The organism is Streptomyces sp. ISL-11 (assembly GCF_018614525.1).
In the GTDB taxonomy this organism is placed as follows: Bacteria; Actinomycetota; Actinomycetes; order Streptomycetales; family Streptomycetaceae; genus Streptomyces.
In genome coordinates this window covers 1-42,199 of the sequence record NZ_JAGGOL010000033.1, presented here as the reverse complement: position 1 = coordinate 42,199, position 42,199 = coordinate 1, and the positions used below count along the sequence as shown (strand labels likewise).

At 71.7% G+C, this 42,199-nt stretch carries 39 protein-coding genes and 1 tRNA gene; 14 read left to right on the top strand and 26 right to left on the bottom strand.

Going from position 1 to position 42,199, the window contains the following annotated elements:
• A partial coding sequence (locus tag J7E86_RS09495; RefSeq protein WP_215081115.1) for a DUF2510 domain-containing protein occupies nt 1-189 on the bottom strand: 189 nt, incomplete at its 3' end.
• A 678-nt stretch (nt 190-867) separates the two neighbouring features.
• Between J7E86_RS09495 and J7E86_RS09490 the strand changes: the two genes are divergently transcribed.
• Nucleotides 868-1,278: an SsgA family sporulation/cell division regulator gene (locus tag J7E86_RS09490; protein ID WP_215081114.1), complete on the top strand. Its 411-nt coding sequence runs from the start codon at nt 868-870 to the stop codon at nt 1,276-1,278.
• 14 nt (nt 1,279-1,292) lie between these two features.
• Here the strand turns inward: J7E86_RS09490 and J7E86_RS09485 are convergent, their stop codons facing one another.
• The 3 genes from J7E86_RS09485 to hppD all read right to left on the bottom strand — a co-directional run bounded on the left by J7E86_RS09485 (nt 1,293) and on the right by hppD (nt 4,450).
• Nucleotides 1,293-1,673, bottom strand: a complete 381-nt coding sequence (locus tag J7E86_RS09485; protein ID WP_215081113.1) for a VOC family protein — start codon at nt 1,671-1,673, stop codon at nt 1,293-1,295.
• Nucleotides 1,674-1,774: 101 nt separating this feature from the next.
• Nucleotides 1,775-3,190, bottom strand: coding sequence for an FAD-binding oxidoreductase (locus J7E86_RS09480; protein WP_215081112.1), 1,416 nt, complete (start codon nt 3,188-3,190; stop codon nt 1,775-1,777).
• A 117-nt stretch (nt 3,191-3,307) separates the two neighbouring features.
• Nucleotides 3,308-4,450 (bottom strand): 4-hydroxyphenylpyruvate dioxygenase, encoded by a 1,143-nt coding sequence (gene hppD, locus J7E86_RS09475; RefSeq protein WP_215081111.1) that lies wholly within the window; start codon nt 4,448-4,450, stop codon nt 3,308-3,310.
• A 121-nt stretch (nt 4,451-4,571) separates the two neighbouring features.
• Between hppD and J7E86_RS09470 the strand changes: the two genes are divergently transcribed.
• Genes J7E86_RS09470 through J7E86_RS09450 form a run of 5 tightly spaced genes read left to right on the top strand, consistent with a single transcriptional unit; the run spans nt 4,572 to nt 8,825 of the window.
• Complete coding sequence (locus J7E86_RS09470) at nt 4,572-5,051, top strand: Lrp/AsnC family transcriptional regulator (RefSeq protein ID WP_215081110.1); 480 nt, start codon at nt 4,572-4,574, stop codon at nt 5,049-5,051.
• 20 nt (nt 5,052-5,071) lie between these two features.
• Nucleotides 5,072-5,719 carry an ABC transporter permease gene (locus J7E86_RS09465; RefSeq protein ID WP_215081109.1) on the top strand — a complete coding sequence of 216 codons (648 nt, stop codon included), beginning with the start codon at nt 5,072-5,074 and terminating at the stop codon, nt 5,717-5,719.
• Entirely contained in the window at nt 5,712-6,974 is a 1,263-nt protein-coding gene (locus tag J7E86_RS09460; RefSeq protein ID WP_215081108.1) for a betaine/proline/choline family ABC transporter ATP-binding protein, read from the top strand. The genes J7E86_RS09465 and J7E86_RS09460 overlap by 8 nt, the downstream gene beginning before the upstream one ends.
• A complete protein-coding gene (locus tag J7E86_RS09455; RefSeq protein WP_215081107.1) occupies nt 6,971-7,837 on the top strand; it encodes an ABC transporter permease in 867 nt (288 codons plus the stop codon). Before J7E86_RS09460 ends, J7E86_RS09455 begins: the two co-directional genes overlap by 4 nt.
• 1 nt (nt 7,838) lies before the next feature.
• Nucleotides 7,839-8,825 (top strand): glycine betaine ABC transporter substrate-binding protein, encoded by a 987-nt coding sequence (locus J7E86_RS09450; RefSeq protein WP_215081106.1) that lies wholly within the window; start codon nt 7,839-7,841, stop codon nt 8,823-8,825.
• Nucleotides 8,826-8,860: 35 nt separating this feature from the next.
• Here J7E86_RS09450 and J7E86_RS09445 read toward each other — a convergent pair whose 3' ends face one another.
• The 7 genes from J7E86_RS09445 to J7E86_RS09415 all read right to left on the bottom strand — a co-directional run bounded on the left by J7E86_RS09445 (nt 8,861) and on the right by J7E86_RS09415 (nt 17,122).
• A complete protein-coding gene (locus J7E86_RS09445; protein ID WP_215081105.1) occupies nt 8,861-9,673 on the bottom strand; it encodes a PDZ domain-containing protein in 813 nt (270 codons plus the stop codon).
• A 91-nt stretch (nt 9,674-9,764) separates the two neighbouring features.
• On the bottom strand, nt 9,765-10,406 hold the full coding sequence (locus J7E86_RS09440) for an IclR family transcriptional regulator (RefSeq protein WP_215081104.1): 642 nt from the start codon (nt 10,404-10,406) through the stop codon (nt 9,765-9,767).
• A 462-nt stretch (nt 10,407-10,868) separates the two neighbouring features.
• Nucleotides 10,869-12,659 (bottom strand): DEAD/DEAH box helicase, encoded by a 1,791-nt coding sequence (locus J7E86_RS09435; RefSeq protein WP_215081103.1) that lies wholly within the window; start codon nt 12,657-12,659, stop codon nt 10,869-10,871.
• Between the two features lie 105 nt (nt 12,660-12,764).
• Nucleotides 12,765-14,234: an MFS transporter gene (locus J7E86_RS09430; RefSeq protein WP_215081102.1), complete on the bottom strand. Its 1,470-nt coding sequence runs from the start codon at nt 14,232-14,234 to the stop codon at nt 12,765-12,767.
• A gap of 206 nt (nt 14,235-14,440) precedes the next feature.
• Complete coding sequence (locus J7E86_RS09425) at nt 14,441-15,511, bottom strand: putative sulfate exporter family transporter (RefSeq protein WP_215081101.1); 1,071 nt, start codon at nt 15,509-15,511, stop codon at nt 14,441-14,443.
• Nucleotides 15,511-16,065 carry a cysteine dioxygenase family protein gene (locus J7E86_RS09420; RefSeq protein ID WP_215081100.1) on the bottom strand — a complete coding sequence of 185 codons (555 nt, stop codon included), beginning with the start codon at nt 16,063-16,065 and terminating at the stop codon, nt 15,511-15,513. Before J7E86_RS09420 ends, J7E86_RS09425 begins: the two co-directional genes overlap by 1 nt.
• Before the next feature lie 151 nt (nt 16,066-16,216).
• Nucleotides 16,217-17,122 carry a LysR family transcriptional regulator gene (locus J7E86_RS09415; RefSeq protein WP_215081099.1) on the bottom strand — a complete coding sequence of 302 codons (906 nt, stop codon included), beginning with the start codon at nt 17,120-17,122 and terminating at the stop codon, nt 16,217-16,219.
• Between the two features lie 161 nt (nt 17,123-17,283).
• Between J7E86_RS09415 and J7E86_RS09410 the strand changes: the two genes are divergently transcribed.
• The 3 genes from J7E86_RS09410 to J7E86_RS09400 all read left to right on the top strand — a co-directional run bounded on the left by J7E86_RS09410 (nt 17,284) and on the right by J7E86_RS09400 (nt 19,295).
• Nucleotides 17,284-18,153 carry an alpha/beta fold hydrolase gene (locus tag J7E86_RS09410; protein WP_215081098.1) on the top strand — a complete coding sequence of 290 codons (870 nt, stop codon included), beginning with the start codon at nt 17,284-17,286 and terminating at the stop codon, nt 18,151-18,153.
• A 107-nt stretch (nt 18,154-18,260) separates the two neighbouring features.
• Nucleotides 18,261-18,332, top strand: a tRNA-Cys gene (locus J7E86_RS09405).
• A gap of 144 nt (nt 18,333-18,476) precedes the next feature.
• On the top strand, nt 18,477-19,295 hold the full coding sequence (locus J7E86_RS09400) for a hypothetical protein (protein ID WP_215081097.1): 819 nt from the start codon (nt 18,477-18,479) through the stop codon (nt 19,293-19,295).
• Between the two features lie 468 nt (nt 19,296-19,763).
• Here J7E86_RS09400 and J7E86_RS09395 read toward each other — a convergent pair whose 3' ends face one another.
• Nucleotides 19,764-20,249: an ATP-binding protein gene (locus J7E86_RS09395; protein ID WP_215081096.1), complete on the bottom strand. Its 486-nt coding sequence runs from the start codon at nt 20,247-20,249 to the stop codon at nt 19,764-19,766.
• 268 nt (nt 20,250-20,517) lie between these two features.
• Between J7E86_RS09395 and J7E86_RS09390 the strand changes: the two genes are divergently transcribed.
• From J7E86_RS09390 to J7E86_RS09380, 3 genes are all read left to right on the top strand, one after another.
• Nucleotides 20,518-21,375 (top strand): helix-turn-helix transcriptional regulator, encoded by an 858-nt coding sequence (locus tag J7E86_RS09390; RefSeq protein WP_215081095.1) that lies wholly within the window; start codon nt 20,518-20,520, stop codon nt 21,373-21,375.
• Between the two features lie 13 nt (nt 21,376-21,388).
• Nucleotides 21,389-21,586 (top strand): DUF397 domain-containing protein, encoded by a 198-nt coding sequence (locus J7E86_RS09385; RefSeq protein ID WP_215081094.1) that lies wholly within the window; start codon nt 21,389-21,391, stop codon nt 21,584-21,586.
• 96 nt (nt 21,587-21,682) lie between these two features.
• Nucleotides 21,683-21,898, top strand: a complete 216-nt coding sequence (locus J7E86_RS09380) for a hypothetical protein (RefSeq protein WP_215081093.1) — start codon at nt 21,683-21,685, stop codon at nt 21,896-21,898.
• A gap of 127 nt (nt 21,899-22,025) precedes the next feature.
• On the opposite strand, the gene mycP is transcribed toward J7E86_RS09380, so the two are convergent.
• Entirely contained in the window at nt 22,026-23,195 is a 1,170-nt protein-coding gene (mycP, locus tag J7E86_RS09375; RefSeq protein WP_308312533.1) for a type VII secretion-associated serine protease mycosin, read from the bottom strand.
• Nucleotides 23,196-24,640: 1,445 nt separating this feature from the next.
• Here mycP and J7E86_RS09370 point away from each other — a divergent pair.
• Entirely contained in the window at nt 24,641-24,931 is a 291-nt protein-coding gene (locus J7E86_RS09370) for a hypothetical protein (RefSeq protein ID WP_215081091.1), read from the top strand.
• On the opposite strand, the gene J7E86_RS09365 is transcribed toward J7E86_RS09370, so the two are convergent.
• The 10 genes from J7E86_RS09365 to J7E86_RS09320 all read right to left on the bottom strand — a co-directional run bounded on the left by J7E86_RS09365 (nt 24,916) and on the right by J7E86_RS09320 (nt 36,651).
• Nucleotides 24,916-25,356 (bottom strand): hypothetical protein, encoded by a 441-nt coding sequence (locus tag J7E86_RS09365; RefSeq protein ID WP_215081090.1) that lies wholly within the window; start codon nt 25,354-25,356, stop codon nt 24,916-24,918. The two genes, J7E86_RS09370 and J7E86_RS09365, sit on opposite strands and share 16 nt — an antisense overlap.
• A 100-nt stretch (nt 25,357-25,456) precedes the next feature.
• Nucleotides 25,457-27,751, bottom strand: a complete 2,295-nt coding sequence (locus tag J7E86_RS09360; RefSeq protein ID WP_251018893.1) for a xanthine dehydrogenase family protein molybdopterin-binding subunit — start codon at nt 27,749-27,751, stop codon at nt 25,457-25,459.
• A gap of 71 nt (nt 27,752-27,822) precedes the next feature.
• On the bottom strand, nt 27,823-29,550 hold the full coding sequence (locus J7E86_RS09355; protein ID WP_215081088.1) for a 2Fe-2S iron-sulfur cluster-binding protein: 1,728 nt from the start codon (nt 29,548-29,550) through the stop codon (nt 27,823-27,825).
• Nucleotides 29,547-30,443, bottom strand: a complete 897-nt coding sequence (locus tag J7E86_RS09350) for a xanthine dehydrogenase family protein subunit M (protein ID WP_215081087.1) — start codon at nt 30,441-30,443, stop codon at nt 29,547-29,549. Before J7E86_RS09350 ends, J7E86_RS09355 begins: the two co-directional genes overlap by 4 nt.
• Before the next feature lie 302 nt (nt 30,444-30,745).
• Nucleotides 30,746-32,392, bottom strand: coding sequence for a beta-N-acetylhexosaminidase (locus tag J7E86_RS09345; RefSeq protein ID WP_215081086.1), 1,647 nt, complete (start codon nt 32,390-32,392; stop codon nt 30,746-30,748).
• A 4-nt stretch (nt 32,393-32,396) separates the two neighbouring features.
• On the bottom strand, nt 32,397-33,254 hold the full coding sequence (locus J7E86_RS09340) for a carbohydrate ABC transporter permease (protein ID WP_215081085.1): 858 nt from the start codon (nt 33,252-33,254) through the stop codon (nt 32,397-32,399).
• On the bottom strand, nt 33,251-34,183 hold the full coding sequence (locus tag J7E86_RS09335) for a carbohydrate ABC transporter permease (RefSeq protein ID WP_215081084.1): 933 nt from the start codon (nt 34,181-34,183) through the stop codon (nt 33,251-33,253). The genes J7E86_RS09340 and J7E86_RS09335 overlap by 4 nt, the downstream gene beginning before the upstream one ends.
• Entirely contained in the window at nt 34,180-35,499 is a 1,320-nt protein-coding gene (locus J7E86_RS09330; protein WP_215081083.1) for an extracellular solute-binding protein, read from the bottom strand. Before J7E86_RS09330 ends, J7E86_RS09335 begins: the two co-directional genes overlap by 4 nt.
• Nucleotides 35,500-35,687: 188 nt before the next feature.
• Entirely contained in the window at nt 35,688-35,978 is a 291-nt protein-coding gene (locus J7E86_RS09325; RefSeq protein WP_215081082.1) for a DUF3039 domain-containing protein, read from the bottom strand.
• 82 nt (nt 35,979-36,060) lie between these two features.
• Entirely contained in the window at nt 36,061-36,651 is a 591-nt protein-coding gene (locus tag J7E86_RS09320; RefSeq protein ID WP_215081081.1) for a YqgE/AlgH family protein, read from the bottom strand.
• A gap of 219 nt (nt 36,652-36,870) precedes the next feature.
• On the opposite strand from J7E86_RS09320, the gene murA reads away from it, so the two are divergent.
• Entirely contained in the window at nt 36,871-38,211 is a 1,341-nt protein-coding gene (gene murA, locus J7E86_RS09315; RefSeq protein WP_215081080.1) for a UDP-N-acetylglucosamine 1-carboxyvinyltransferase, read from the top strand.
• Between the two features lie 267 nt (nt 38,212-38,478).
• Here murA and J7E86_RS09310 read toward each other — a convergent pair whose 3' ends face one another.
• The 3 genes from J7E86_RS09310 to J7E86_RS09300 all read right to left on the bottom strand — a co-directional run.
• Nucleotides 38,479-38,760 carry an HU family DNA-binding protein gene (locus J7E86_RS09310; protein WP_071961969.1) on the bottom strand — a complete coding sequence of 94 codons (282 nt, stop codon included), beginning with the start codon at nt 38,758-38,760 and terminating at the stop codon, nt 38,479-38,481.
• Between the two features lie 273 nt (nt 38,761-39,033).
• Nucleotides 39,034-40,467 (bottom strand): NAD-dependent malic enzyme, encoded by a 1,434-nt coding sequence (locus tag J7E86_RS09305; protein ID WP_215081079.1) that lies wholly within the window; start codon nt 40,465-40,467, stop codon nt 39,034-39,036.
• 418 nt (nt 40,468-40,885) lie between these two features.
• On the bottom strand, nt 40,886-42,199 hold a 1,314-nt coding region (locus tag J7E86_RS09300; RefSeq protein WP_215081078.1), incomplete at its 5' end, for an ATP-binding domain-containing protein.

Sequence of the window (42,199 nt, the reverse complement as noted above, 5' to 3'; positions counted from 1 at the left end):
CGCGGGGGCGGGCGCCGGGGCGAGGCCGGCGGGCGGCGCGGGCATCGGCTCGCCCTCGGCGGGCGCGGGCCGGCTCGTACCGGGCACCCAGGCGGTGCCGCTCCAGTACCGGATATAGCCAGGAATGGACGGGTCCGGGTAATACCCTTCCCGGGGCGCTTCTTCCCCGGGGCTGCTAGGAGAGGTCATTGCTGCCCCCAACTCCGTTCATGACCGACACACTTGACCTGCCCGCCGTCTCCGGCATCGACGATCCCCTCACCGCACGACTGCCCGCACGACCGCGCGAGCAAGGACGCACCACGACCCTCGGATCGAGCGCGGGGTACGCGTCGTACCTACCACGGCGGCAGGGCGCCACTTCCGCCTGTCCACGGACGACACTAACGAACGGCGGAGCGCCGGGAAGAAGGAGAGCGCCAGAAAGACCGCGTTCGAGCGACAGAGCGAAACCCTCGAAGCGGGCGGGCGGCACTCGAATGGGGGCGCTTCGCAAGGGTGTGCGCAGGGCCCACACGCCTGACGGCTCCATGGAACGCGCCTGCCCCGCGCTCGCGAGCGTGGGACGGGTGGGGCAGGGCATGGGTGGAGCATGTGTTCCCGTCACCGTCGCCTGTGCGCGGCTCCTTCGTCCTGTGACCTCAATGCACAAAACGCAACCCGGTGCGGTCCGGGCCGGTCTATCAGACGGCTCTCCACTCTGCGGCCGTCCCGCGGGCGGGACCACTCACACGTGCGACCGCGCGAGATGTGGAAGAAGTGGCATGAAGTCGCGTAATGGTGTGGGGGTCGATGCGCTCCATCCGGTGCGGGTCCGTTCGCGAGGGGCCACGCACCGAGACCAGCAGAGCAGAGAGGGCGCGCTTCATGCACACCGTGGTGGAACGAGAGCTGGACATCGACCTGGTGCTGTCGCCGGAGCGCAGCATCCCCGTGCCGTCCCGGCTGAGTTACCGTACGGCCGATCCGTACGCCGTCCACATCGCCTTCCACGTCACCTCGGACGCGCCGGTGGAGTGGACCTTCGCGCGCGAACTGCTGGTGGAGGGCGTCTTCCGGCCGTCGGGGAGCGGGGACGTCAGAGTGTGGCCGACCCGGGCCGAGGGGCGTCACGTGGTGTGTCTGGCGCTGTCGTCACCGGACGGCGAGGCGCTGCTGGAGGCGCCCGCCCCGACGGTCACGGCGTGGCTGGAGAGCACGCTGCACGCCATGGCCCCCGGGTCGGAGCCGGAGCGGCTCGCGCTGGACGAGGCGCTGCGCGAGCTGCTCGGGGCGTGACGGGCGGCGGCCCCTCAGAGCTCGCGGGTGAGGAACTCGATGGCGTGGCCGTCGGGGTCGTCGACGTACACGGAGCGGCCGTCGGGGCGGCGGCCGACCTGCTGGGGCTGTCCGTGGCCCGGCGCTCCCCAGAACGGCATCCCGCGCTCGGCGATCCGGGCGCGGACCGCCTCGAACTCCTCGTCGTTCACCCGGAAGGCGAGGTGCTGGAGGACGATGCTGCCGGGGTCGACGACGTGTTCGGCGTAGTCGATGGTCACGCCGCCTTCGAGCGGTACGGCCGCGAAGGGCCCGAACGGCTTGGGCTCGGGTGCCGCCAGAAGTCCGGTGAGGAAGCGGGCGGAGGCGAAGCGGTCGGTGCTGTGAACGATGGTGTGGTCGAGTCGCGCGGGCACGGGGTGACCTCCTGGATCGGATCGCGGTGCGTCCTGTCACTCGACCGTACGTCGGTGCGCACGTCGCGCATATCGGACTTCTGACCTAGGTGTGAGGTCGGTCAAGTCCTCGGTCGCGAGGGGGTGTCGGGGCCGGCGGGGTCCGTCTCGTCCCAGACCTTGCCGGGGTTGAGCAGGCCCAGCGGGTCGAAGACGGCCTTGATGCCGCGCTGGACCTCGACGCCCACCGGGCCGAGTTCCCTGGCCAGCCAGTCCTTCTTCAGGACGCCGACGCCGTGTTCGCCTGTGATCGTGCCGCCCAGCTCCAGCCCGAGCGCCATGATCTCGTCGAAGGACTCGCGGGCCCGGCGCGCCTCGTCGGCGTCGGCGGCGTCGAAGCAGACGACGGGGTGGGTGTTGCCGTCGCCGGCGTGGGCGCAGACGCCGATGGTGAGGCCGTACTTCTCCGCGATGGCGGCCGTGCCGTCGAGCATGGCCGCGAGCCGGGAGCGGGGCACGCACACGTCGTCGATCATCGTGGCGGGCTTCAGGGCCTCCAGGGCCGGCAGGGTCATGCGGCGGGCCTGGAGCAGGAGGTCGGACTCGGCGGGCGAGTCGGCGGGGACGACCTCGGTGGCGCCGGCGGCGGTGCACAGCGCGGCGACGGCGGCGAGGTCGGCGGCGGGGTCCGGGGTGTCGAAGGCGGCGAGGAGGAGGGCCTCCGTGCTCTCCGGGAGTCCCATGTGCCCCATGGCGTTGACGGCCCGTACGGAGGTGCCGTCCATCAGCTCCAGCAGGGACGGTGCGTGGCCGCGGGCCATGATGTCGCAGACGGCGGCGCAGGCGGCGGCCACGGACGGGAACTCGGCGGCCAGGGCGAGCTGTTCGGGCGGCGCCGGCTTGAGCGCGAGGACGGCCCGTACGACGATGCCGAGGCTGCCTTCGGAGCCGACGAACAGGCGGGTGAGGTCGTAGCCGGCGACGCCCTTCGCCGTGCGGCGGCCGGTGCTCAGCAGCCGCCCGTCGGCGAGGACGACGTCGAGGCCGAGGACGTACTCGGCGGTCACCCCGTACTTCACGCAGCACAGGCCGCCGGAGGCGGTGCCGATGTTGCCGCCGATGGTGCACTGCTCCCAGCTGGAGGGATCCGGCGGGTAGTACAGGCCCTGTTCGGCGACGGCCCGGGAGAGGACGGCGTTGACGACGCCGGGCTCGACGACGGCGATCCGGTCGACCGGGTCGATCTCGATGATCCGGTCCATCTTGACGAGCGAGAGGACGATGCAGCCGTCGGTGGCGTTGGCGGCGCCGGAGAGCCCCGTACGGGCGCCCTGGGGGACGACGGGGACGCGGAGGGCCGTGGCGGTGCGCATGATGTGCTGTACGTGGGCGGGGGTGCGGGGGAGGACGACCACCGCCGCGGTTCCCGCCGCGCAGAAGCTTGCCATGTCGGTGGCGTAGGAACGTATGACGTCGGGGTCGGTGAGGATCGCCTCGGCGGGGAGTCCTTCGCGTAGTTGCTTGATCAGATCGCCCATGGGGGGTTCTTTCCCCTACCCGCCCCTTCCCGTAACCGGGGCTCCGCCCCGGACCCCGTGGCCTCAATCGCCGGCCGGGCTGGAAAATCCGGCCCGGCCGGCGTTCGAGGACATCTCTCAGAGGTTGCCCCTCTTCTCCTGCTCCCGCTCGATCGCCTCGAAGAGCGCCTTGAAGTTGCCCTTGCCGAAGCCCATCGAGCCATGGCGTTCGATCATCTCGAAGAAGACCGTCGGGCGGTCCTGGACCGGCTTGGTGAAGATCTGGAGCAGGTAGCCGTCCTCGTCGCGGTCGACGAGGATCTTCAGCTCGCGCAGGGTCTCGACGGGGACGCGGGTCTCGCCGGCCCAGTCGCCGAGGGTGTCGTAATAGGAGTCGGGGGTGTCGAGGAACTGCACGCCGGCCGCGCGCATGGCCCGTACGCTCGCGACGATGTCGTTCGTGGCCAGGGCGATGTGCTGGACGCCGGGGCCGCCGTAGAACTCCAGGTACTCGTCGATCTGGGACTTCTTCTTGGCGACGGCCGGCTCGTTGAGCGGGAACTTCACCTTGCGGGTGCCGTCGGCGACGACCTTCGACATGAGCGCGGAGTACTCGGTGGCGATGTCGTCGCCCACGAACTCCTTCATGTTCGTGAAGCCCATGACGTTGTTGTAGAAGGTGACCCACTGGTCCATCTTGCCGAGCTCGACGTTGCCCACGCAGTGGTCGATGGCCTGGAAGCGGCGGGCGCCGGGCTCGACGATCGGGTCGGCGGCCTCGTAGCCGGGGAGGTAGGGGCCGGTGTAGGCGCCGCGCTCGACGAGGGTGTGGCGGGTGCTGCCGTAGGTGGCGATTGCCGCGACGACGACGGTGCCGTACTCGTCGGTCAGCTCGTGCGGCTCCTCCAGGCCCGTGGCGCCGTGTTCGACGGCGTAGGCGTACGCGGCGCGCGCGTCCGGCACCTCGATGGCCAGGTCCACGACGCCGTCGCCGTGCTCGGCGACGTGCTCGGCGAGGAAGCGGCCGCGCTCGGTGGCGGCCTTGATGACGGAGGTGAGGACGAACCGGGCGCTGCCGGACTCCAGGACGTAACTCGCGGTCTCGCGGCTGCCGTTCTCCGGACCGGAGTAGGCGACGCGCTTCATGCCGAAGGCGGTGGAATAGAAGTGCGCGGCCTGCTTGGCGTTGCCGACGGCGAAGACCACCGCGTCCATCCCCTTGACCGGGAAGGGGTCGGCCTGCCGTGCGGTGTGAAGGGTGTGATCCGTGGTCTGAGTCATGGCCGCAGGGTCCCGCCGATCCACAAGGTGCGCAATAGTTCTCGTATTCACTGGGCAAACTGCACAGCGCACGGACGGTAGCCCCGGGCGTTCTGTGCATGATGACCATCAGGAGGCGGTCATGGCGATCGATCGTTTGGACGGCAGTCTGATCGAGCTGCTGGCCCTGGAGCCGCGCATCGGCGTGCTGGAGGCGTCGCGCCGGCTGGGCGTGGCACGCGGCACCGTGCAGGCGCGTCTGGACCGGTTGCAGACACAGGGGGTGATCAGGGGTTTCGGGCCGGACGTGGATCCGGCGGCGCTGGGCTATCCGGTGACGGCCTTCGCGACGCTGGAGATCAAGCAGGGGCAGGGCGCGGACGTGCGGACGCACCTGGCGACCGTGCCCGAGGTGCTGGAACTGCACACGACGACCGGGCACGGCGACATGCTCTGCCGGCTGGTCGCCCGCTCGAACGCCGACCTCCAGCGTGTGATCGACCGGGTTGTGGGTTTTGATGGCATCGTGCGGGCTTCCACGGCGATCGTTATGGAGAACGCGGTACCGCTGAGGATCATCCCGCTGGTGAAGCAGGCGTCGGAGGACCGACAGCGGCACTGACAGCGGCGAGGAGTGGCCGGGTGAGCTTCTGGGAGTACGTCGGCAACCGTCACGAGCAGTTGCTGGCGGACACGTATCAGCACGCCAGCGCCGTATTCCAGTGCATGGTCGTCGCCACGCTCATCGGCGTGGCGCTCGGGGTGCTCACCTACCGCAGGGCGTGGGCGGGCAACCTCGCGATCACCTCGACGGCGACGATCCTGACCATTCCCTCCCTGGCCCTGATCGGCCTGCTCATCCCCATCACCGGGCTGGGCGTGGCCCCGACGGTCACCGCCCTGGTGCTGTACGGGCTGCTGCCGGTCGTCCGCAACGCGATCGTGGGGCTGCGCGGGGTGGACCCCTCGCTGGTCGACGCCGCGACGGGGATCGGGATGTCGCGGGCGGCCCGGCTGTTCCGGGTGGAGCTGCCGCTGGCCTGGCCGCCGATCCTCACCGGCATCCGGGTGGCCACGCAGATGCTGATGGGCATCGCGGCCATCGCCGCCTACGCCTCCGGGCCGGGCCTGGGCAACGAGATCTTCCGCGGCATCTCCTCGCTCGGCAGCGCGAACGCGCTCAACCAGGTGCTCGCCGGCACGCTCGGCATCATCGTCCTCGCCCTGCTCTTCGACGCCGCGTACGCCCTGATCGGACGGCTGACCATCCCGAGGGGGATCCGTGTCTGAGCCCGAGCCCGCCGCCCACCGGCCCTCCGGCGCCACCATCGAGCTGGAGAACCTCACCAAGCGCTATCCGGGCAACCCCGCGCCCGCGGTGGACTGCGTGAACATGGAGATCAAGGCCGGTGAGCTGGTGGTCTTCGTGGGGCCGTCCGGCTGCGGCAAGACCACCACCATGAAGATGATCAACCGGCTGATCGAGCCGACGTCGGGCCGGATCCGGATCGACGACGAGGACGTCACCGACATGGACCCGGTCCGGCTGCGCCGCAAGATCGGGTACGCGATCCAGTCCTCCGGCCTCTTCCCCCACATGACCGTCGCGCAGAACATCGGGCTGGTCCCGAGGATGACGGGCTGGCCGAAGGCGCGGATCGCCGACCGCGTGGAGGAGATGCTCGACCTCGTGGGGCTGGATCCCGGCGAGTTCCGCGGCCGCTATCCGCGCCAGCTGTCCGGCGGGCAGCAGCAGCGCGTCGGGGTCGCCCGGGCGCTCGCCGCCGACCCGCCCGTACTCCTGATGGACGAACCCTTCGGCGCCGTCGACCCGATCACCCGCGACCACCTCCAGGACGAGCTGATCCGGCTCCAGCACGAGCTGCACAAGACGATCGTCTTCGTCACCCACGACTTCGACGAGGCGATCAAGCTCGGCGACCGGATCGCGGTGCTCCGCGAGCGTTCGCACATCGCCCAGTTCGACACGCCCGAGGCGATCCTCACCAACCCCGCCGACGACTTCGTCTCCGGTTTCGTGGGCGCGGGCGCGGCGCTCAAGCGCCTGAACCTCACCCGTGTGCGGGACGTGGAGATCGTGGACGTGCCCACGGCCACCGTCGACGACCCTCTCCAGTCGATCTTCGACAAGCTGCGGGCCGGCGCCACCAACGAGGTGCTGCTCCTGGACCGCCACCGGCGCCCGTACAAATGGCTGCGGCGCGGCGACCTGATGCGGGCCCGGGGCTCGCTGGCCCGCGCGGGGACCCTCGTGCACGACACGGTCACGCGCGACGCGACGCTGCGCGACGCGCTGGAGGCGGTGCTCACCGACAACGCGGGCCGGGTGGCGGTGACCGGGCGGCGCGGGGAGTACGAGGGCGTGGTGGACATGGAGACGCTGATGAACTCCGTGCACGAGATGCTGGAGGAGGACCGGCTCGACGCCGTCGAGCACCAGCACCGGCTGGAGGAGCAGCGCGCCCAGCAGACCCGGCAGGAGCAGGAGGGCGCGACACCCGGCGAGCCGGGGGAACGGGCGTGAGGCGCGGGGACGGGCGGCCGTCCGGCGAGCACGAGGCGCAGGGTGTCGCCTTCCGCGATCCGCTGCCGCCCGAGGACGACGGCACGGGCGAACCGCCGCCGGCCACCCCGCCCGGCGCGCCCGCCCGCCGCATCACCTGGCAGAAGCTGACCCTGCTCCCCGTGCTGCTGGCGGCGGTCCTCCTCGCCACCTGGCTGTGGTTCCGCGGCGCCGACCTCGACTCCATCGCCCGCAACGCCATCGGGGGCGGCAATGTGTGGCTGCGCCTGCGCCAGCACGTCTACCTCACCGTCGTCTCCACGTTCTTCGTGCTGATCATCGCCATTCCGCTGGGCATCCTCCTCACCCGCCGCCGGCTGCGGCCCGCCGCGCCGGGCGTGATGGCGCTGGCCAACGTCGGCCAGGCCACGCCCGCGATCGGTCTGCTGGCGCTGCTGGTGATCTGGCTGGGCATCGGGCGCAGGGCCGCGCTCATCGGCATCGTCGTCTACGCCGTGCTGCCGGTGCTCTCCAACACCGTGGCGGGGCTGCGGGCCATCGACCCGACGCTGGTGGAGGCGGCGCGCGGCATCGGGATGTCCGCGCTCGGGGTGCTGCGCCGGGTCGAACTGCCGCTGGCGGTGCCGCTGATCCTGGCCGGGGTGCGCACGGCGCTCGTCATCAACGTGGGCACGGCGACGCTGGCCTACTTCGGCGGTGGCGGCGGGCTCGGCGACCTGATCGCCTCCGGCATCACCAATCAGCGCATGTCCGTGCTGGTGCTGGGGTCCCTGCTGACCGTGGCGCTGGCGCTGCTGGTGGACTGGCTGGCGTCGCTGGCCGAGCTGTTGCTGCGGCCGCGCGGGCTGGAAGGGGGCGGGTGAGATGCGGCGGCGCACGGTGTGGCTGGCGGGTGCCCTCGCCGGAGTGCTGCTCGCCCCGCTCGCGCTCGGCGGCTGCGGGCTGACCAGCGGCTCCCCGATGGTCGACGACGTCAAGCCCGGTTCGATCGGCCGGGGGCTGCCGCTGAAGGGCGCCGACCTGATCGTCACCTCCAAGAACTTCAGCGAGAACATCGTCCTGGGGCAGATGATGGGCCTCGCCTTCGAGGCGGCGGGCGCGACCGTCCTGGACCGCACCAACATCCAGGGCTCGATCGGCTCCCGCGAGGCCGTCAGGACCGGCGGCGCGGACGCGATGTACGAGTACACCGGCACGGCCTGGATCACCTACCTCGGCCACGACAAGCCGATCACCGACCCGCGGCAGCAGTGGCAGGCCGTGGTGGACGCGGACGCGCGGAACGGCATCACCTGGCTGCGGCCCGCCGCCCTGAACAACACCTACGCCCTGGCCCTGAACCAGGCGAACGCGAAGAAGTACGGCACCAGCACCCTCTCCGACGTGGCCCGCCTGTCGAAGACGGATCCGTCGGCGGCGTCGGTCTGTGTGGAGAGCGAGTTCGCGGTCCGCAACGACGGCCTGCCGGGCATGGCGAGGACGTACGGCATGTCCATCCCGGCGTCCAGCGTCCAGAAGATGGACGGCGGCATCGTCTACACCCAGGTCTCCGGGGGCGGATCCTGTGTCTTCGGCGAGGTGTTCACCACCGACGGGCGCATCAAGGCGATGAAGCTGACGGTGATGGAGGACGACAAGCACTTCTTCCCCAACTACAACGCCGCCCCCGAGATCAACAGCAAGACCATGCGGAAGTACCCGGAGATCAAGGACGTGCTGGACCCGATCACGGCCCGCCTGACGAACGACGTGGCGCGCGAGCTCAACGCCAAGGTGGACGTCGAGGGGGAGGATCCGCACACCGTGGCCAAGGACTGGCTGGTGAAGGAGGGCTTCATCACCGAGGGCTGACCTCCGGGGGCCGCGCCCCGGGGGCCTGCCGCCCGTCAGCAACTGGGGATCTTGTCCCGCTGTCCCGAGGCCAGGGCCCGCAGCGATGTGACCGCGTCGCCGAGGTCGTCCACGGGGATCAGGCGCAGCCCCTCGGGGAGGTTGGCCTGGGCGTCCGAGCACTCCTTCTTCGGCACCAGGAAGATCGTCGCGCCGTCGCGCCGGGCCGCCTGGGTCTTCAGGGGCACGCCGCCTACGGGGCCCACGGTGCCGTCCGGTTCGATGGTTCCGGTGCCCGCGATCGTCCGGCCGCCGGTGAGGTCGCCGCCCCTGCCGTCGCCGTCGAGCTTGTCGATGATGCCGAGGGTGAAGAGCAGCCCGGCGCTGGGGCCGCCGATGGTGCCGGCGCTGAGGTCGGCCTTCACCTCGCCCGGTGACCGGTGCAGGTAGCGCAGCGCCGCCTGGGTCGCGGCGTCCTGCGACTCCTTCATCTCGGAGGCGTTGTGCTTCTCGACCTCCTGGTCGGAGTCGCCGACGGGGTAGACGGAGTCGTGCGGCATGACGGCACGGTCGGTGCGGAACCAGTCGCGTACGACGTCGGCCAGCGTCACGTCCACGTGCGGCCCGGTGGCGACGATGGTCGTCAGCCGCAGCTGTCCCTTGGTCGCACGGCTCTTCGCCCCGCTCAGGGAGATCACCGGCTTGCCCCCGTCGGTGCCCAGGACGTTCACCGTGGTACCGGGCTGCGCGAGCGTGAACGGCAGCGGTACGAACGCGGCCATGGCGAGCAGGGCGACGACGGGGACGGCACAGACGGCGAGGGTCCGGGCGCGGCGGGACCGGGCGGCGGTCGGGGTCGGAGCTGGCATGCGTGAAATCTAGTTCACTCCCGCCCCGGCGGTGTCGGGCAGCCCCGGCGCCGGGGTGCGCGCCGGGGTGCGGTGCCGCCCGTACGGCGGGTCAGCGCAGCGCGTCCGCGACCTCCTTCGCCGCCTCCATCACGCGCGGGCCCACGCGGTCGGGGACGGAGTCGCACAGCATGACCACGCCCACGCTGCCCTCGATTCCCAGGACTCCGAGCAGGGGCGCCGCCGCGCCGCTGGCCCCGGCCTCCAGCTCGCCGTGGGTCAGGGCGTATCCGGGGTGGTCGGTGTCGCCCCGGCGGGCGGAGAGTATCGCCCGGCCCGCCGCGCCGCGGTCCAGGGGGTGACGGAACCCGGCGCGGTAGGCCACGTGGTAGTCCGTCCACGTCGGCTCGACGACGGCGACCGCGAGCGCCTCGGTGCCGTCGACGAGCGTGAGGTGGGCGGTGGCCCCGATGTCCTCGGCCAGTGACCGCAGGGCGGGCAGGGCCGCTTCCCGTACGAGGGGGTGCACTTGGCGGCCCAGCCGCAGCACCCCCAGTCCCACCCTGGCGCGGCCGCCGATGTCCCGGCGTACGAGCGCGTGCTGCTCCAGGGTGGCGAGCAGTCGGTAGACCACCGTGCGGTTGACGCCGAGCTTGGTGGACAGCTCGGTGACGGTCAGCCCGTGGTCGGTGTCGGCGAGCAGTTTCAGGACACGCAGTCCCCTGTCGAGCGTCTGCGAGGTCTCCGCGGTCACGACGCCCCTCCTCCGATGAGTGGCGGCTCCCGTCGCGGTGGGGTTGCGTCACCGGTCCCGTCCGGCAGCGCGCGAGAGAGGCCGCCGGCCGCTTTACGCATGCACCGGCTGCGCTCCGCGGCGGCGCTGCCACGGGGCGTGTGCGTGACCGGCACGGTAGCGCCGCCGGTCCGCTCAGCGGAAGAGTCTGCCCACAATCCGGGCAGCGCGGGGTTGTTTTCCGGTAATCGGGGTGCGGTGTCCCACGATGCGGACGGATGGCGGCGGGTCCGTTGCGCCTGCGGCGGGCGTCCTCAACCTCCCCCAGCTATCGCTGGTAGCTGCCCCCAGACAGGCTTGATTTCGTGCGGCTCGTCGCTTTCCCGCCCGCCGCACCGGCGGATCTCGGCGACGGCCCGGCATATCAAGCCCGTCCGGCGTTTGAGGACACCCCGCGCAGCGGTGGTGCGGGCCCGGGACGCCCTACTTCATCCGCGTGGCCCACTCCCGCACCTTGCCGATGCGTTCGTTCAGCTGACCCGCCGTCGCCTCCGCGCTCGGCGGCCCCCCGCACACCCGCCTCAGCTCGGTGTGGATCACACCGTGCGGCTTGCCGCTCTGGTGGACGTACGCGCCGACGAGCGCGTTGAGCTGCTTGCGGAGCTCAAGGAGCTCCTTGTGCGTGACCACCGGGCGCCGCTCGGCGGGGATTTCGAGCAGGTCCGCCTCGCCGTCCGGCTTCCGGCGGCTGTGCGCGATCTGCCGTGCCTGCCGCTTCTGGAGCAGCATCTGCACCTGGTCCGGCTCCAGCAGCCCGGGGATGCCGAGGTAGTCCTGCTCCTCCTCGCTGCCCGCGTGCGCCTGCATGCCGAACTCGGCGCCGTCGTAGAGCACACGGTCGAAGACGGCATCGGACTCCAGCGCCTCGAAGGAGAGCTGGTCGTCCTCGCCGGTGTCCTCGTCCTGCTGCTTCTCGGCCTCGGCGAGGAGCTTGTCCTCCTCCGCGTACGGGTCCTCCTCGCCGTCCTTCTTCGGCTTGTCGAGGACGTGGTCGCGCTCGACCTCCATCTCGTTGGCGAAGGTCAGCAGCGTGGGGATGGTCGGCACGAACACCGACGCCGTCTCGCCGCGCCGGCGCGACCGCACGAAGCGGCCGACGGCCTGGGCGAAGAACAGCGGTGTGGAGATCGTCGTGGCGTAGACGCCGACGGCCAGGCGGGGCACGTCGACGCCCTCGGACACCATGCGGACGGCGACCATCCAGCGCTGGTCCCCGTGGGCGAAGTCGTCGATGCGCTGGGAGGCGCCGGAGTCGTCGGAGAGGACGAGCGTGGCGCCCTCGCCGGTGATCTCGCGGATCAGCTTGGCGTAGGCGCGGGCCGACTCCTGGTCGGAGGCGATGACGAGGGCGCCGGCGTCCGGTATGGCCTTGCGGACCTCGGTCAGCCGCCGGTCGGCGGCGCGCAGCACGTTCGGCATCCAGTCGCCGCGCGGGTCCAGGGCCGTGCGCCACGCCTGCGAGACGGCGTCCTTGGTCATGGGCTCGCCGAGGCGGGCCTCCAGCTCGTCGCCGGCCTTGGTGCGCCAGCGCATGTTGCCGCTGTAGGACAGGAAGATGACCGGGCGGACGACACCGTCGGACAGGGCGTTGCCGTAGCCGTAGGTGTAGTCGGCGGAGGACCGGCGGATGCCGTCGTTGCCCTCTTCGTACGTGACGAAGGGGATGGGGTTGGTGTCGGAGCGGAAGGGCGTACCGGTCAGCGCGAGCCGGCGGGTCGCCGGCTCGAACGCCTCCATGCACGCCTCGCCCCAGGACTTGGAGTCACCGGCGTGGTGGATCTCGTCGAGGATGACGAGGGTCTTGCGCTGCTCGCAGCGGTTGCGGTGGAGCATGGGCCGCACGCCGACACCCGCGTAGGTGACGGCGACGCCGTGGTACTCGCGGCCGAGGGGGCCGGCGCTGTACTCCGGGTCGAGCTTGATGCCTATGCGGGCCGCCGCCTCCGCCCATTGCTTCTTCAGGTGCTCGGTCGGTGCCACGACGGTCACCTGCTGCACGACGTGGTGGTGGAGCAGCCAGGAGGCGAGGGTGAGGGCGAAGGTGGTCTTTCCGGCGCCGGGCGTCGCGACGGCGAGGAAGTCGCGCGGCTGCTGCTCGATGTACTTGCCCATCGCGCCCTCCTGCCAGGCGCGCAGTTTGTTCGCGGTACCCCAGGGAGCCCGGCCGGGGAAGGCGGGCGAGAGGTGGTGGCTGGCGGTGGTGGTGGTAGTCACGGTCTCCGTCGGCAGGGTCGGCGGTCGGCAACCGCGTCAGCCTACCTGCGTGGAGGTTCACGCTCCGGGGTTACGCCGCGCGGTCACCCGAGGGTGGGACTCACGTCACACCCCCTCGGATTCCTCGCGGGCCGGTGCCACCTGGGGCTTGAGGCGGGTGGTGACGTACGCGCCGGCGAGCGCGACCGCCGCCATGGTGAGGAAGACCACGGTGAAGGCGGCCGGCGGGGCGGCCGCGTCCGGGGCGTGGGCGTCGGCGCCGGTGGTGCCGCCGCCGAGGGCGACGAAGAGGACGCCGCTGACGCCGACGAGGGTGATGTTGCCGAGCGCGTCGGAGATCTGGAGGGACGCCCCGTTGGAGCCCTCCTCGCCGGGGCGGGAGAGCTTGAGCAGCAGGACGCTGCCGCTGGATATCGTCAGCCCCATCCCGTAGCCGCCGATGATCCACGAGACGGCGACGGCCCACGCGGGGACGCCGTCGATCAGCGCGGTGGAGACGAGGGCGATGGCCGCGGCGATGAGCACCATGCCGAGGCTCATCAGCCGCTCGCGGTAGGGCTCCAGGCGGGTGCGGCTCTGGGTGTACGAGCCCAGGGCCCAGGTCAGTCCGCCGCCGGTGAGCGAGAGCCCGGCCATCGTGGCGGACAGGCCGCGCTCGGTCACCAGCATCAGCGGGATGAAGCTCTCGGCGCCGAGGAACGCGCCGGCCGCGATGCCGCGCAGCAGGACGACGGACGGCAGTCCGCGGGCGGCCCGGAAGGTGCCCCTGGGCAGCAGCCGCAGGATCGAGGGGGCGAGGAGCGCGAGCCCGGCGGCGGCCGGGACGAGCGCCGTCCAGGCGATGTCCTGGGCGGCGAACTGCAGGAGTCCGGCGCCGGCCGCGACGGCGAGGGCCAGCAGGATGCGGCGGCGGTCCATGCCCGCGGTGCGCTCGTCGGCGGGGAGCTTGCGCAGCGCCGGGAGCATCACGGCCAGCGGCAGCAGGACCAGCACCGGGATGGAGAGGAAGACCCAGCGCCAGTTCAGCTGTTCGGTGACCGCGCCCGCCACCAGCGGCCCGACGATCACGGGCAGCACCCAGGCCGCGGAGAACGCGGCCATGACCGAGGGCCGCAGCCGCTCCGGGTAGGCGCGGCCCACCACCACGTACAGCGCGACGATGACCAGGCCGCCGCCCAGACCCTGCACGCCGCGCCCGGCCACGAACATCCACATCCGCTGCGCCGAGCCCGCGACGACGAGGCCGGTGCCGAAGGCCGCGATGCCGGTGAAGAGCGGTATCAGCGGGCCGGCGCGGTCGCACCACTCCCCCGACAGGGTCATCGCGAACAGGCTCGCGGTGAAGTAGGCGGAGAAGGCGAAGGCGTACAGCTCGATGCCGTCGAGCGCGTGCGCGGCGACCGGCATCGCGGTGTTGACGGCGCTCGCCTCGAAGGCGATGAGCGAGACGACGGAGATGATGCCCAGGGTCAGGGCCCGGTACCGGCGGCCGAGGACGCCCTGCGCGGCCTCCGGTACGGTCCGCGCGACTCTGGACGCGGCGGTGGGGTCGGCGGGGGACTCGGCAGCGGTCATGCGCTCAGCGTAAGAGGCGTAACCGGTTCTTGCCCCTGTCATTGGAACGAGATCCACTCGGTCTTCGGTCCTAGGGGAAAGGCCCGCCGGGACGGGGGACTTCCCCCTCAGGTGCCTCTCACGGCGGGCGGTTCACGTAGTCCTCGCGGCGGGGGGTCACGCCGTCCTCACGGCGGGGCGTTCACGCCGTCCTCACGGCAGGCGGTTCACGTCGTCAGGAGCACGCCGCCGTACGACGCCCCCGCGATCACCACCCAGGAGCACAGGCCCAGGGCCGCCACACGGCCGCCGGTGCGGGTCAGCGTCGGCAGGTGGACGGCGCTGCCGAGGCCGAACAGCGCGGCGGCGAGCAGCAGTTCCTGCGCGTGCTGCGCGACGTCGAGCACGCCGGACGGCACCTGGCCGGTGGTGCGCACCGCGACCATGGCGAGGAAGCCGAGGACGAACAGCGGAACGAGCGCGGGGCGCTTACCGGACGGGGCGCCGGACGGGGCACCGGATGCGGCGCGGCGGGCCCGTACGGACAGGGCGACGGCGGCGACGAGCGGGGCGAGCATCGCCACGCGCATGAGCTTGACGAGCACGGCGTCGGTGAGCGCGGCCGGCCCGGCGGTCTGGGCCGTGGCCACGACCTGTCCCACGTCGTGCACGCCCGCCCCGACCCAGCGCCCGAACTGCGCGTCGTCGAGGCCGAGCGGGTGGTGCAGGAGCGGCAGGACGGCGATGGCGAGGGTGCCGCAGAGCGTCACCAGCGCGACGGACGTCGCCACGTCCTCCTCGTCGCTGCCCGACACCTCGCTGACCGCGCCGATCGCGGAGGCGCCGCAGATGGAGTAGCCGGTCGCGATCAGCAGCGGCTGGTCGCCGCGCAGCCCGAGCCGGCGCCCCAGCCACAGGGTGCCGAAGAAGGTGGCCGCGACGACGCCGGCGACCATCGCGACGGTGGCCCAGCCGAGGCCGAGCACGTCGTCGAGGCCGAGCTTGAGGCCGAGCAGCACGATGCCGATCCGCATGAGCCGCTTGCCCGCGAGCGTCAGCCCGGGCCGTCCGGCGCCGCGCACCCGGGCCCGTACGCCCGGGGTGTGAGCGGCCGCGATGCCGAGCACGACGGCGGCGGTGAGCATGGGCACGGCCGGTACGAGCAGGTGCACGGCCCAGGCCACGGCGACGCCGACGGCGGCCATGGCGAGGCCGGGGAGCCTGCTCCCGGACCGCGGGGGCCGCTGCGGGGTGGCGGGGACCGGCCGGGCGCTCGTGCGGGGGGTGAGGAGGGCCATCAGAGTTCGTCCGCCGGCAGGTCGTAGACGCGGCGGACGCTGGAGCCGAGGCGGGCGATGTCGGCACCGTAGACGTGGATCGAAATGGCGGTGGAGGAACAGGCGTTGCGCACCCGGTGGATGTCGCCGGGCGGCGCGAAGCCGCAGACGTCGCCCTGGTGGTTGACGACGTCCTCGGTGGCGACGAGGCGGGCGGTGGTGCCGTCGGGGACGAGGCGGTAGCGGCGCTCGCTCTCCGCGCCCTCGTGGACGCCGGTGACGCACCACGAGACGTGGTCGTGGATGGCGGTCCGCTGACCGGGCAGCCAGACGAGGGCGACGACGGAGAAGCTGCCGTCGGACTCGGCGTGCAGGACGTGCTGGCGGTAGCGGTCGGGATCGCCCTCGCGCTGTTCGGCGGTGAGCAGGTCGGACGCGCCGAGGTGCGCCGCGAGCCGTTCGCCGACGAGATATGCCGTCGTGTCGGGCGGCAGGCCGCGGCCTACCGCCTCGCGGATGTCGTCGACGAGCTGGCCGAGACGCGCGGTCGTGCGGGCTGCGGTGGGTGTGGTCATACGAGCAGCGTCGAGCCGCGCGATCCCTCGGTCCAACGACAGTTTGTTGACCGGTGGCGAAGGCGGGCTTATGGATGGCTCGGATCGCTCAGGGAGCGGGGCGGATTCCGAAGGCGCTCAGGCCGGCCGGGTGCCGGCCGGGTGATCGCCCTCAACACCCTATGCGGCGCGCGGCGACCGTCTTCAGCCCGTCGAGGACGATGGCGGTGGCGGGGACGCGGAGGTGCTCGCGCAGGACGTAGGCGGAGACCTGGCGGCGGGAGGCGGGGTCCAGGGCCCGGCCGGTGATCTTGTCGTGGCGGAGGAACGACAGCACGAGCCCCGGCATCATGGCGACCCCGAGCCCCTCCGCGACGAGGGACTGCACGACCAGATTGTCGTCGGTGGTGAAGGCGATGTCGGGGGCGAAGCCCAGTTCCGCGCACTCGTGGAGGAAGTTGGCGCGGCAGCGCAGACAGCCGGCGATCCAGCGCTCGCCGGCCAGGTCGGCGAGTTTGACGGCACGGCGGCGGGCGAGCGGGTGCCCGGTGGGCATCAGGACCGTCAGCTGGTCCTCCAGGAGCGGTATCTCCACGAGCTCGTCGGGGACCTGTTCGTGCAGGCCGGGGTAGGTGAACGCGAGCGTGATGTCGCACTCGCCGCGCACGAGCCGCTGGAGCGAGTCCGGCGGCTCGCCCTCCAGCAGCTCGACCCGTACGCCCGGATGATCGGCGGCGAGGCGGGCCAGGGCCTCCGGTATCAGGGTGGCGCTGGCGCTGGGGAAGGCGCAGACGCGGACCCGGCCGGAGCGCAGCCGGGTGAGGGAGTTCATCTGCTGCTGGGCGGCGGTGAGGCTGTCGAGGATGGTCTCGGCGTGCCGGGCGAGCGCCTCGCCGGCCTCGGTCAGGCGCATGCGGCGGCCGACCCGGATGAAGAGCGGGGTGCCCACGACCCGTTCGAGGGCCTTCATCTGCTGGGTGATCGCGGGCTGGGTATAGCCGAGGGCACGGGCGGCCGCCGAGTAGGAGCCGGCCGTGACCACCGCGTGGAACGTCTTGATGTGCCGGGAGTCGAACACGCCGGAATCATAAGCGGAATTTGGGATAGAGGGTGAGTTGGCGAGAACTTGCTTCTGGATCACTGCGGGATCAGCGCGGATCACCTCCGGATCACCTCTTGCCCGCCTCCGCATCACAGGTCAACAGGGGTAGGTGATGAACTTCGGGGCAAGCTGGACCTATGCCGCACTACACCTCGTACGACACAGCGGAACTCTCCTACCGCGTACGGGAGCCGCGCGACGGCTCCGGCGCCGCGTCGCCGCCCCTGATCTGCCTGGCGGGCGGCCCGGGGCGCGACGCCGCGTACCTGGGGGATCTCGGTGGCCTGGACGCCCACCGCCGCCTCGTCGTGCCCGACAGCCGGGGCACGGGCGGATCGCCGCCGGCGTCCGACCCGGCCGGCTACGCCTTCCCGGCCCTCGCCGAGGACCTGGAGGCCCTGCGCCGCCACCTCGGCGTGGAGCGGTTCGCCCTCCTCGCCCACGACGCCGCGTGCGCGACGGCCCAGGCGTACGCGGCCACGCACGGCGAGCACCTGACCCATCTGGTCCTGGTCGCCCCCGGATCCCGCCTCCAGGGCGAACTCCCCACCGACGCGGAGGAGATCTTCGAGTCCCGCGCCACGGAGGACTGGTGGACCGACGCGTACGTCGCCGTCCACACGCTGCCGACGGTCACCGACCTCACCGAGGTCCGCGACCTCCTCCGCCGCGCGGCCCCCATGGCCTACGGCCGCTGGGAGGCCCCCCAGCAGGCCCACGCCGCCACCGAGCCCGACCAGCTCGGCCCGGTCCCCCGCGCCGGCTTCTGGCAGGGCATCGACGAACCCGCCCGCCTGGCCCTCCTCGACCGCCTGCGCCGCACCACCGTCCCGGCCCTGGTCATCACGGGCGACCGCGACGCGGTCTCGGGCATGCGGGCGGGCGAGTTCGTGGCGGCGTCCCTGCCCACGGCGGTCCTGCGCCCGCTGCACGGCGTGGGCCACTACCCGTGGGTGGACGAACCGGAGATGTTCCGCCCACTGGTGGAGGAGTTCCTCACGACGTGACCCTCGTGTCTCTCGTGAACGCGGCATGTCGGTCGCATGGCGGCGCGGCGGAAAGCGTTGAGCGGGCTCGGGATGCCTCCTAAAGTCATGAGGGAAGGCACGGACTTGGCCGTGTGCCCGAGTGGTTGAGGGACTCGCCTGCAAAGCGAGTTACGCGGGTTCGATTCCCGCCACGGCCTCTGAACGAGATCACGGTCCCGGACGGCCAGCTTCTTGGCATGACCGACTGTTCGTGGGGTCCAGGGCCTGTCGCCACCGGCCTGCTGGTAACGTCGCGCTCTTCGCCGGTGTCGGCCGCGCGGAGTTCCCTGGCAGGTCCCGGCATGTCCGACCCCCTCGCACTCGACCCCTACTCGATGTGGCGCGACGCGCTCGCCGAGGTGGACGAGGTCTTCGCATCGCCACCCGGGCTCGACCGTCCGGTCGGCGGGTGCACGTTCTGCACTCCGGAGTCGGAGCTCCGCGTTCTCGGCGGTGACCCCGCCGATGTGCCCGACGATCTCCTCGGGCACTTCATGCGCGAGGTCGCCAGCCACTGGAACGAGGACCAGTACCCCGTCCTGTGGCGCCGCTTCATCCCTCGGGCCTTGCGCCGCTGGGGCCCGGACGGGAACTGTCCCGACCCGTCGGAGGAGATGGGGCGCCTCGGCCTCCAGGGTGCCCGGCTCGCGGACTGGCCCGCGGCCGAGCGCGCCGCGGTCGAACGGGCCTTCCGGGCGCTGCTGCACATCGCCGTGACCGACGGCCGGCCGGACTGGGATATCACCGATCTGACCGAGGGAATCGCCCATGCGACAGGTGACCTGGAGCCGTGGCTGGAACACATCGCCAGGCTCGCCGGTCCCGAAGCGGACGCCGGCGTGGTCCGCCTCGCCTTCGGCTGGGCCACCGACCTCCTTTGGGGAGACCTGGAGTTCAACGGGTGGTACGACGGCGACCCGCAGCTCATCGCCGCCTGGCTGCCCAGCCTACGCACCCGCATAGCGTCCTTCGCCGCGCGGCACCCCCGCTGCAAGAACGCATCCGACGCACTGATCGCGATCGACGCGATCGACGCGATCGAGGCCGACGGCTGGGGCCCCTGGCTCCACCCCTACGACATGCGCACGCTCGGCGGCCCTGCGCTCGTCCACCAGGACTGAGACCAACGGCCGGGCGAGCCGCGACCTGTTCGACCCTCCGCCGCGCCGGCGCATCCCTTGAGTCCGGCGTGCGAAAACTTTCCCGGCAGCCGCGAGCGACCGCTCGCGTACCAGCACCGCCCCAGCGGTCGCCATGGGCTCCGCTCATGATCGGCCGGACGAGGGCGGCCTGGTGGACCGTGCCGGCCAAACGGCGAATGCCGGGTTCGTCGCTGGGAACATCGGGGCGCTTACCCGCCCCCTCCACATACTGCGGGAGAGGGCGGTTCAGAGCGGAGAGGGGCACGAGCTCAGTCCGCCGAGGCGGCCATCAGCGCCGCCACGAGGCGTCCCACCACTTCCGGCCGTGCTCCACCCAGCTGGACGAGTTCGCCGCCGGTGGCGGCATGCTCCACCCGGAGAGACGGCAAGCGAATGCCGTGACGTCGCAGCTCCTTCCGCAACGCCAGACAAACGGCGTGTGCGGTCTCAGAGCCGGGCATAGTTCAGCGCCGCCTCCCGCGAGATGACCACCCACATCTTGCAGCCGCCCAGCGGCGCACCGGCCTCGTCCAGGCCGCAGAGGCCACCGCAGGCGTCGATGACAGCGTCGAGCATGGACAGCGCTTCCCGCCGCCGTTCCCGGCAGGCTTTGTCGCCGCCCTCCGCGTGCGCCGGGTGCCGGTCGAACACGGTCAACCGCAGCACGCCGAACCGCCACCGCACGGAGAGGCTCACGCCATGGCCCGGCGTGAACAGGTAGGCATTCGCCAGTAGTTCGGACGCGGCCAGCGTGCCGAGTTCAGCCATGTGGGCGAGCCCGTGGCCGGAGAGCAGGCGCCGTACCACGCTCCGGGTCATGGACAGGCAGTACGAGCTGTCGGGCAGCCCGAAGGAGTAGTCGAGGTTCGCCGGGCCCGGCACGAGCTGAGCGGCTGGCACGGCGTCGGGCAGACAGGGTGGGTTGTTGTTCACGCGGTCAACTCCAAGCGCTTTCGCGGGTGGGGGAGTTCTCGCACGCGGACAGGAACCGGTGGCCTGCCTCCCTGGGCGCGGACACACCTCACCCCAGGGAAGGTGGGCATGCTCGCGCGGTGCACTTCCGGCGCCACGGCGTGTGAGCGAAGCGATACCGAAGGTAGCGCATCAGCGGAGTACCGTCCCAGGTGTTCGGAGAACCGTGCTCCACGATGGATCGACCGCCTGCGCGCAGGCACACTGTGTCCGTACGGAGAGAGGTGACATGCCGCCAATCAGCACCCCTACTGTTCGTCAACGCCGCCTCGGTGCTGAGCTGCGCAAGCTCAGGGAGGCCGCAGGGATCTCGACACAGGAGGCCGCCGCCCTCCTCGGCGTCAACCGCACGCGCATCCCGAACATCGAGGCCGGCCGGTTCAGGACCAGCCCGGAGCGGGTGCGCACGCTCGCGACAAACTACGGCTGCACAGATACTCAGCTGGTCGAAGCGCTGGTCGACATCACCAAGGAGCGCGGCAACCATTGGTGGGAGTCCTACCGAGAGTTGCTGCCACCGGCCTTCTTGGACGTGGCCGAATTGGAGCACCACGCCACCGCAATGCGGATGTTCGTCATGGTGCACATCCCGGGCCTGCTTCAGACTGCCGAACACGCACGGGCGGTCTTCGAAAGCTCACTGCTCCCCCTGGCCCGTGACGAAGTCGAGCTACGGGCCATGCATCGCATGCGTCGCCAGGAGGTCCTCACCCTCCGAAGGAATCCACCGAAGTACACCGCGATCGTCCACGAGGCTGCCCTGCATATCCAGTTCGGCGGACCCAAGGTCGCTCGGGAGCAGTTGAATCACCTCCTCGACATAAGCGAGCGGGACAACAACGTCACCATCCGCGCCATCCCCTTCGGCGCCGATGGCTTCGCCGGCCCCGGCCAGCCCATCTTCTACGCCAACGGCCCGGTCCCCCAGCTGGACACGGTCCAGCTGGACAGCTTCCACGGCTCTACCTTCATCGACTCCCACACGGATCTGGCGGACTACCGAGCCCTGCTCGACAAGATGGAGGCCTTGTGCCTGCCCGAGAACAAGACGCGCGATCTCATCCATGGCATCGCCCAAAAACTCTGAAGGTGAGAACAAGATGAGCGAGATCCGCTGGCAGGAGCCGTTGTGCGGCGGGAACGGTGGAAACACCTGCATACAGATCGGCCACACGGCAGATGGCACCCCGATACTTCGCGAGACGGCCCACCCGAGCGAAATGGTAACCACCACCCGCGAGGGCTTGGCCTACTTCATCGAAGCGGCCAAGCGCGGCGAGCTCGACCATTTGGTTTGAGGTACTGCTTGACGGGCTGAAGACTGCGCTTCGGCGAGAACGCATCACGGCACTTCAACAACGGAATCGCCCAGCAGCTCTGAAGGGACACACGCCATGTCCGAGATCCAGTGGCAGGAACCAGTCTGCGGTGGCGGCGGCAACGCGTGCCTCCAGATCGGTCACTGCCCCGACGGCACCTCTGTACTCAGAGAAACCGCCCGCCCGCACGAACTCGTCACCACCACCCGCGAGGGCCTGCGCAATCTCATCAGCGCCGCGAAGCGCGGCGAGCTCGACCACCGGCTGGAAGAACGCCTCTTCCAGACCTAAAATCCGCGAGCCTCGGTACCGCCTCCTCCATTAGGGCCGGATCCGGCAGATGCCAGGTGCGTTCCAGCCTCCGGCTGGAATTGGGCAAGCGTCATCGCGAAGTGTCTCCTGGTGAGGTGAGGTGGGGTCAGGCTCGGCGGCGGCGGGTGATGACTACCGGGACGGCGATTCCCGCGGCGGCCGCCGCGGCTACGCCTAGGCCGATGCCGGTCCACATGAGGGCCTTGCCCGCGTTGGAAGCCGACTCTTCGCGCGGCGGCATGGCGCCCGTGGGCTTGGACGGGGTCGGATTCGGTGAGTTGTCAGCCTCGGTGGGCGAGCCGGGAAGCGGGTTCACGTTCGCCGGGCCCGGGTCGCCCGGGTCCTTCAGAGCGATGCGGGGGCGGACGGCGCCGTAACCGATGGAGTCCGTGCGCTTCTCGCCGGTCGTGGCACCGCCGGCGGTGTTGATGAGCACGCGGGTCACCTGGTTGGCGGTCCAGTTGGGGTGCACGGACCAGATGAGGGCGGCGGAGGCGGAGGCGAGGGCGGTGGCCGCGCTGGTGCCATGACTTCTGCACAGTTCGCTGCCGCCTGCGCACGCTGAGACGATTTCTTCGCCAGGGGCGGCAAGGTCTACTTGGGGGCCGGACTGGGACTCCTTGGTCGACGTACCGTCCCTACTGATCGCGGACACGCCCACAACCCCCGGTGAAGCGGCCGGGTACTCGGCAGCGTTGCCCTTCTCGCCGCCGTTCCCGACAGCCGCAAAGATGAGCTTTCCCTTTGCGAGCGCGTATCGAACGGCTTCCGAGATTTCCTTACTGTCCGATTCCTGCCCCATCGAAATATTGAGAATCTTTGCGTCTGAGTCGGCGGCGTACCGAATAGCAGCGCTGACCGTAGCCGAGAAGCCCCGAGCGGCCTCGGCTTCATTCTTCGCTTCCGAGCCATCGGTCACCCGTAGCGGCAGGATTTTGGTGCCAGGTGCAAGTCCGAAGGATCCATCCCGGTCCGAGCGCTTGCCGCTGCCCGCGATGAGCGCCGCGATGGTCGTGCCGTGCTGGAAGGAATCGGTGTGTGCGTCGCCTCCCTGCCCTGTGAAGTCCTTCCCCTCGAGCACCTGTCCGTCGAGATCAGGCAATGTGGCATCCACGCCCGTGTCGATGACAGCGACAGTGATGCCTCTTCCGGTACTGACTTCCCACATCTCGTCCGCGTGCATGGCATCGAGGTACCACTGCTGCGAGCGAACAGTGTCGGCATGCGCCAATGGGGCTGCTGTTCCCGTCAACAACAGCCCCAGGGCGCCGGCCACCCCTCGCACTCTCCACGTACGTCGTCGTTCTGCGCTGGCGCCCATGTTCTTTCCTCTTGAAGGGAGTGACATCACTCGATGACAGGCGGAACCACGCGACGGTTCGTCTGGCGCCACGTCTCTTCCTCTTCAACCAAGTAATCCGAGCGCCGACTGCCGCTACGGCGCTGAGGCGCCGCCGCAGCTCCGCCGGTAGCAGGAGGCACGCCGTGCATACCGACCCCCGAGGAAGAGTTGTTGCCGCGAACCAGCCCCGACCCTCCTGGTGTGAAGGGCGCAGCAGCCGCTGACCCGCCACGGCTTCCGGGAGGCCCACCAACAACGCCTCCTGGAGGCCCAGCAGCGTATCGGCCGCGTTGGCTGCCCGCCGGGGCGCCTGGGTTCGCTCCGCCGAACCCACCGGCGCCAGAACCGTAAGCCATGGGTGGGGTCCCCTTCCCATGACTCGGCTCCGTACCAATGACCGTGCCACGAGGGAGAGAGCCGCTCGTCCCCTCCGGTCGGGGAGACATCGGGCGACCACCAACTACGCCGGTGTCCGGCACTCGGGGGACGGGCAAGCCGGGGCGCATTCCCATGGGCGCTGGTCTATCGGGACCGAGGGGACGGGGTGACGGCAGTCCGGGCCTTCCGTTGATCGGCCCGGTGCCTCCCGGAAGCGGCAAGGACGGGGCAGGGCGTGGCTGCAAACCAATGTCGTGAGGCAGGCCACCTTCGACAGGGAGGGCAACTGAGGGCCTCTCGGACGGCACGGTCGGAGTACTCGGCAGTGGCCCGACACTGTCAATGTCCGTGCCGATGTGGTGTTCGGGCACGGGCACCCGAGCCCTGGGATCGTGCGGTCCCCGGCCAGTTGTCGGTCCTCCCCTGTCCAGCGTTGAGGGAACCGACGCGACAACGCCTGGCGCATCCCCATCCACCCGACTACCGGTGTACCCCTCTGCCCCACTCGGACCGCCGGTTTGGATATGGTCAGATCCAATGCGCGGGCGTGTCGGGGGCGGAACCACCTCCGGCGGGATCACCGGAAAGTTCGGCCTCTTAGCCGCCGTAATCTGCCGCCCCGACTCCTGATAGGACTCCGCCAGCGCCTTCATCAGCTCCGCCGCCTCCGCATGCGCCTTCTCCATGCGCTGCTGGGCGTCGAAAGCCTGGCGCTGGGTCGGGCCCTGCAGCGAGAGGCCCTGGTCGGTGGCGACCGACAACGGTGGGGGGATCTTGCCCATCGGCTGCGGGTGGTGTTCCAGGTAGGCGTCGACCACCGCCTTGTCCTCCGTGGAGAACTTCGGCATGCGCGTGGCGCCGCCCAGCGTCGTCGCCGCGAAGGACAGCCACATGCCGGCCGTCGCGGCGTACTCGCCCAGGAGGATCGCCTGGTTGCCCATGGTGGCGCCCCACTTGCGGAACGCCGTTCCGCCCTCGCCCTCCCACTGGACCCGGTCCACATGGCGCTTGAGGTCCTCGCCGATCTTCTTGATGGCGTGGGCCGCGCCCTGCAGCTGCAGTTCGGTCATCGTGACGCGGTGGACGTCCGCGTGCTCGACCATCGCCTGGAGCTGCTCGTGCGGGAAGGGGTGGAAGTCGTTCGCGAAGACGGCTTGAGGAAGGCGTGGGCCGGGCTGCGGCGGGGCGATCCTGTCCGGCGCGATCCTGTCCGGAGCCGGTTCAGCCATGGAGGGTCATCGTCCTTCGTTCGGGGCTGCGGCGTGGTGGCGCGACGTCACATATGGGCCTGACTGCGGGAGGAGGAGGGCGGACCGTGCTCGGTCTTCGCCCGCTTCGCCTCCGGGTCGCGGCTCGGGTCGTAGTGCCGCTTGAGCTCGTTCTGGATCGCCCACATGCGGTCGCGCACGTCCACGTCCGTGTTGGCGTAACCACCGTGTGCGTCCCGCACGGCCACGCTCAGTGCCTCGATCTGGTCGTTGAGGAGCTGGGAGAGGGTCGTCAGGTCGGCGTGGACATCGTGGTAGATGTCGTAGAAGACCTTCGCCGCCGTGAAGCCCGTCCCCAAGTGCTCCTGGTTCAGGCGGCCTTCGGTGATACGTGTCGGCGCCGCCTCCGACTCCCCCAGCGTCGTGATGATCTCGTCGACGCGCCCCCGGAAGACCTTCAGCGACGCCAGCTCCGCCGCCATGCGGCCCTGCGGTGAGTTGTCCGTCATGCGCGCCCCATCACTGCTTCCGCCCCAACACCCCGGCATCAGGTGTAACTTCACGCTACACATTACTGCCGGGCAGTGACAGGCACGTGAGTACCCGTACTCAGGTCCCCGTCGCCACCGCCGCCTGGGGGCGGATCGGGAGGCGGTTGACCGGGCGGCCCGTGGCCGCGCGGACCGCCGCGGCGACCGCCGCCGGGGACGTGACGACCGGGACCGCGCTGATGGCCTTCGCGCCGAAGGGGGCGACGACGTCGCGTTCCTCGACCAGCTTCACGATGCGGATGTCGGGGGTGTCCAGTGACGTCGGCAGGGCGTAACCCGTCAGGTCCGGGCGCCGGACCAGGCCGGCCGACGTGCGGAGGTTCTCCGTCAGGGCCGCGCCGACGCCCTGCGTGACGCCGGCCTCGATGCGGGTGCGGGCCTGGGCCGGGTTCAGGACGCGGCCCACGTCCTGGGCGACGGCCATCTCGACCACGCGCACCGAGCCGAGCTCGACGTCGACGTCGACGACCGCGCGGACGGCGCAGAAGGCGATGCCGACGAACGCGTCGCCCTGGCCCGACTCGTCCAGCGGCTCCGTCGGGTGGGGGCGGCACTGGGCGGTGGCCCAGAGTTCCTTGCCCTCCAGGGCCTCGTGGACCGTGGTGCTCAGGACGCCGTCGTACGACGTGATCCTGCCGTCCGCGATGGTGAGCAGTTCCGCGGACATGCCGAACTGGGCGGCCAGGGGCTGCAGGAGCTGGGTGCGGACCATGCGCGCGGCCCGCTCGACCGCGCCGCCCGAGACCCAGGTGTGGCGGCTGTGCGCGCCGGGGCCGCAGGGGGGCTGGTCGGTGTCGACGGGGGCGATGTAGACCTCGTCGATGCCCAGGACCTCCTGGACGATCTGGCGGGCGAGCGTCGAGAAGCCCTGGCCCGACTCGACCGCCGCGCAGATGACCGTGGCGACCGAGCCCGTCACCTTGACCGTGGCCGTGGAGACCTCGTCCGTGCCCTCCGCGCCGAGCATGTGGACCATGCCGAGGCCGTAGCCGACGCCGCGCCGCACCGCGCCCGGTTCGCCCGCGCCCTCGGGGCCGCCGGGCAGCAGCCACGCCTCGTCCGGGTCGTCGAGGGGGAGCGCGGGAAGGGGGTAGTCGCGCACAGCGCGCAGGAGTTCGGCGACCGGGGCCGGGCAGGTCACCGTCTGGCCGGTGGGCAGCAGGTCGCCGGTCGCCAGGACGTTGCGCAGCCGCAGCTCGGCCGGGTCCATGCCGAGCCGGGCGGCGAGCTTGTCCATCTGCCCCTCGTACGCGGCGCACACCTGCATGGCGCCCTCGCCGCGCACATGGCCGGACGGGGGGTTGTTGGTGCGTACGGCCCAGCCTTCGACGAAGGCGTGCGGGACGACGTACGGGCCGCAGGCGAAGGCCACGGCCGCGGCCAGCGCCTCGGCGGAGGAGTCGGCGTACGCGCCCGCGTCCAGCAGGATCTGCGCCTCGACCTTGACCAGCTTGCCCTCGGCGTCGGCGTGGTGCCGGTAGCGCAGCAGCGTCGGGTGGCGGTGCGGGTGGCTGAGGAAGGACTCCTCGCGGGTCGCGGCGAGCTTGACCGGGTGGCCGGTGCGCAGGGCCAGCAGGCCCAGCGGCAGCTGGGTGCCCGGGTCCTCGCGGTCGCCCATCGCGCCGGGGACGCCCGTGACGACGACCTTGACCCGCTCGGGCTCCAGGCCGAAGCAGGCGGCGGCGAGGTCGCGGTCGGCGTGCGGGTCGGTGGAGGCGGTGTAGATCTCCACGCCGCCGTCGGGGCGCGGCACGGCGAGGCCGGCCTCGGCGCCGATGGGCGCGGGGTCCTGGCGGCCGATGCGGTAGAGGCCCTCGACGACGACCTCGCCGGTGGCCTCGGGGTCGCCGAAGCGCAGCGGGATGTGGCGGATCAGATTGCCGTCCGGGTGCAGCGGCTCGGCGGAGAACGCCTGCTCGGGGTCGGTGACCGGCTCCAGGAGCTCGTACTCGACGGCGATGGCGGCGGCGGCGAGCCGGGCGGTGTCGGGGTGGTCGGCGGCGACGGCGGCGATCGGCTCGCCGTGGTGGCGCACGATGTCGGAGGCGAAGACGGGCCGGTCGGCGACGCGGCGGCCGTGGGCGGCGTCGCCGGGGACGTCGGCGTGGGTGACGACGGCCCGTACGCCCGGCATGTGGGCGGCCTCGGAGGTGTCGATGGACAGGATGCGGGCGTGCGGGTGCGGGGAGCGCAGCACGGCGGCCCACAGCAGTCCCTCGGCCCACAGGTCGGCCGCGTAGGGGTAGATGCCCTGCGCCTTGGCGGCCGCGTCGGCGGCGGGCAGGGACGCGCCGATGCCGTGCGGCGGGGACGCGACGGCGTCCGGCGTGAAAGGTGTGGTGACGGTGGCCATGGAGCCGAGGCCCTCGGCCGCGCCGGCCGTACCCGCCGCTCCGCCCATGCCGCCCATGCCGCCCGTCCCCGTCATTCCGCTGCCCTTCCGCTGCCGCCGCCGTGCGGACCCGCCTGGTGCGGGATACGTGCCTGGTCGGACTGGTCCGCTCCCGGCTGCGCTTCGTCCTGTGCCGCGGACGCCTCCGCGCGCTCGTCGACGACCTGGCGGACGGCGTCGAGCACGCCCCGGTAGCCCGAGCAGCGGCAGAGGTTGCCGCAGATGGCCTGACGGGTCTCCAGCTCGGTCGGGGCGTGGTTGCCCTCCAGCAGGTCGTGCATGGTCATGGCCATTCCCGGCACGCAGAACCCGCACTGCACCGCGCCGCAGTCGGCGAGGGCGCGCTGGACGTCGGAGGGCCGGCCGTCGGTGGCCAGGCCCTCGACCGTACGGACCTCCGAGCCGGCCGCGGTCGCCGCGGGCACGAGGCAGGAGGCAACCAGGCGCCCGTCGACCTGTACGGAGCAGGCGCCGCACTCGCCCTGCGAGCAGCCGTCCTTGGCGCCGGCGAGGCCGAGGCGCTCGCGCAGTACGTACAGGAGCGATTCGCCGATCCAGGCGTCGGTCACGGGCCGGTCGGTGCCGTTGACGCGCAGGACGTACGAGGCGCAGGGGTGCTCGGTGTGGAAGGGCGCGGAGAGGGGGCCGAGGTCGTCCGGACCGTCGATGTCGTGCGGACCGTCGAGGCCGTCAGGACTCTCCAGGTGGGCGCCCGGCATCTCGATGGGCTCAGCTTCCCGCAGTGCCGGCTCCGCTGGAGCGGGCTCCCCCGGGGCCGCGTCGTCCGGGAGTTCGGCCGACGCGGGTGCCACCGGCTCGGGCTCGGGCTCCCGCAGCGGCTCCGGCTCGGGCTCGGGCTCGCCCGGACGCGCTTCCGCGTCGCCCGCGTCCGGTGCCGCCTGCTGGACCGCCTCGGGCGTCCACGCGTCGGTCGGATTATCGCTCGTACCAGTGACCCCGCCGGCGGCTCCGGGGGCGGAAGCGGAAGCGGAGGGAGATGCCTGGGCCATGGCTGTGGGCGCCTCGGGGGCCCCCACGGCGGCCGCACCCGCAAAGGCGTCCAGCGGGTACTCCCCGGACTCCTCCGGCGTGTCGCCGGGCGCAACCGGAATCGACCACTGGCCGGTCGAGCCGGTGTCGGCACCCAGCGGGCCGCCGGCCGACGCGACGGCCGGCACCGCGTCCGGCACCGGCTGCTCCCACGCGTGGGCGCCGCCGGCCGGCTCCGGCCACGTCATGCCGTGGCCGTCGGTGTCCTGCGGGCCGTTCGTCGCGTGCACGAGGTATTCGCCGGACTCGTCCACCGGGTCGTCCCCGGCGGCCGGAACGGTCCAGTGGCCCTGGTCCTGGCCTTGCGGTTCGCCCGTGTCGGCGGGTGTCTCCCCGCCGAACGGCATCGCCCACTCCGCCGTGGCGTGCGGATCCGCGCCGCCGGCCTGGGCCGATGCTTCCGGGCGCGGAGGCTCGTAGGACGCCGCCGCCTGGGTGTCCCACTCCCCCGTCCACCGCTGTTCCTGCGCCGGGGCGTGGGCGAGCGGCTGCTGCCAGGGCTCGCCCACCGGCGGGGTGTAGCCGCCCGCGCCGGTCGCGGCCAGCGGGTCCCAGGCGCCGGTGCCGGCCGGCGCGGTGCCCGGGTGGGCGAGGAGTTCCGGCGGGAGCTGGAGGAAGGTCGTGCCCTCGTCGTACTCCGCGCCGCGCGGGATCGGCTGCCAGCCGCCCGGGCCGGCGGTGCCGTTGTGTCGCTGCTGTTCGTCACTCACGCGAGTGCCCTCCCCAGTGCTCGGCGGGCCAGAGTCGCCACCGTACGACGCAGGTGCAGCGCGGCGGGCGGCAGGGTGCCCGGCTCGCCACCGTCGGGGGCGGGCGCGGGGTCGGGGATGCAGGCGGCGGCCACGTAGTCGCCGAAGGCGGTGCACGCCTCGGGCGCGAGGGTGCGCTCGCCGTCCCAGTCGATGAGCGAGGCGACCCAGTGTTCGGCGTCGAGCGGGCGCAGCGGCATCTGCGCGACCGCGCCCACCGCGCACCGCACGTTGCGCCGGGCGGGGTCGAGGACGACGGCGACGGAGGCGACGGCGCGGCCGGGTCCGGTGCGGCCGGTGGCCTTGAGGAAGGTCTGGGGGGCGTGCAGCAGGGGCACCCGGACGTAGCCGATGAGCTCGCCGGGGAGCAGCATGTCGAAGCCGGTGAGCAGGTGGCCGACGGGGATCTCGCGGCGGCCGCCGCCGGGGCCCGCGATGACGAGGGTGGCCTCCAGCGCGGCGAGCACGGGCAGGGCGTCACCGGTCGGGGCGGCGGAGGCGATGTTGCCGCCGAGGGTGCCGGCGTTGCGGATCTGGGGCGGTCCGGCGGCGCGGGCGGCGGCGGCGAGGGCCGGGATGAGGGCGGCGAAGTCGGGCCGGCCCATCCGGGCGTGGGTGAGACCGGCGCCGAGCAGGGCGTGGCCGTCCTGGTACTGCCAGCCGCGGATCTCGCTGATGCGGCCGAGGCCGACGAGGGCCGCGGGCCGCAGGAGCCCGGAGTTGACGGCGGCCATCAGATCGGTGCCACCCGCGACGGGCACGGCGGCGGGCATGGCGGCGAGTGCCGCCACGGCCTCGTCGAGCGAGCCCGGCAACGTCACCGTGTGCGCCGCCTGCGGTGCGTGCGTGGTCAACCCAGCTGCCCCTTCCCCGGTGATCCCCGACTGTGCCTGATCCGCCTGATCCCGCCGTACGGTACGTGCTGTCGGCCCGGACGTGGCAACTCTGGCACATCTTCCGACTCCGCCGTCGCGAGGGTCCGCGAACCGCTGGTCCGTCCCGGGCCTGGCGAATGGTCCGGTTTTCTACCCTGTCTCCCCTGTGCGCGCATTGGCATGATCGGTGGATAATCAAGGGGACTTGTACGACTTACGGGGTGTACGGCGGAGCCACCGTGCCGACCGGCCGGAACGGCGGCGGGGGCTCGCGCCGCGGCTCACACGTTCGGGGGCGGCCCCTCGATCGGGCGTCCGAGGACGCCGGGGCGGCGCTGCCAGGGCCGCGGGCCGCCGGGCGGGCGGTAGTCGACGCCGAGGGCATCGAGGCGGGCGTAGTGGACGGACATCCGGCGCTCGAAGCCGGCGAAGTCGCGGTCCTCGGGGGCCGGCAGCGCGGACCAGGCGACCTCGGCGAAGGCGGCCAGGCGCGGGAACGCCTGGTAGTCGACGCGCCGCTGGTCCTCCATCACCTCGCTCCAGAGGTTGGCCTGGGTGCCGATGACCCGGGCGGCCTCGGCACCGGTGAGCTCCGGCGGGACGGGCTCGAAGCGGTAGACGTCCTCCAGGGTGCGGACGTATCCGATGGGTACGGGCTCGTCGGGTCCGTCGGCCTGCCGGTGGTCGAGGTAGACGCGTTGCTCCGGGCACATGATGACGTCGTGTCCGGCGCGCGCCGCGACGATGCCGCCGGCGTAGCCGCGCCAGGAGGAGACGGTCGCGCCCGGCGCCAGGCCGCCCTCCAGGATCTCGTCCCAGCCGACGAGTCGCCGGCCGCGTTCGGCCAGCCACCGGTCGAAGTGCCGGATGAACCAGCTCTGCAGCCCGTCCTCGCCGGCCAGGCCCTCCGCCTCGATCCGGGCGCGGGCCGCCGGGGACGCCCGCCACTGGTCCTTGGGGCACTCGTCGCCGCCGATGTGGACGAAGGGCGAGGGGAAGAGTTCGAGGACCTCGGTGAGGACGTTCTCGTAGAAGGCGAGGGTGGTGTCGGTGGGGGCGAGGACGTTCGGACTGACGCCCCAGGTGTCCCAGACGGAGAGGGCGGTGGTGTCGACGACGTCGGTGTTGCCCAGTTCGGGGTAGGCGGCGATGGCGGCCTGCGAGTGTCCGGGAATGTCGATCTCGGGTACGACGGTGATGTGCCGCTCGGCGGCGTACGCGACGATCTCCCGGATGTCGTGCCGCGTGTAGTAGCCGCCGTGCGGCCGCTCGTCCCACAGCGGGGACGCCCGGTGCCCGAGCTTGGTGCGCGTACGCCAGGCACCGACCTCGGTCAGCCGGGGACAGCGCTCGATCTCGACGCGCCAGCCCTGGTCGTCCGTCAGGTGGAGGTGGAGGACGTTGAGCTTGTGCGCGGCAAGCAGGTCGAGATAGCGCAGCACGCCGTCCTTGGGCAGGAAGTGCCGGGCGACGTCGAGGAGGACGCCGCGCCAGGCGAAGCGGGGCGCGTCCTCGATGACGACCGCGGGCAGCTGCCAACCGGTCCGGCGCGTGACGGGCGCCCGCCGGAAGGCTTCGGGCCCGAGCAGCTGACGGAAGGTCTGGGCGCCACGGAAGACGCCCGCCTCACTGGCACCGGCGATCTCGACGAGGTAGCCGTCGACGGCGACGCGGTGCGCCTCGGGTCCGTGCTCCTCGCCGAGTTCGGGCAGGATCCGCAGCAGGACGCGGCTCCAGCCGTCGCGGTGCGGCGCCAGGGGCAGCCCGGTGGCGGCGCCGACGGTCGCGCGCAGCCAGCGGGCCACGCGCTCGGTGCCGGGCCGGGCGTCGATCTCCGTGTCCTCGTCGATCTCGAAGCCGACGCCGCCGGGCAGCGCGTCGTGGATCCGGCGGGGAGCGGGGATCAGGCCGTAGGCGACGTCGTTCACGGGTTCATTCCTTCACCGCTCCGCCCAGGCCCGCGACGAGCCCGCGCTGTACGAGTACGAAGAAGACCAGCACCGGGATCGTCATCAGGGTGGATGCCGCCATGATGCCTCCCCAGTCGTTGCCCTCGTCCTTGAAGAAGACGAGGAGCGCCATCGGCAGGGTCGAGTTCTCGGTGGCGCTGATGATGAACGACTTCGCGAACAGGAAGTCGTTCCAGGTGGAGATGAAGGAGAAGACGCTCGTCGCCACCAGTCCGGGGAAGACGAGCGGGAAGAGGATCCGCCACAGGAAGCGGGCGCGGCTCGCGCCGTCGAGGTACGCCGCCTCCTCCAGCGTCTCGGGTACGGCCCTGACGAAGCCGCGCAGCATCCAGATCGCGAAGGGCAGCGAGAAGGCGATGTGCGGCAGCACCAGCGAGCCGAGGGTGTTGAGCCCGACGCCGGGGACGGTGTCGCCGAGGTCGCGCATCAGGAAGAACAGCGGAATGGTCAGGGCTTCGACCGGCACCGTCTGCGCGATGAGGAACATCAGCAGCAGGGTCGTACGGAAGCGGAACCGGAAGCGGGTGACGGCGGTGGCCGCCAGGAAGGCGACGAGCGCGGAGACGACGACCACGACGGCCGCGACGAGCAGGCTGTTGAGGAAGTACCGCCCGAAGTCCTGCTGGTCGAAGACGCGCCGGAAGGCGTCCAGGGAGGGGTCGAGGGTCCAGGGGCGCGGCCGGTCCGAGCGCACCTCACCGGCCGGTTTGAAGGCCGACAGGACCATCCAGTAGAGCGGGAAGGCGACCACGGCGGCGACGAGCAGCGCGGTGGCCTCGGCCGCCGCCCGCCCGGGGCGGCGGCCGCGGTGCGGGCTCATATGTCCTCCCCCCGGCGCCGCAGCAGGCGCAGGTACACGAGCGTGAAGGCCAGCAGGATCAGCAGCATGACGACCCCGATGGCCGAGCCGAGGCTGTACTGCGAGGAGGCGAACGCCTTCTGGTAGGCGTAGACGTTGAGGGTGAGGTTCTGCCCGGCGACGCCACCGCCGTTGGTCATCACATAGATCTGCGTGAACACCTTGAAGTCCCAGATGACCGACTGGACCGTGACGACGACCAGGATCGGCCTGAGCAGGGGTGCCATGACATCGCGCCAGATCCGCCAGGGGGAGGCGCCGTCCAGGGCCGCCGCCTCCAGCACGTCGCCCGGAATGGCCTTGATGCCGGCGTAGACGGTCACCATGACGAAGGGGAAGGAGCACCAGACCACTTCGAGGAGGACGAGCGCGAAGGCGCTGTAGCGGTCGTAGGTCCAGGAGTGGCCGTCGAAACCGGACAGGCCGAGCCACGTCAGGGCCTTGTCGACGGGGCCGAGGTCCGGGTCGAAGAGGAAGAGCCACACCGTCGAGCCGGTGACCGCGGGCGTTGCCCAGGCGCCGAGCGCGGCGAGCGTCAGCGCCAGCCGCGGCAGGGCCCGTACGCGCGTGAGGAGCACGGCCAGGGCGCAGCCGGTGGCGAGGGTGGCCAGGACGCAGGCCGCGGCGAAGACGACGGTGGCGGCGAGGACCTGCCGGAACTGGCTGTCGCGGAAGAGCTCGGCGTAGTTGCCGAGCCCCTGGAAGGAGGTGGGCTCGCCTCCGCTGACCTGTGCCTGCGTGTATTCGAGGAAGGAGATGAGGCCGAGCTGGTAGACGGGGTAGACCAGCAGCCCGCCGAGCAGGACGAGGGCGGGGGCCAGGTAGAGCCAGGGCGTCCAGGTGCCCGGCCGGCGGCCCGCGCGGGGTGCGGTGGTCCCGGCGGCCGTCATCCGCGGAACGCCTCGTTCATCTTCTTGGCGGCCCGCGCCGCCGCGTCGTCCACGCTCCTGCGGCCGCTCACGATCTCCTGGAACATGACCGGCAGCACCTGCCCGGCGTCGATGGCGGCCCAGGCGGGTGTGGTGGGGACGAACGCGGCGCCGGCGTCGAGGGTCTTCACGAAGGGCGCCACGAAGGGCTCGCGGCGGGCCGCCGCACGGCGCACGTCGGTGTAGGTGGGCAGAAAGCCCATGGCGTCGAAGAGTTCGGCCTGGGTGTGCTTGCCGGTGAGCGTCCGCATCAGGCCGACGGCGAGGGTGCGGTGGGAGCTGCTCTTGAGTACGCCGAGGTTGTTCCCGCCCGCGAAGGCCGGCGCGATCTGTCCCTCTCGCAGGCCGGGCAGCGGTACGACCGCGTAGGCGCCCTTGACCTTCCCGTTCTCCACGGCCCGGTGGCTGAAGTCGCCGCCGATGGCCATGGCGGCCTTGCCGGACGCGAACGCCTCGACGGTGGCGTTGCCGCCCATCTGCGCGCAGGTGCTCGGTGGGCAGTTGTGGTCGCCGAAGAGCGCGGTGTAGGCGACGATGCCCTTCTTCGCCTCCCCGCCGGTGAGGGCGGAGGTGTAGCGCCGGCCCTTCTTCCGGGCGAGGTCGCCGCCGTGCGCCCACAGGAACGGCAGGGCGCCGTAGGTGTACGCGCCGCCGACGGCGAGCCCGTACAGCCGCGGCCGCGCCTCGTGGACGCGCCGGGCGGTGGCGGCGAGCTCCGCCAGGGTGCGGGGCGGCCGCAGGCCGAGGTCGCGGAAGACGTCGGTGCGGTAGTACAGCGCCCGTACGCCCACGAACAGCGGGGCGCCGTAGATCTTTCCGTCCACGGTCACCGAGCGGCGGGCCGCGGGGTCGGTGTCCCGGGCGTCGGGCCATGCGGCGAAGTCGGCCGTGACGTCGGCCAGCCCGCCGTCCTTCACATAGCCGGCGGTGTCGGTGTTGCCGTACTCGACGAGGTCGGGAGCGCTCCGGGGATCGTTGAGCGCGGCCTTGATCCTCTGGGCGCGGGACTCGACGGGGATGTAGGTGACGTCGGCCCGTACCCCGCGGTGGTCGCGGAGGAAGGCCGCGACGGCCCTGTCGACGACGGCCGCCTTGGGCCGGTTGTCGACCTCGCGGAAGAGCCAGATCCGCAGGGTGCCGGTCGCCCGGTCGCCTCCCCCGGCGGGGCGGGCGGTCGAGGGCGCGCAGGCCGCGGCGCCCGCGAGCAGGGCGAGGACGAGGAGTCCGGCCAGGGCCGAGGCCCGGATCCGGGCGCAGGGCGACGGCTGTGACGCCATGGGCTCCCCTCCCACATCACAGGGCGTTGCAACATGCGCAACGCGCGTTTCGCTCTGCACAACTGAGAGGAGATTAAGGGCCGTCGCCCGGCCCGACAAGAGCGAACGGCCCCCGGAGCGCGGTGACGCGCTCCGGGGGCCGTGGAATCCGGGAGGAGGATCCGGAGGGAGAAGGGGAGGGAGGTGGGCTACTTCTTGTCGCCCTTGCCGCCCTTGTCCTTGTCGCCGCCGGCGCCCATGCCCTCGAAGATCTCCTTGCACATGGGGCAGACCGGGTACTTCTTCGGGTCGCGCCCGGGGACCCAGACCTTGCCGCACAGGGCGACCACCGGGGATCCGGAGAGCGCGCTCTCCATGATCTTGTCCTTCTGGACGTAATGGGCGTAGCGCTCGTGGTCGCCGTCGCCGTGCGACACCTGCGGCGTCGGCTCTACGAGGGTGCCGGTCCCTGCCCCGCGCTCGGGCTCAAGAGTGCTCATGGTTTCCAAGAGTACTGGGGTGCGGCGCCATCAGCTGAGCCCCGGGGAGTGTCGGCCGCCAGGCCGCGCGGGCGGCCCCGCGTCAGTTGAGGCTGGGGTCGTCGGGGTAGGTGGCGACCATGGCCAGTTCGTTGCGCTGGCGCCGCAGCACCGCGCGCCACAGCTGGCCCGGATCGGGCGAGGAGACGTCGCCCGGCTCGGACTCGACCACGTACCAGGCGCCCTCGACGAGCTCGTCCTCCAGCTGGCCGGGGCCCCAGCCCGCGTAGCCGGCGAAGATCCGCAGCGAGCCCAGCGCCGCCGCGAGCAGCTCCGGCGGGGCCTCCAGGTCCACCAGCCCGATGGCGCCGTGCACGCGCCGCCAGCCGAGCGGGCCGTCGCCGGCGGCCGGCTCACCCTTCTCGTGGGCCTCCCCCGGCACCACGCCCACGCCCAGCGCCGAGTCCAGCGAGACGGGACCGCCCTGGAAGACCACCCCCGGCTCGCCGGCGAGGGCCGCCCAGGATTCCAGGATGTCGGCCACGCCCACGGGCGTGGGACGGTTGAGGATCACGCCGAGGGAGCCCTCCTCGTCGTGATCGAGGAGCAGCACCACCGCACGGTCGAAATTGGGGTCGGCGAGCGCCGGTGTCGCGACAAGCAGCCGTCCTGTGAGCGAGGACACCTCGGACATGGGCACATGATCCCGCATTTCGGGCCCGGGCGGAGGGTGGACGGCAAGTCCAGCGGAAAGGGCTCGCCGCGCCGATAACCGGTAGCGACCATTCCATTAACACAGCGTGTTGTTGCCAATCCATGACATGGCTGGAGCCCCCTCGTGCATGCAGGAAGGCCCTCCGGTCGCATTACCCTTTCTTCTTGCCCCCTGCCCAACTCCAGGAACGCGAGATCCATGACCGGCCCTGACGATGTACTGCTTGTCCACGGCGGCACCCCGCTCGAGGGCGAGATCCGTGTCCGCGGCGCGAAGAACCTCGTGCCGAAGGCCATGGTCGCCGCGCTGCTCGGCAGCGGACCCAGCCGGCTGCGCAATGTCCCCGACATCCGCGACGTGCGCGTCGTCCGGGGCCTGCTCCAGCTGCACGGCGTCACCGTGCGCCCCGGCGACGAGCCCGGCGAGCTGATCCTGGACCCCTCCCACGTGGAGAGCGCCAACGTCGCCGACATCGACGCGCACGCCGGCTCCTCGCGGATCCCGATCCTGTTCTGCGGCCCGCTGCTGCACCGGCTGGGCCACGCGTTCATCCCGGGCCTGGGCGGCTGTGACATCGGCGGACGGCCGATCGACTTCCACTTCGAGGTGCTGCGCCAGTTCGGCGCGACGATCGAGAAGCGCGAGGGCGGCCAGTACCTGGAGGCCCCGCAGCGGCTGCGCGGCTGCAAGATCCGCCTGCCGTACCCGTCGGTCGGCTCGACCGAGCAGGTGCTGCTGACCGCCGTCCTGGCGGAGGGCGTCACCGAGCTGTCCAACGCGGCCGTCGAGCCGGAGATCGAGGACCTCATCTGCGTACTGCAGAAGATGGGCGCGATCATCTCCATGGACACCGACCGCACCATCCGCATCACCGGTGTGGACTCGCTCAGCGGTTACAACCACCGCGCGCTCCCGGACCGCCTGGAGGCGGCCTCCTGGGCGTCGGCGGCGCTGGCCACCGAGGGCAACATCTACGTCCGCGGCGCGCAGCAGCGGTCGATGATGACCTTCCTCAACACCTACCGCAAGGTCGGCGGCGCCTTCGAGATCGACGACGAGGGCATCCGCTTCTGGCACCCGGGCGGCCCGCTCAACGCGATCGCGCTGGAGACCGACGTCCACCCCGGCTTCCAGACGGACTGGCAGCAGCCGCTGGTCGTGGCCCTGACGCAGGCGGCGGGCCTGTCCATCGTCCACGAGACGGTGTACGAGTCCCGCCTCGGCTTCACGTCCGCGCTCAACCAGATGGGCGCGCACATCCAGCTCTACCGCGAGTGCCTCGGCGGGTCCGCCTGCCGCTTCGGCCAGCGCAACTTCCTGCACTCGGCGGTCGTCTCCGGCCCCACGAAGCTGCAGGGCGCCGACCTGGTCATTCCCGACCTGCGCGGTGGCTTCTCGTACCTGATCGCGGCGCTGGCGGCGCAGGGCACGTCGCGTGTCCACGGCATCGACCTGATCAACCGCGGCTACGAGAACTTCATGGAGAAGCTGAAGTCTCTGGGCGCGAACGTGGAACTCCCGGGCGGTTCGGCGGCCTGACGGACCGCATCCCCGGCCGGACCCACGCCCGGCTGGGGGTCCCGGACAAGCCGAGTCGTTGCCCGGCAACGCCGTCTGACGCCCCGTAAGCGCCTGTACGAGCCATTCAAGGCCCGTACAGGCGCTTTCGTGCACTCCAGCGCTCCTGACGCCCCGTAGGGCCCCTACAGCCCCTCCAGGCCCCTCAGGGCGCACCCGCACACGCCCGGAGCAACCGAAAGGGCGGCCACCCCCCAGGGGTGGCCGCCCTTCGCGCTGTCAAGGGACTTACTTGCCCTTGGCGGCTTCCTTGAGCTTGGAGCCCGCGGAGACCTTCACGCTGTAACCGGCAGCGATCTGGATCGGCTCGCCCGTCTGCGGGTTACGAGCGGTGCGAGCGGCACGGTGGGTGCGCTCGAAGGTCAGGAAGCCGGGGATGGTGACCTTCTCGTCGCCCTTGGCGACGATCTCGCCGACGGTCTCGGCGAGCGCGGCCAGAACGGCGTCGGCGTCCTTGCGGGTCACCTCGGCGCGGTCGGCCAGCGCGGCCACCAGCTCACTGCGGTTCATGTTGTACTCCCGTGTTCTTCTTGCCATTGAGGCGTGAGATCGAAGCCGATGCTGCCAGGGCCCTCGGACAGTCCCCGGACCCGGGTCTGTTGCCAGACCCTCGCGCCCGGTTACGCATCCTGCCCCCACCAGTGGCGGGAAAGCCAATCCGGCACCCTGGAGAGTCACACGGAAAGCGGCACAGCCTCGGATACAGCCGCATTTCCGCGGCCTGATTTCTGCCCGTCACCTTATGGGCAGGTCGCGGGCCCGAAGGCCCGCGACGCGCCGTCGTCAGACGGTCGTGGTGCCCGTCACAGCCGCTCCGGCGGCCTTCGCGGCCTCCCGGACGGCACCCGCGACGGCTCCGGCGACCTTCTCGTTGAAGACGCTGGGGATGATGTAGTTCGCGTTGAGCTCGTCCCCGCCCACGACGTTCGCCAGGGCGCCCGCGGCGGCCAGCATCATCTCGGTGTTGACGGTGCGGGACTGGGCGTCCAGCAGGCCGCGGAAGACGCCCGGGAAGACCAGCACGTTGTTGATCTGGTTGGGAAAGTCCGAGCGGCCGGTGGCGACCACGGCGGCGGTCTGGCGGGCGATCGCCGGCTCCACCTCGGGGTCGGGGTTGGCGAGCGCGAAGACGATCGCGCCGTCGGCCATCGCGGCCACGTCCTCGCCGGTCAGGACGTTGGGGGCCGAGACGCCGATGAAGACGTCGGCGCCGTGCACGGCCTCCTTCAGCGTGCCGGTGATGCCCTCGGGGTTGGTGTTGTCGGCGATCCACCGCAGCGCGGACTCCGGGCTCGCCGCGACCAGGTCGTGGCGGTCGGCGTGCACGACGCCGTGGATGTCGGCGACGACCGCGTGCTTGACGCCGGCGGCGATCAGCAGCTTCAGGATGGCCGTACCGGCCGCGCCCGCGCCGGACATGACGACCCGTACGTCACCGATGGCCTTCTCGACCACGCGCAGCGCGTTGGTCAGCGCGGCGAGGACGACAATGGCGGTGCCGTGCTGGTCGTCGTGGAAGACGGGGATGTCGAGGGCCTCGCGCAGCCGGGCCTCGATCTCGAAGCAGCGCGGCGCGGAGATGTCCTCCAGGTTGATGCCCGCGAAGCCGGGGGCGATGGCCTTGACGATCTCGACGATGGCGTCGGAGTCCTGGGTGTCCAGGCAGATCGGCCAGGCGTCGATACCGGCGAAGCGCTTGAAGAGGGCCGCCTTGCCCTCCATGACCGGCAGCGCGGCCTTGGGGCCGATGTTGCCGAGGCCGAGGACGGCGGAGCCGTCGGTGACGACGGCGACGGAGTTGCGCTTGATGGTCAGGCGCCGGGCGTCCTCGGGGTTCTCCGCGATCGCCATGCACACGCGGGCGACGCCCGGGGTGTAGATCATGGAGAGGTCGTCACGGTTGCGGATGGGGTGCTTGGACGCCATCTCGATCTTGCCGCCGAGGTGCATCAGGAACGTACGGTCGGAGACCTTGCCCAGCGAGACGCCCTCGATGCCGCGGAGCTTCTCCACGATCTCGTCGGCGTGGGCGGTGGAGGTGGCGGCGACGGTCACGTCGATCCGCAGCTTCTCGTGGCCCGAGGCGGTGACGTCCAGACCGGTCACCGAGCCGCCGGAGGACTCCACGGCCGTGGTGAGCTGGCTGACCGCGGTCCCGCTGGCGGGGACCTCCAGCCGGACCGTCATCGAGTACGAGACGCTTGGCGCCGTTGCCATGGCCGACTTCCTCTGCTTTCCCTTGTTTCACTCTGTGCACGTCCCATGGGTGCGCCCATGGGGTGGGGAAACGATGGTCGCACCTACCGGTCAGTAGGGGGTAACCAGGGCCATATTCCGGAAGGATCCTTCCGGAATACGGGAGCCTTCTCGCGAGCCTCCTGCCGCACGAACGCCGACGGGCGCCCTTCCCTCGGAGGTTTTCCCGAGAGGAAGGACGCCCGTACGGAACGTCTGGTGACACCGGCCCGCCATGCTCGCCTCGCGGCAAGTGGTCGCTCGAAGCGACTAAGGTTGGGCCCGGGGGCTTGGATCGAGCCGGTGCCATACCCAGGCTAACAAACCCCTCCGGGAAGTCATTCCTGTAGGGGAAGTTCGGTCCCGGCGGCGCCCGAAAACCCCGCGGACGGCCGCCCGCTCAGTCGCGCAGGAGGTCCGGCACCCCGTCCCCGTCCGGGTCGTCGCGCTCGCCCGAGAGCACCGTCAGCCGCTGGGTGGCCCGCGTCAGCGCCACGTACAGCACCCGCAACCCCGCCGGGGACTCGTCCGCGATCTCGGCGGGCGTGACCACGATCGTCGCGTCGTACTCCAGCCCCTTGGCCTCCAGGCTGCCCAGGACCACGACCCGGTCGCCGAGTCCGGCCAGCCAGCCGCGCGCCTCGGCGCGGCGCCCCATCGGCACGACCACGCCGACCGTGCCGTCGACGTCCGCGAGCAGGTGCAGCGCCTCGTCGCGCACGGAGGCGCCGAGGTCCGCGCCGGCCACCGCGAAGCGGGGCTCGACGCCGGTGGAGCGGACGGCCGCCGGGGACTCCATGCCCGGCATGGCCAGCGCCAGCACCTTGGCCGCCAGCTCGGCGATCTCCGCGGGGTTGCGGTAGTTCACCGTCAGCTGGAAGCGGCGGCGCTGGCGGGCGCCGAGCGCCTCGTCGCGGGCGGCGCCCGCCTCGTCCGGGTCGGACCAGGAGGACTGGGCCGGGTCGCCGACGATCGTCCAGGTGGCGGTGCGGCCCCTGCGGCCCACCATTCGCCACTGCATGGGCGTCAGGTCCTGTGCCTCGTCGACGATGACGTGGGCGTAGTCGCGGCGCTCGCGCTCCAGCCGCTCGGCGCGCTCGCGGCGCGACTCCGAGCGCTGGGGCATGAGCTCCTCCAGCCCGGTGAGCTGATCGAGCGGGTCGAGCTCGCGCGGCCGCTTGGGGAGGGCCGGGGCGCCGAGCAGCGTCTCCAGCTCGTCGAGGAGCGCCACGTCGTGCACGGACAGCGGGCCGCGGCCGCGCGCGTCCAGGCGCTTGAGGGAACGCGCCATGAGGCGGACCTCGCGCGGGTTGAGCACCCGGCGCGACCAGCGGGAGAGCCGGCGCTCGTCGGCCATCGCGGCGAGGACGCCGCGCGGGGAGAGCTCGGGCCACCAGGCGGCGAGGAAGGTGAGGAAGTCGTCCTCGGTGGAGATGTCCTCGTCGAACGCCTGCCGGGCCTCGGCGGCGAGCTCGGGGTCGGTGTAGCGCTTGGGGCCGCCCGCCCTGGACCACAGGGCGTCGAGGATCAGCCTGCGGGCGCGCGGGCGCAGCAGGTTGATGGGCGCGGTCCCGCCGAGGACGGCGTTGCGGATGCGCCTGAGGTCCTCGGGGCCCAGCTCCAGGCGGGCGCCGAAGGCGACCACGCGCAGCCGGTCGGGCTGCGCGGCGCCGCCCGGCGCGGGCGCGGCGGCGTCGTCGAACGACAGCTGCCC

Bases quoted from the DNA above. Each gene is read 5' to 3' on its own strand.
- J7E86_RS09490 (WP_215081114.1), top strand. From the start codon at position 868: ATGCACACCGTGGTGGAACGAGAGCTGGACATCGACCTGGTGCTGTCG.
- J7E86_RS09480 (WP_215081112.1), bottom strand. From the start codon at position 3,190: ATGGGCGATCTGATCAAGCAACTACGCGAAGGACTCCCCGCCGAGGCG.
- hppD (WP_215081111.1), bottom strand. From the start codon at position 4,450: ATGACTCAGACCACGGATCACACCCTTCACACCGCACGGCAGGCCGAC.
- J7E86_RS09470 (WP_215081110.1), top strand. From the start codon at position 4,572: ATGGCGATCGATCGTTTGGACGGCAGTCTGATCGAGCTGCTGGCCCTG.
- J7E86_RS09450 (WP_215081106.1), top strand. From the start codon at position 7,839: ATGCGGCGGCGCACGGTGTGGCTGGCGGGTGCCCTCGCCGGAGTGCTG.
- J7E86_RS09445 (WP_215081105.1), bottom strand. From the start codon at position 9,673: ATGCCAGCTCCGACCCCGACCGCCGCCCGGTCCCGCCGCGCCCGGACC.
- J7E86_RS09430 (WP_215081102.1), bottom strand. From the start codon at position 14,234: ATGACCGCTGCCGAGTCCCCCGCCGACCCCACCGCCGCGTCCAGAGTC.
- J7E86_RS09425 (WP_215081101.1), bottom strand. From the start codon at position 15,511: ATGGCCCTCCTCACCCCCCGCACGAGCGCCCGGCCGGTCCCCGCCACC.
- J7E86_RS09420 (WP_215081100.1), bottom strand. From the start codon at position 16,065: ATGACCACACCCACCGCAGCCCGCACGACCGCGCGTCTCGGCCAGCTC.
- J7E86_RS09410 (WP_215081098.1), top strand. From the start codon at position 17,284: ATGCCGCACTACACCTCGTACGACACAGCGGAACTCTCCTACCGCGTA.
- J7E86_RS09400 (WP_215081097.1), top strand. From the start codon at position 18,477: ATGTCCGACCCCCTCGCACTCGACCCCTACTCGATGTGGCGCGACGCG.
- J7E86_RS09390 (WP_215081095.1), top strand. From the start codon at position 20,518: ATGCCGCCAATCAGCACCCCTACTGTTCGTCAACGCCGCCTCGGTGCT.
- J7E86_RS09385 (WP_215081094.1), top strand. From the start codon at position 21,389: ATGAGCGAGATCCGCTGGCAGGAGCCGTTGTGCGGCGGGAACGGTGGA.
- J7E86_RS09380 (WP_215081093.1), top strand. From the start codon at position 21,683: ATGTCCGAGATCCAGTGGCAGGAACCAGTCTGCGGTGGCGGCGGCAAC.
- J7E86_RS09370 (WP_215081091.1), top strand. From the start codon at position 24,641: ATGGCGCTTGAGGTCCTCGCCGATCTTCTTGATGGCGTGGGCCGCGCC.
- J7E86_RS09365 (WP_215081090.1), bottom strand. From the start codon at position 25,356: ATGACGGACAACTCACCGCAGGGCCGCATGGCGGCGGAGCTGGCGTCG.
- J7E86_RS09360 (WP_251018893.1), bottom strand. From the start codon at position 27,751: ATGGCCACCGTCACCACACCTTTCACGCCGGACGCCGTCGCGTCCCCG.
- J7E86_RS09340 (WP_215081085.1), bottom strand. From the start codon at position 33,254: ATGAGCCCGCACCGCGGCCGCCGCCCCGGGCGGGCGGCGGCCGAGGCC.
- J7E86_RS09335 (WP_215081084.1), bottom strand. From the start codon at position 34,183: ATGACGGCCGCCGGGACCACCGCACCCCGCGCGGGCCGCCGGCCGGGC.
- J7E86_RS09330 (WP_215081083.1), bottom strand. From the start codon at position 35,499: ATGGCGTCACAGCCGTCGCCCTGCGCCCGGATCCGGGCCTCGGCCCTG.
- J7E86_RS09325 (WP_215081082.1), bottom strand. From the start codon at position 35,978: ATGAGCACTCTTGAGCCCGAGCGCGGGGCAGGGACCGGCACCCTCGTA.
- J7E86_RS09320 (WP_215081081.1), bottom strand. From the start codon at position 36,651: ATGTCCGAGGTGTCCTCGCTCACAGGACGGCTGCTTGTCGCGACACCG.
- murA (WP_215081080.1), top strand. From the start codon at position 36,871: ATGACCGGCCCTGACGATGTACTGCTTGTCCACGGCGGCACCCCGCTC.
- J7E86_RS09310 (WP_071961969.1), bottom strand. From the start codon at position 38,760: ATGAACCGCAGTGAGCTGGTGGCCGCGCTGGCCGACCGCGCCGAGGTG.
- J7E86_RS09305 (WP_215081079.1), bottom strand. From the start codon at position 40,467: ATGGCAACGGCGCCAAGCGTCTCGTACTCGATGACGGTCCGGCTGGAG.